We start from the raw sequence: 57,671 nt of genomic DNA, 5'->3' as shown, positions 1-57,671 counted from the left end.
GGATTGCCAATAATCACCTGAATCGGTAATTCTTTTTGACGTTTGCGTCGTGCGCTGTTATCCACCAATACCTGATCGACTAAATCGTCCTTCTCATACATTTGGAAAGTATCAGTTAAACAAATACCCTCAAAAGGTGTGTAATCATCAATGATTTCGTGGTGGTAGACCGCTTCAATATTAATTGCCGCAATGTAGTAAGCGAGCAATACCAGCTCATTAGCATGAATCTCGTTCTTGTATTTGTAGGTCAGTTTCTTCGGTGGAATTAAACCGCTTTGCAGTAAACGAGAAATGAATGTCCCTGTACCAGTAAATGGGTCTAGAACGTGTACACCTTCATCAGCAAAGCTCTTCCCGAACTCTTGTTGAAGTACATCGTTAACGCTGTGAATTATGAAGTCCACCACCTCAACAGGCGTATATACGATACCTAGACGCTCGGTCATACGCGGGAAAGCATTACGGAAGAACTTATCATATAACTCAACAATGATTTTCTGTTTACCTTCCGCACTATCAATACCCGATGCACGGAGCTTCACACTGTCATAGAAGCGTTGTAGTGCTTCAGTCTCGCTGTCGAGTTGGTGCTGATCTAGAACATCCAAAACCTTTTGCATGGCTTTTGCCATCGGGTTGTTGGCTGCAAAGCTATACTCGTCAAACAAGGCATCAAAAACAGGTTTAGTGATTAGGTGTTGAGCCAACATTTCAATGATTTCAGCGTCCGATACCGCATTATTTAAGTCATCACGGATTTCAAATGCAAACTCTTCAAACACGGCACGTTCGTTGTCGCATTCAGGACGCTGTAGAATATCCGTAATAAGCTTAATGTGGGTTTGTGCGATCTTAGCAATGTCATTTGCCCAATCTTCCCAATGATGGCGATTACCGACTTTCTGCACAACTTTGGCAACGATAGCACGCTCAATTTCACCCGACTCAAAGCTGAAAGACTGTTGAGTATCTTCAGTTTCATCTTTCTTGGTCTTTTTCGTTGGTGTACCAATCGTTGAACCACCTTTACCTGCACCTTTTTTCTTGGCTTTAGCTGCTACTTTGTCTGTGATCGCAATCACTTCCATTTTAGAACGGTCAATGCCTGTTAAGTCCATCTTGTTGATCATGGCATCAAAGCGATCATCGTGAGAACGGAGCGCATTCAGCACTTGCCAGACCACTTTATAGGTCATGTTGTCATCAAGGGCTTTGTTCGCGTCTACGTTAGGCGGAATCACGACAGGTAAAATGACATAGCCTTTCTTTTTAAGATTTTCACCAGTTACTGGATCTTTTACTGTCCGCATCACACGCCCAACAGATTGCACAACGTCTACTTGTGAATTACGAGGTGTCAGGAATAAAACTGCATCAAGTGCAGGCACGTCTACGCCTTCCGATAAACAGCGTACATTGCTCAAGACACGACAAATCGGACGTTCTGTACCATCTTCATCTCGTTGCGGTTCAGGTGTAGCTTTTAACCAATTTAGCTTTTGTTCTTTTTTATCTGCACCCATACCGCCGTCAACATGCTGTGCTTCGCAAATTAGGCGGTGTGAAATTTCATTGCCTTCTTTTGCTTCAGCTTCTTGATATGCTTCTACGACCGTTTGGAAAATGTTCGCAATTCGTGTCGAACTAACTTGGTGTTTACGGGCTTTCTCGGACTGATCAATCACCTGACAGAATGCTAAAGCACGTTGCATTGGGTCGGTGTCTTCTTCGACATCCGCATGAATGCCTTGTTTAGACAAAGCTTTCCAACACCCGACAATACGCGCCGCATCGTCGACGACGATTTCACTGTTCTCGGTAATGGTGCTGCCGATCTTATTAATGATCGTGTCGGAATCAACCGTAAGTACGATGACCTTATAATCGACCAATAAGCCGCGCTTTACTGCTTCGGAAAAGTTAATGGTGTAAAGCGTTTCACCGAATAACTTTTCATTGTCCATCGAATACAAGGTGTAATCGGTCGCGTTATTCTTCACGTCATCCGAGAAAATACGCGGAGTCGCCGTCATGTAAAGGCGCTTTTTCCCGAGAATAAAACCACCATCATGAATCTTGACGAAGTTTGAATCATCTTCGCTGTCATGTGTTGAACCAGTTGTACGGTGCGCTTCATCACAGATGATCAGGTCAAATTCAGCCATTTGATGTTCATTTTGAGCATCACTAACTGTATTAATTGAATGGTAAGTCGAGAACACAACAGTCATGTGCTCGCTATCGTGGTGCTTCTCTACGTTCTCAGCTAACTTTGCTGCATCTGTCGTCGCAGGATATTGCAATTCATGCTCTAGCGTTGTGACTGCATCAATCGCCGTGGCATTTTTCTTCTTGCCAACTTCAGTATCCGAACAGACTGCGTAACTATGCAAAGGTGTGGTTGATTCTTGAGTCCACTCAGTGAGCGTTTGAGATAACAATGACAGGCTTGGAACAAGGAACAATACACGCTTGCCTTTACCCGCGCATTCTTCTGCAATTTTAAGGCTTGTAAAGGTCTTGCCTGTACCGCAAGCCATGATGAGCTTACCGCGTTCAAGCTTTTGCTCGTATAAGCCAATCTTAACTTGGGTAAGCGCATTACGCTGGTGCTCGCGTAGTTCTTTCTTCTTCTTAAAAATGACTTCTTTCTTTTCCGCAAACAGTGACCAATCAATTGCACTTTGTTCTAAAGTATCAAGGTCTATCTTAGTAACGGGCGGGTCTTGGTTTTCAAGCGTTGCCAGTGCATTGTCCGACCATTCATGTGTAGTGCTGACGATGATACGGCGCTTAAAGTAAGTCTTTGATGCCGCTGACAGGAAACTGTCAATTTCGGCTTTAGTGACCTTACGATCTGCATCGTACAGTTTGCATTGAATGGCCTGGAATTCACCGTCTTTGGTGGTCGCTACAAGGTCAATCCCTGTGTCCTTACCCGATAATCCTTGAGCTTTAGCCCACTCAGTATAGGTTTTAACTTCCGTAAATAAATCCGCATAAAACGGCTCATTCTTAAAATACTTAATACATAGCAGCTCAAAATAAGTGCCTTTTTCGCGTTCCGTTTTCGCTGTTGTTCTATATGTGTCTATTAGGTCAAAAAAAGATGACATTGCAAAGCCCAAACTGCCCCGATATTTACCCGCTATATTAGGCAAAAAAACTATAAACCCCAAACTTTAATTCAGGCATCACCGATGGGCTTGAATACGCGTTTTCAAGAGGTTTTATTTACTGATAGTAAAGTACCACCTTGAAACATAATCGGGCTTACAACAGCTCTCAGCGTGTTATAGGGCATATAATTTTAAGTAGTTAGGCTTATTGTGCAAAATCAGGTTAAGTTAAGTTGAAGTAAATATTAAGTTTTCACTTGAATGAAATATAAGAACTTTTCAAAAAAAATGCCGATTGACGACTGCTGTGCATAGATAGGTTGTTTTTCAACCTAAGACTTCGCTCATTATTTGATCTTCGTCATGGTTGAGATTTTGCATAGCGGTAGCGGTGCAAAATCGAAATGTGTTGCGTGGATCTTGATTGTGGGTGTATGAGCATGGGCGAAAATTGGCGGAGCGGTAGCGAAGGCAATTTGAGTGGTGGGCGGTTTGTCTGTTTGTTCTTTTACGGTCGTCAGTCGCTTTGCTCCTTCCTCTCGTTCATTAATCGTTACTCAATGTATTAATAGGTATATGTGTTATTACTGTTATTAGGCCGACTTGTGTACCAAAAACCGCTCTAAGCCACTAGTTGTATGGTTTAGGGCGGAATGAGACTAAAAAAAATTGCCCCTAAATTTGCGAATTAAAGCTTTTTCGCAAAGTCTTTACAGCATCCCGTTTCACTGTATTCAGCCAAGCGAATGTTTCGATTGCATCAGACGAACTTCTCTTGTGTCGACTAATACTCAGCGTGGCTGCTTGTTCTTTTCCAAACGGTTTTACTTGGGTAAAATACTCGTCTTTCTCGGTAGGCGTTGCTCGTTTGCTCAAGTGAGTAAACGGCATTTTCTTGAATCCACAAGCGATGATCTTAGGTAAGTTGTCTAGCTGAAGACTGATCTCCTCATCCTTGAAAGCCGACTTTCTCAAAGTCACTTCAATCCGCGCTCTGTGTTGGTCTTTCGGTAAAGCTTGACCACCCTTGTCGGTTCGTTTGAAGTACACCCTCACACAGAATGCATCACTCCGATGATCGCCCATGCCGATGTTGTACCCATCCTCAATAAGCTCATATAGAGCATGTGGTGAGGTCGGTATATCCTGTCGCGTTCCTTTTGTTTTGTAGATGCGTAGCAGCCTCGCATCTGCGGGGTATCGCATAGCTTTATGCAGCTTGATAACCATTGCTGCACCGTGATTGCAACCGTAAAAGTCAAGAGAAAGTTCAATAGCTTCAATCGTCATTTCTTCGCGTTGTGCACCGTACTGTTTGACTAGTAAATCGGTGATCACCTTCAAGTCTTTCTTGTTTCCAACGTCATGCAATCGAATTGTAAATGACGCGTCATCTTGGGTGACGTGACTATCATCGGACGCAACGTAGTGGCGTGTGCCTGTGCGCTTAGTGATGAACTCTTTAATGCGGCTACATGCATCAGGTGCTTTGTAGAATTGACATACGATAGGGTCTACCGTAAATCGCAAGTCTAGCCAATCAATCACGGCTTTGATCTTTTGCACTGATGCAAACGGCTCTACATTGATCGGGCGATAAAGTTCGGCATCTTTCACGTTGTCAGCAACACGCGCTTGCAATGCGTCTAACAGCGCATGAACTTCCGCCGTGGGTGTTTTTAGCGTGACCGTTGTCGGCCTAACTGGCTTTGGAGGTAAAGCCTTTGGCTTTTTGATTCGCGTTACCTTTAGCTTATTCGGTTGGCTATTGTCATTCTCGCCTTTAAGTTCAATATCGCTCCAAGTGACTGAGGGCATAAACTCGGATTCATCGTTGAAAAAATCGAGAACAAAGCTGTCTAAATCCGCTGTAGCCTCATTGACCTCAAGGTGCTCGCGTGGGCTTAAATATTGCGTGACAGTTAATTCTGTCGCAACATCATCATTCAGCGCGTTTAAATATTGTGTAATTTCCATGCTTTGCCTAACTGCTTTAGGTGGCAAAAACTGCTATAATGACCGCTAGTTTGTTGGTCACTTGCTCAGTTTTGCCGACTGTGTAAATGTGGAAAGGGAGATGCTTGAACATCTCCCTTTTTACGTCTGTGGCTTACTAAAAGCCCTAGATCAGTTGCTGTTTCAACTCAGTTATGACCGCCTGCGCGTCAACTTTTTCCTTCGTGACAACTTCAAGATAGTCGGCGATCTTCCACCCCGCATCCTCAATGCCGTCGCTGCTGTTCAGGTCTAAACCTTCGGGGTTTTCAATGGCGTTCTGTACCGCTGATTTGATTAGCTCTGACATCACGTCTACGGCGTTGACCGTAGTGCCGTCTTTCATTATCACTTCAGTCATTTATGCCACCGCCTTAGCTTTGTTTTGGTAGTAACCTTGTTGTTTGAATAGGCTTGCAAATGCCTTCAATCCGCCAATGGTATACATTAATTCACCGTCAATTAGGTGACTATGAACACGTACACCATCTTGTTGTCGCCACTTTTTCGGATTCCAATGTAGGTATCCCCACCATTGCTGTTTTGTTTTATTTGGCAATTCCTTTGCCAAAAATTGTGCTGCTTCGTTCATTGTGAACATTTGCATTGTGTTGCATCCTTGCTGTGACCGCTATTGAGACGGTCTGCTGTTATTGCGTTATGAGGCAGTTAAAGCCTCTTAACAATTGTGATTTACCCTAAAGCCCTAAGCGTTTAGCTTGTGCTACTGCTTCGAGTATTTCGTTTGCAAAGGCTTCTGCATCCTCTGTAGTAAGTGCTGATACCCGCAGTGGATGATTGATTTGCAATTGAATTGATACGGCATTTTTCTTTCCACGTTCAGCATTGTCGGCTATCAAGTTCACCGATGCGCCTTTCCAAACGTAACCAAAGTTTTGCCCAAACGAGTTCTGATTTTGCTGATCATTCAAGCCGAAATGCGCCGTAATTTCTGCGACCCGCGACTGTTGGGCTTGAGCCGCCTTTTTTTGAGCTTTAGCCTTCCGCTTAGCAATGAATGCCTCTAGGTCAGTGGACTTGTACATTGCAATGTTGTGCAACGTCAGTTCATAAGGAATTTTTCGATCAGGTTTAACATTCGGCTTAGCATTGTCATTCAGGAATCTACGCCATTGAATCGGTGACTTTGAATCGTCAAATTCATGTAGGCGCTGCGCAACCTGTGAACGAGTCATTAATTTTGATCTTGCCATTTTCAATCCTTGATGTGGCTTTGTTTTCAGACTGCCATTGTACATCCATGAGTAGGAAATTAAAACCACTATTGGAATTAAAAAGGAGGCTATCGCCTCCGTAATTTAATCAAGAACATTTAAGCTGCGAGTTTTTGCTTTTCATGCCATTCGACAAGCGAAGCATAATCAAAGTACACATGCGATTGTCTTGATGTTCCACTTTTTAACGCTTTTGGAAACTCAGGGTCATTTATCATTAATTTCCGCAGTCCTTCTCGTGTTACATCTAACATCGTGCATACTTTATTCATCGACAGTCGCAATGGCTGAATTGCTTGCATTCTAAATAGCTCCATATGTTCGCTTATATTGCTATATTAGTTTAGTCAGCTTGATGTAGTTTCTCGAAAAACAAGACGCCCAAGCGTTCGCTTTTCAATCAAACAAAAATGCAGTTAACTTGCCGCCATCATAGCCATTTGAAGCTTAATAAGTTTTCCATATTTAAAACTTTGCACACCATTACGAGCATCTTGTAATAAAGTCTCTCTAAACTCCTGTGGTGAGACATACTGACCATGATTTAACTCAAGATACTCACTCCACCAGTCCATCATAATTTTACGTTCTTCAAGATGATCAATATGGTGTGTATATGCCCATTCAACTTCATTGTCAGTTTTATGACTCATTTGTCGTTCCATTGCATCACGATCAAATAATCCACTTACACCCAATGCTCCACGAGCCATACCACGAAAACCATGCAAACAAACTTCTGTTTTCGTATCATATTTCATACGAGTCAAAGTTTTATTCACGGTATTTTCACTAATAAATTTATTCAAATCATGATCAGCAGGAAAAACGTGATTACTCGTTCCGCTATACAGTCTCACTTCCTCAAGAATGCTCTTCACTTGACGTGATAAGGGAACGATATGATCTTTTTTCATCTTTGCCCCACGATGCGAATTTTTGCAGTCTTTAACTGGTGTTCGTGTAGCAGGAATCGTCCAAATCCCTTTTTCAAGATCAAATTCCGACCATCGTGCGAACATCATTTCACTTGAGCGAGCAAAAGTATGCAAAGCAAATTCGGTATATAACTTTGTAAGTGGATTGCCTGTATCATTTTTCAAACGCTGGAAAAATTCAGGCAAACGTGTCAGTGATAATTTTGGATAGTGCTTCTCTTCTCGTTTCTGCGTAAGCGTGTCCTTTAAGTGAATGGCTGGACTGCGTTCAATGTAGCCTTTACTAACCGCAAAGGCAAAAACCGCTACCAACCTTCTTTTTACTTTGTCGCAAACTTCGCCGAAGCCCTTAGCTTCAATATGCTCAAGGATTGCACTCAAATCTCGCGCCGTGATTTCGTCAATCAGCTTTGCGCCTATCATCGGGAAAACGTACATTTCGAAATTGCGTAGTGATTTCGAAATGGTTGAATCATGACATCCCGATGATTTTGCATAGGCTACATGCCAATCCCTTGCAATCCACTCAAAGTCGAATCTGTTGTTGAGTTTAGTTTCCTCAACTTTTAAAGCGTCAATCGGATCAATACCATTAGCTATTTGTGATAAATAGCATTTGCGATAGCCCCTCGCGTCATCCAATGACACAAGAACACCTTTAACGCCCGCTTTTGAGTAATCGCCTATCGTGATAACGCCGTCTGTCGGCTTGCCTTTGTCGTTAAGGTGATGCTTTCGACCGTAAATGAATTGCCACGTCTTAGTACCTGAAGGTCTAACAATTAAATAAAGTCCGTTACCGTCAGCAAGTTTACTGTTAACAAATTTGCCTTGCGCGTTCTGCTTCGGCTTTGCCGAAGCGCACTTAGTATCAGTGAGGGGTTTGACGATTTTAGCCATAATAAAGATACAAATTTCGAAAAGATAAACCGTATCTTTAATCGTATCTTTAAAACATTGAGATGTGTATAGGCATGGGTTGGTATGCAGAAACAACAAAGCCCTGAATTATCAGGGCTTTCGAAGCTTATATACCATCGATTGGTATATAATTTTAAATATGTGGTCCCGAGGGTCGGACTCGAACCGACACATCATCTCTGATAGTGGATTTTGAATCCACCGCGTCTACCAATTTCACCACCTCGGGAAGGTGTTGAAACGTATAATAAACTGTTTCAAAAACTTGTCAACGCATCATGTTCTCATTTGATTAAAAATAAACCGTATAAGAATTTTTAGATGGATAATCCATCAATTTCAGCGTTAAAACCTAAAAAAGCTTATACTAAGCCAAATTTCATTATCCCCTTTTCAGATTTCTTAACATGCAACTTTCTGACTTTAACTTCAATCTCCCTGACGAACTCATTGCCCGCTATCCGCTTGAAACACGTAGTGCATCACGCCTGCTCCATCTTGACCTGAATGGCGAATATCACGACCATCATTTCACTGACATTTTAGACTTGCTCAATGAAGGTGACTTGTTGGTACTGAACGATACCAAAGTGATGAAAGCTCGCTTAAAAGGCAAACGCGCTACAGGTGGTGCAGTTGAAGTCTTGGTTGAACGTATTCTTGACCCAAAAACCGCACATTGCCACATTAAAGCCAGCAATACACCTAAAGAAGGTGCGGAATTATTTATTGGTCCAGACGAAGTTAAAGTGACCGTTCAAGGCCGTCATGAAAACTTATTTGTTGTGGAATTTTCACAGCCTATTTTACAAGTTTTAGATTTATACGGTGCTTTACCGATTCCGCCTTACTTTAACCGTGAAGCAGAAGCGATTGATACCGAACGTTATCAAACCGTGTTTAACGACCCAACCAAATTGGCGTCTGTCGCAGCACCAACAGCAAGCTTACATTTTGATGAAGCGCTACTCAAAAAATTGGCGGACAAAGGCGTAAATAAAACCTTTGTTACCTTGCATGTGGGTGCTGGTACATTCTTACCCGTGCGCACCAATGACATTGAAAATCACATCATGCACAGCGAATGGTGTGACGTATCAGAAGAATCTATGGCTTTAATCCGTGAGACAAAAGCACGTGGCAATAAAGTCATTGCTGTCGGTACTACAGCGACTCGCGCGACTGAAAGTGCCGCTCAAGCCAATGGCGGCGAACTCAAGGGTTGGACAGGTGATACGCAAATCTTTATCTACCCTGGTTATGAGTTCAAAGTGGTCGATCGTTTAATTACCAACTTCCATTTACCTGAGTCTACCCTGCTCATGTTAGTTTCAGCGTTGTCTAATCGAGACAATATTTTGAATGCTTATCACCATGCCGTCGACAGCCAATATCGCTTCTTTAGTTATGGTGATGCGATGTTAATTGATAATATTAACCACAAATAAAATTACGCTGAAATCATCCCTATGCCGATAGATTCTGTAAAGCACTCCATCCATATTCGTCGAAAAAAGAATGCTGTGGTTTTTCAGAATATCGCTCGGCTCTGGGATATAGGCCGAAACGCAAAAACTCACCAAGAACTCCTCGATGGACTGCATCCATGGAATGCACCCATTACGCTCAAATTTGAAAATTTACTGCCTCTAGCTTTAGCTGCGCTGGGTATCGGCTTCATGCTGTTTATTGTGATTCAGCCCGATCATGGCTGGGCACAGCTCTGCTTTGCTGCGGGGTTGGCCATGGTGTTTTGGGCCTATATCAGCTATGAAAAAGATGATCCGCTCGAAGAAGTTATTGCGTTTTTAGAAACCGAATGCATTGCCAGAAAATACCAACTGGCTTTTAACCGACAACCTCAATACATTTCAATGCCGCTGAATAATCTGCAATTTATTGGCAATCTTAAACGCATGTTCCCCGTGTTTAAGCAAGGCAGCCTTTCGAATGACATTCAGACCTTTGCTAGCACCGTTTGGGAAGACGAAAATCAGCAACAGCATCAAGTCATGGTCTTTCATTATCACTATGTGAATGAACTGAAGGTACGAGACAAAGATGGTGATGAGGTCACCGTCAAAGAAATTCATAAAGACCTGTGGGGCGTATTTGTTTTTGATATTGGCATCCATGGTCTTGCCGTATCTGCAACAGGCAAAAACTTTGGCTATCCCTATAGTTTTCCTTGGCACAGCAGCGATATTCAAACCAATCAAAAATTAAAGTTTTATGGCGATAACCAAATGGAAATCGCTAAATTGCTCAGCCCGGGCTTTGTACTCCGACTGGCGGATTTTTTTCAAAACCGTGAAGGTGATCTGCTATTTCATCCGAGCCACCGAATAATGTGCTATCTTGGCTCTACAGATTTATTTAAAGTCAGTAGTAAAGCAAAACGAATTCAGGATGTTTCTGCATTGCGTGGACATCTCAGAACCTTTAAATTAAATGCTTTAGAAAATTTGAAAAACGATTTAACGCAGTTTTTAAAATAGATTTCATACAATAATGTTTTAACTTACGACCTTTTATCTTGAGGATAAAATTTTATGGGGCTTTTGATCTTTGTTTTAATCATCATTGCATTGGTGATTGGTGCAATCATGATTCGCAACAACATTGTCCGACATCACAATGCAACCATTCGTGCATGGTCAGATGTAGCCAGCTATGAACGTCAAAAAATCAAAATTTTAGATGGATTACAGCCTTTGGTTGAGCAATATTCCAATTTTGAACAAGGGACTTTGGCAAAAGTCACTGAACTCCGTCAAAATATTATGAATTTGAACGTAAACAGTACCGATGTCAGCCAATTACAGCGTATTGAAGCCTTAAATCAAGATCTAATGCGCAGCCTGAATGTTGTGGTTGAAAACTATCCAGAGCTCAAAGCCAATGATATTTATCTGAAAATGATGAATGAAATTGAAGAACAAAACGAAAATGTCGGTGCGGCGATTACTATTTTTAACCGCAACGTCGAGTTGTTCAACAACCACATTCAAGTGTTTCCTAACAATATTATTAATACGCTATTGCTGAGTAAAAAAGCGGTTCGCCCTTTCCGCGATCAAGCTGCCAGCCAAAATTTTGATTATCGTCCGAACTTTTAAGTTCGGGCTTTAATGCACCAAAGTAAAAAAATAATGATGAGGTGATCAAGCACCTCCAAAACTAGAAAGAAAAATAAAATATGCAAAATCAAATTAATGCACTGAAAAATGTGCTGATTCAGGCGTTTTTCAAACTCTATGAACAGCACCAAGACGACCATATTTACGCATGTACGTTGGTGTTCAATCCCTATTTTTCCATGGACTATATCGCTGTCTCTACGCAGCGTAGTGTTTTTGCCGAAGATGAAGATTCTGCTCAATATCTTGCAGCGCGTGATCAATGGAATGTGTCGAAATGGCGCTATCGTAGTGCCCTTTCCCTCGACCAAGACTTGGCGCAGTTTAAACTAACATCTGTAAATGAAGTTGGCTATTTAAACCTTGATCCATCTTCGATCGAAAGCTCAATGAAGTCTGAATCGGCTAACCATCTTTCAATCTTGCTCAATGCCATACAACAAACAAAAGTCGACTTGGCTCAGTCCTACGGCATTGAATTGGACAATATTCTGTTTTTTATCATGGTGCCTACACAGCCCGAAATAGAGATTTATTCAGCTCAGGTTTTAAATCCTCCAAGTACACAACTTGACGATTTTCTTAAATCCAAACAACCGCTCAAACTCGACAGCTTACCTAAACGTATGAAGCTGTCTCAGTATGATAAAGACCTGCTGATTGATTTGGCACAAATCGTTGAAATACAACCTTATAACTATTTACATGTTGCCAATGAAGTCTATCTCTTAAGCTTAGAAAAAAGCTATGCAAGCACGAACCCCTATATTCAAAAGCTTATTGACAGCATCGTGGCCATGACATCGGACCCGAAAGGCACATTTGCGATGGAAAAAGAAGAAATTTTGCAGCGAATTAACCAGTTCTATTTTAATGCCAAGAGTTCAGATGAAGTCTTGTCACAAGACGCAATCTATAAATTTACAGACTTAACACCCGACAAAGCTAGCGTTTAACCGCAGAATCAAGGAAAATAGAGCACTTTTAGCACTCTTACCATCAGCGAACTGTTTTTTCGCCTTGATCTGGACCTTGTATGAAGTTTGAAAAATTGGCGCAATCGGGCCGTGCTCGTCGCGGCCGTTTAACCCTTGAACATGGTGTCGTTGAAACACCTATGTTTATGCCTGTCGGTACTTACGGTACTGTAAAAGGCATGCTCCCACGTGACATTAAAGAAATTAAATCCCAAGTTATTTTGGGCAATACCTTCCATTTATATCTACGCCCAGGCCTAGATGTTATTCGTGAACATGGTGGCTTACACCAATTCATGAAATGGAATAACCCGATTTTGACAGATTCAGGCGGTTTCCAAGTCTTCAGTCTTGGCGCTATGCGCAAAATTAAAGAAGATGGCGTAACTTTCCGCTCTCCGATTGACGGCTCTAAAGTCTTTTTATCCCCTGAAATTTCGATGGATATTCAGCACACGCTGAATTCAGACATCGTGATGATTTTTGATGAATGTACGCCTTATCCTGCGACACATGAAGAAGCGCAAAAATCATTGCAGCTTTCATTGCGTTGGGCGAAACGTTGTAAGACTCAACATCATGACGTGCTGAAAAACCGTAATGCCCTGTTTGGTATTATCCAAGGCGGCATGTATGAAGATTTACGTGATGAATCTTTAAATGGTCTGAAAGAAATTGATTTTGATGGTTATGCCATTGGCGGCTTGTCTGTTGGCGAACCAAAAGAAGAAATGATCAAAGTATTGGATTATCTTCCAGAGAAAATGCCTGCGGATAAACCACGTTACTTAATGGGAGTCGGTAAACCAGAAGATATCGTAGAAGCGGTTCGTCGCGGTGTCGATATGTTTGACTGTGTGATGCCAACTCGAAATGCACGTAATGGTCATTATTTTGTGACCGACGGTTTAGTGCGTATTCGCAATGCCAAATATCGTCATGATCAAAGTCCGCTTGACCCACATTGCAACTGTTATACCTGTACAAATTTCACCAAATCTTATCTCTTCCATCTTGAGAAATGCGGCGAAATGCTCGGTTCGATGCTCGGTACTATTCATAACTTACGTTATTACCTACGTCTAACTGAAGCGATGCGTGATGCTCTCGATCATGGCACTTTTGATGAGTTTGTTGAAGACTTTTATCGTCGTCGCGGCATGGAAGTGCCACCTTGTCCTCAAGATTAATTCTTTCAGTATTTGCGCTGAAGAAAAAGACAAGGTAAATTGCTGAACAAGTCCAATTTATTTATCAAAGTATTGATAACCAGTTTTTTTAGTTTAGGAAAATGAAATGAGCCTTTTTATTTCTACTGCTCACGCGGCAGGTGAAGCTGCACAGCAACCAAGCATGATGGCAAACCTGTTGATGATTGCGGTATTTGTCGCAATCTTCTACTTCTTGATCTGGCGCCCTCAATCAAAACGTGCAAAAGAACATCGTGCACTAATTGAAAGCCTAGGTGTTGGTAGTGAAGTTGTTTTTGCGGGCGGTTTAATGGGTAAAATCACAAAAATCGAAGGTGATTTTGCAGTTGTTGAACTGAACCGTGGCGTAGAAGTAAAAGTACAACGCGCAAGTGTGATTTCAGTTCTGCCTGAAGGCACTCTAAATAACCTTTAATCAAAAAATAAGTCGTGCACCCGCACGGCTTTTTTCATTTTAAGAAGAAAACGAATGCGTTACCCAGCATGGAAATATCTACTGATTCTAGTGGTACTAGTCATCAGTACATTATATGCCCTGCCAAGTTTGTATCCTGATGAACCTGCTGTTCAAATTTCAGGTGCCAAAGCCGGTACCCAGATTGATCAAAGCATCGTACAAAAAGCAGAGCAGATTTTAAAATCTGAAAATATTGCCAGCCATGACAATAGCTTCACCAATAATGCCGCTTTATTACGTGTTGATTCGAGCGAACAACAATTAAAAGCGAAAGAAGCACTACGTCGTGGACTCGGTGAAAATTATGTCGTCGCACTGAACCTTGCGCCTACTACCCCAGAATGGCTACAAAAAATTGGTGCTAAACCAATGAAGCTGGGTCTGGATTTACGTGGTGGTGTACATTTCCTACTCGAAGTGGATATGGATAAAGCCATTTCACAACGTATGGAAACGTCTGCGGCTGACTTACGTCGCCAACTTCGTGACAATAAATTAAAATTCAATAGCTTATCTTTGAACAACAACACCATTACGATGCAATTTGCAAATAATGATGACCGTTCTGCAGCTATGGATTTCCTTCGTCGTAACGGCAATGAATATACTCAACAAGCCGTTGCAACAACTGAAGGTTCGACTCTTCGTCTAAGCTACACAGATACACGTAAACAAGAAATTCAGTCTTATGCTGTCAACCAAAACTTAACGACTTTACGTAACCGTATTAACGAGTTAGGTGTAGCGGAAGCATTGGTGCAAACCCAAGGTAGCAACCGTATTGTGGTTGAATTACCGGGTGTACAAGATACTGCTGAAGCAAAACGTGTACTTGGTCGTACTGCAAACCTTGAGTTCCGCTTAGTTTCTGACTTAAATGATCAATATATCGATCCTTACACAGGTCAAGCAAAAGGCTCATTACCGCCAGGTACAGAAGCATTTGCTTATGAATCTTTGGACAGCGGTCGTCAATTATTGCTTAACCGTAACCGTATCTTAACAGGTGAACGTGTACAAAATGCGTCATCAGGCTTTAGCCAAGATACAGGTGGTGCTGAAGTAAATATTACTTTGGATACTGCGGGCGGTAAGTTGATGTCTGAAGCCACTCGTAATGCTGTAGGCAAACGAATGGCTGTTCTGTTCATCGAGAACAAACAAAAAATTAGTTATGTTGCAGATCCTACAACAGGCACACAAACTGAAGTTCGTACACCTTATACCGAATCTGTGGTCATCAATGCGGCAACGATTCAAGCCGTATTGGGTTCTCAGTTCCGTATTACTGGTCTGGATTCACCTCAAGAAGCATCTGAACTTGCATTGATGTTACGTGCAGGTGCATTGGCAGCGCCAATGTACTTCGTGGAAGAACGTGTGATTGGTCCGAGTCTCGGTCAAGAAAACATCGACAAAGGCGTGTTATCAACTCAAATCGGTTTCTTATTGGTTGCGATTTGGATGGTGGTCTTCTTCCGTGTGTTCGGCTTGATTGCCAACTTTGCACTCGTGGTTAACCTTGCCATGATTTTAACCATTATGTCTTGGATTGGCGCGTCCCTCACCCTTCCGGGTATTGCAGGTATCGTAATTACCATTGGTATGGCGGTCGATGCCAACGTACTGATCTGTGAGCGGATACGAGAGGAAATTAAATGGGGTGCCTCGCCGAAACAGGCGATTGTTGCGGGTTATGATCGTGCGTATAACACCATCTTTGACTCCAACTTAACCACATTCTTGGTTGCTTTCATTCTGTTCGCAATTGGTACAGGCCCAATTAAAGGCTTCGCGGTTACCCTAATGATTGGTATTGTCTGCTCAATGTTCACAGCAATTACTGTGACACGTGCAATCGTACAAATCATTTATGGTAAAAAACGTAACCTGAAGAAGTTGAGCATTTAGGAGATCGAAGATGACTGAAAATACTCAACCGAAACAATACGGCCGTCCTGACAACGAGCGCATTATTCCATTTATGAAGATTGCCAAACCGGCAGCCTTGATATCGATTATTTTAACGCTCGCAAGTATCTTTTTTATTTGCACCAAAGGTCTAAACCTCGGTTTGGACTTTACTGGCGGTGTGGCAGCAGAGTTGAACTATAGTCAACCAGTAAAATCTACCGATGTGAGCTCAGCGCTGACAAAAGCTGGTTTTAAAGACCCTGTGGTACAAACCTTAGGATCTGACCGCGACCTGATGGTTCGTATGCCAGTTCAAAAAGACATTGAAGCTGAAGACCTAACCAAGGCCATTACGACTGCCGCTCAATTGCCAGGCAATAAAGCAGAAGTACATAAAGTTGATGTGGTTGGCGGTCAAGTCGGTAATGAACTCTACGTGCGTTCTGCTGGCGCTGTAGGTCTTGCCCTACTGCTCATGCTGGTTTATGTCACTATTCGCTTTGAATTCAAACTTGCGATGGGTGCTGTACTGTCTTTATTCCACGATATCGTGGTGACCATTGGTATCTTTGCCATGATGCAGTGGCCGTTTGACTTAACAGTTTTGGCTGCGCTACTCGCGATTATCGGTTTCTCGCTCAACGATAACATCGTTGTATCTGACCGTATTCGTGAAAACTTCCGTAAGATTCGTGGTGCTGAGCCTCTCGAAGTTGTCAACAGTGCATTAACTGAAACACTTCGCCGTACCATTCATACCTCAATGACACTATTACTGGTTGTTGTGGCGATGATGGTACTGGGCGGTGATGGTCTGAAATGGTTCTCTGTTGCAATGTTTGTTGGTGTATTTGTGGGTACATATTCATCAATCTACATTGGTACAGCCTTCGCACTATGGCGTGGTCTGAACCGTCAAGACTTCATTGTACAAGTGAAGCCTGAATTTGAAGAAGAAGAGATTCCTTAAGGTTTTCAACTTTGATTTCAGTTCAAAACCCATCTTCGGATGGGTTTTTTTATGGCGAATTACAATATGCAGCGAATAAGCAACTCTAAATTTATGCTTTATGCAGAATTCTATTCATGCTAAAAAATTTGAATTTCAGGAAATGTAAACTATTTGTAAGACTACTTTGATCGCCATGATTCGGTCAACATCATGTTCGGGAACAATAGTATTAATAAGCAAATGAACCTATTTTCGCATGACAGTATATCTCGCCATTGTGCGAAGGATACGCCTGCGTATCAAACACATTTAAACTCATGCGGATACCTAGTCCACAAGCGCTTAGTACAGCTCCCATGATCGTCCACACTTTAAACCAGTATTCATCAGGAGTCTGCCTGCTCCAAGTTCACCAACTCATTGGGATGAAAGTCATGACAAGTCTATGCCTCGAAACACACTTTGCGCGCTAAGTCTTCCACGTCTACGCCTATATCATGATTATGACTGCTGATTGCCAAAGCATAATGCTGCTGGCTATCCGAATGATTAAAGGCGAGCGCTGCTGTTTGGGCTAAATAAGGTTTACCAAATTCAGTCTTTAAAAAATCTGTGTCTTGCATGGGCCGCTGCATGGCGTCTGAAAGATGTAAATTGCGCTGCTGATAAATTTGCTGTTTTTTATAGGCCTGATAAGCGCGCATATCAGAAAATTCATCGCGCGTTAAAGGCGCAAGTTGAGCAATGGCATTTGTAGCACTTGAATGGTTCTTGGCTTATTCATGCCCTGCTCAGCTTGATGTTTATGTTTAAAATACAGCAATCACTTAAAATTTAACGATATCACCTTTCAGCGCTACGCCTGCAATCGCAGTTCCTTTCGCGCATTGATATGTGGAGGTGCTGCGAGTTTCATTTGACTTGTAGAAACTCACCAAGTTAGTTACTGCATTCGCGCCTTTGGCTTTAGCGGTATTTTGGAATTGAATCAATGCAGAACGCAGTACATGATCACATGAGCTTTCTGCAGATTTGGCAAAACCGTTGGTTTTTTTATTGGTGACTAAACCTTTTTCAATGACTTTACCGCCAGATTTTGTCCCTGCCAGATAAAATTTCACAGAACCATCTAGCGTACCGTCAGCAACTGCACGATCAACAGCTTCTTTGAAATTAAAATCATGCATGGCATCTGCTGCATGCACAACGGTCATTGCCCCTGCCATCAATACAGCTGCAGCACAGATATTTTTCAATATCATTATTTTTCCCTCTTTTTTAAATTAAACCTGTTTAAATATCAAGGAGGTATTAATCCCTCCAAATGCAAAATTGTTGCTCATCAGCATGTGCGTTTCTGCTGAACGCATTTCATTGACTATATAATCCAAATCGCCGCAGGCACTGTCAAGCTGTTCTAAATTTAAAGTCGGCACCAGCTGTTTACGTTGCATCATTTCAATACTCAGCCAGGCTTCAATCGCGCCGCAAGCACCTAGCGTATGCCCAAAATAACTCTTTAATGAGCTGATCGGCTTCTTGCCTAATATGCGGGCTGTCGCTTGAGTTTCAGCGACATCACCTTGATCGGTCGATGTACCATGCGCGTTCACATAGTCAATTTCCGAGACATCTACCTGCGCATCTTTCAGTGCAAGCTGCATGCAGCGTCCCATCATCTCAGAATCTGGACGTGTTACATGCTGACCATCGGTATTGGTTCCATAACCAATAATTTCTGCATAAATGTTCGCTCCGCGCGCTTTGGCATGTTCATATTCTTCTAAAATCAGACAGCCTGCACCCTCGCCCACCACCAAGCCATCACGCTTTGCATCAAAGGGACGCGGTGTTTTTTCTGGGCTGTCATTTTGCGTACTGGTCGCCAGCAGCACATCAAACACCGCAGAACCTGCAGCGCTCAACTCTTCTGCTCCGCCTGCAATCATCACTGTCTGCTTACCGTATTTAATGGCTTCGTATGCCTGACCAATCGCCATGGAACCTGAAGTACAGGCGCTGGACGTTGGAAATGTTTGGCCTTTCAAACCAAAATATACCGTCATGTTGACCGCGCTGGTATGTGACATCATCCGGATATAGGTCGTCGCATTCAGCTTGTTCATATTATTGTCCAGCAGCATGGCGCCAAACTCACCGACCGCATCAACACTGCCGGCAGATGAACCAAAGGCCACGCCAGCTTCACCGCTTTGCAGAATCTTATGGTTGAGCAGGCCAGCATCTTCCAGCGCTTTTTCTGCGCAGACTACAGACATTAATGCTACACGGCCCATGCCACGGGTCACCTTACGGTTAAAATGCTTGGGAACGGTAAAGCTCTCTACAGGACCGCCCAGCTTGCTGCGCAGATCACCATAGACTTCCCAATCGGGCATGTAGCGGATGCCGCTTTTACCTGCTGCAAATTGTTCAAAAATTTGATCTGCGGTTTCACCCAATGAAGTGATGCCTGACATGCCTGTAACGACTACACGTTTCATCAAATCAGTCCTCCATTTACCGAAATCACTTGGCGGGTAATATAGCTGGCATCATCACTACATAAAAACTTAACCGTTTTTGCCACTTCATCCACTTGCCCCATGCGCTGCATTGGAATCATTTTTAGCGCATGTTCTTTGACTTCATCTGTCACCATTTCGGTTTCAATTAAACCGGGCGCCACGCAGTTAACGGTAATTTTCCGTTTTGCTAATTCCAGCGCCAGCGCTTTGGTTGCACCAATTAAGCCTGCTTTGGCAGCACTGTAATTGACTTGTCCGCGGTTGCCCATCACACCAGAAACTGAGGATAATGTGACAATACGCCCGCCTTTTTTCAATCGGATCATCGGCATCATCAATGGCTTAAGCACATTGTAAAAACCATTCAGTGAGGTCGATACCACCTCATCCCAATCATCATCGGTCAAGGCTGGAAAAGCGCCATCACGGGTTAAGCCTGCATTCAGCACTACACCATAAAACGCGCCATACTCAGCCATATCCTGTTCTAAAATTGAGGCTATATTTTCACGGTCGTTTACATCAAACATCAGCACATGACTGCTTTGTCCCATAGTCTGAATTTCTTGCGCTACCTGCTCCGCTTCCTGCTGACGAGAACGCGCATGCACAGTGATATCAAAACCAGCTTTTGCCAATTCTAAAGCAATTGCCTTACCTATACCGCGGCTGGATCCTGTTACTAAAATTCTTCTGCTCACGTTCATTTCCCAATCGCGTCATTCATATTTTCTGGTTCAAATACACTCAGCATGGCGCTAAAGCGATGTTCTTGATATTCAATTTCACAATTAAACTGGCCTAGACCTTCGTGCAGATAACTCTGCTCAACTCGAATACGCACGGTACTGCCCAAAGCGAAATATGGACATGGCAACTGCATTTTACGCGTACCCAATAAAAAGCCGACTTTAGGCGGCAAGCCTTTAGTTTGCCCTTTATGCCCCGCATAGGCACTGATGGTTTGCGCCATTAATTCAATGCTGCTCCATGTCGGCAAACCTTCGGCTTCGCAAAACATCAGCTCAGGTCGAATCTGTAATTCCGCAATCGCAAACTGATCATTGGCTTGAATCAGATGATCCACAAAAACCATGGGTTTTTCATGCGGAATAAACTGTACGGCATCCATCATGGCAAAACGGTTCCTAAAATTAAACTGATATTGCTGCCGCCAAAAGCAAAGGAGTTGCTCATAACATAATGCATCGGCTGCGCTGCATGGCTGTCCAAAACATAATTCTGCTGGGCTAAAGCTGGATCTAATTCACCTGCGTGATGCAAAGGCAGCCAAGACTGATCTAACAGCACCTGCTGGCAAATAAAAGCTTCAATCGCGCCTGCCGCGCCTAGGCAGTGACCCGTTTTATGCTTGGTGCTGCTCAGTGCAACTGGATAATCTGCAAAAACAGTCTGCACCGCTTTAATTTCCATCGCATCATTTTGCGGAGTGGATGTACCGTGCAAGTTTAAATAGCCAATGTCGCTGGCTTTCAAGCCTGCACTATTCAAGGCTTTTTGCATAGCTTCTGCCGCACCTTGTCCTTCTGGATGCGGCGCAGAAATATGCCATGCATCCATAGATTCACCACTTGACAACAGCATCACTGGAGCCGAGTCTTTGGACAATAAAAATAACGCCGCCGCTTCACCAATATTGATGCCGTCACGCTGCGCACCACAAGGCTGGCATATACTGCTGGACAGGCTTTCTAGGCTATCAAAGCCATTTAAAGTTAACTTGCACAGTGTATCTACACCGCCAACCAATACAGCATCGGCCAAATCGGTATTTAGCAGGCGCTGCCCTGCAGCCATGGCTTTGGCTGCCGAAGAGCATGCTGTTGAAATAGTATATGCAGGGCCTTCCCAGCCCAAGTACTGCTGCAGTGATTTGGCTATGCAGCCCATTTCCTGTTTCTGATGCTGCACTGACTCATTAGACAATTGCTGAAAATGCACTTTCAACACAGTTTCATTATCTGCGATGCCTGACGTAGATGTCCCGACAATAACCGCAAGGCGCTGCTTTGCAAATTGCGCGGTATAGACGCGAATATCCGCCTCTATTTGCCGCAAAGCGGTTAAAGCAAATCGTAAATTACGCGAATCTGCAGGCTGTAAATATTCAGGTATGTTTTGTTCTAAGGATGCAGCAGAAGCCCCCACCCAAACCGTGCGCTCTGCAATTAAATCTTGACGCTGCGTTAATGTATTGTCTGCAGTGCACAGTGCATTTTTCAATTCACTGGCATTTTCCCCCAAAGCAGACAAAGCCGCGCTGAACTGTATCCCCACAGCAGAATGGCGCATGATATTGTTATTGGTCACTCTCGCCTCGATCATCTTCCAAAGTATTGCTCACCGCGCTGATTACCATTTGATACGGTACTTGCAGGTTATTCAGTTCAACCGCTCCTTCTAGCGGCTGAATGTTTAATACGGGCTGCTGATTGATATATACCACACCGTCTTTTTGCGTCACAGCCGTTTGCCCTGCATGTAATGCCATGAACTGTGGATAGGTTGCGTACAGAATATCCCGCACCACGTAGTCAAAGGACAAGTATTTCATGGCATCTATACGCTGTTCCACACGAACCTGCTGCCCATCAAAACTAAGTTTAAACAGCTGCTGCCCAGTCAGGCTCAGCGCCAGCATGTCCAGCTGCTGACCGCTTTGCTGCTGATACAGCAAAAAACTGAAGCCATGTTCTTTCCATTGCACTTCAATTTGATCTTGGCGCTGATAGCTTTGCGCGGTCCATTGCGGCGCAGACAAGCCTTGCGCCTTAGGCAGAATTTTAGGCGCCAAGCTTTGACAGCCGCTGCACAAAACAGCGCCAGCCAAAACTAAAGCAGTGATTTTAGCATTTAAATTAAGTGCCATCTGTCATGGTTTCCCGCATTTGCGCTTCGCGGCAATATTCCGCCAATGTGCTCAAACGCTGCTTGGCATTACGGTGAATCGGATTTGTTTCATCCCACGCATAGCCTGCCAAAAGCGAGGCTATCATACGGCGGATTTTTTCATCTTGCTTCTTGGAAAATACCACATCTTGAAATTCGCCTGTATACCAAGATTCCACATAGGCGCGGAACACTTGAATACCTTTGCGCAGCGGTTTTTCATACTGCACCATCCAGTCCACAGACTGACCTTGCAATACTTTATCAACCAAAGGAATGGCCAAGCTAGAAGATTTCAGCGCAATAGTCACCCCTGAAGAGAATACAGGATCTAAAAACTCGCCCGCGTTGCCGAGCAATGCATAATTATGTGAAGCCAGCTGTTTAACATTGGCAGAATAGCCAACCAATGTACGGACTGGCGTATCATGCTTCGCATTGCGCAGCACCTTAGATAAACTCACATCATCCGCCAAAATGCGTTTTTGCAATGCCTCTAAATCATAATCGGGACTACCGTCATAACCGTATTTTTCAAAAAAGTCTTGTTCTGCAACTACACCAAACGATGAACGTCCATCGGCAAAAGGAATCAGCCAATACCATGCACGATGATCTTTTTCGTGCACCGCAATCAAGATTTTTTCACGGTCAAATTCTAGATCATCCAAAATACCGTCTTCAATATGCGTAAATACGGCGCGACGAACTGGGAAATCTGATGGGCTTTCTAAATCTAAAAATTTAGGCAAAATTCGGCCAAAGCCGCTGGCATCCAGAAGAAACTTGCCTTGAATTTGATAAGGCTGACCTTGTTCATCTTTCACCGTTAAAATAGGATGCGCGCTTTCTACATCTACAGCTGTCACTTCATGACCAAAGCGGATGTCTGCACCCATTTTGCCTGCCTGCTGCGCCAGCAAATGGTCAAAATTGGCACGGCGTACTTGCCAAGTAGTGCCCGGGCCTTCACTGAATTTTTGAGTAAAATCATAGAAACTGCGCTGCGGGCCTTTTAGGAAAGCTGCGCCGTTTTTAAATTGAAATGCATATTCTTCGACATGCTCACGCACCGTCTCCAGCAGGCCAGCTTCTTCTAGAAATACCATAGACTGCGGCAGTAGAGATTCCCCAATTGAAAAGCGCGGAAAATATTGTTTTTCGATCACCGTCACTTGATAGCCTTTTTGACGCAGTAAGGCTGCTGCCGAACTACCCGAAGGCCCTGCGCCAATAATTAAAACATCTGTGTGCTGTAGTGTGCTCATTGCACTATTACCTTTTTACTCAGCTTTGGCTGATATTGCTGAACCACAACATGCTCTGCATCGGAAGATGTAAACAATGTTGCATAAATAAATGAAAAAATGACCCCGAGCAGCACCGTCAAGCCAAAGCTGTGAATGGCATAGGTATGGCTAAAGGACAGAAGTCCAAACCCAAAGAAAGTCGACATCATGCATAGAAACAGCGCCATGCCGACCACTTGCGGATGGTCATGCCCATGACGATAGAAAATCGCATAGTCCACGCCAATGCCAATAATCAGGAAGGTGCCCATAATGCTGAACAAATTAATTTCTACGCCTAACCAAGCCTGTATGGCAAAGGTTGTCATCAACGCCATGGTCACGGGAAGCACCAGCGGCAGGATGGATTTTTTCCCATATAGCAGCCCTAAGCCAATGGCTAAAATTGCCAAAGCACTCAGCAGCAGCCACTGTGCTTGCATACGATGCTGCTGAAATAGCTCAGACAGCTGATTAACTGGCCGTAGCAGCTGCACGTTGTGATTGCTTAATTTTTGCAAAGCTGCCACATCATGCACATTTTGCAGCATGACTAAACGCTGGGTAGAACTCATCTGTAAAAAATGCAGCGGATGATCTTGAAACACAGCATCACTCAGCAGCGGCTGATGCTTCAAGTTTACCTGCCAATTCAAAACGTCAGACTCATTCAGTTGCAGCACCTGTGCATAATCACGCAATGCCTGCTTTGGAATGGCTTGAAGCATAGCTACATTCTGCTTTTGCTGCGCCAGAGGCGGCACCCACTGCCCCAGTGCCTGTAGCGCATCTAATTTTCCAGCCTGCTGCAACACAGACAGCTGATCCAGTAAGTACTGTTCATTGCGCTCTAATTCTGCAGATGTTTTGCCTTGTACTACAAAATAATCACTGCCCTGCTGCTGCATAAATCGTTCACGCACATACTGATCTTCCTGCTTTAAGCGTTGATCCATACTTTGCAAGTTACGGATATCATCATTGCTTTTTAAGAACAGTAAACTGCTGCCAGTCACTGCAACTATCAGCGCCATCAAGATATAGCGTAAGCGATTGCGCGCTTGAATGTAGTTGCGCGAATGGCCAATAAAACTCAGCACACGAATCGCAGGTTCGGCATTTAAAGCAGGCAAGCGCGGCAGCAGTAAAATACTGGTAATCCATGCGGCGCTTAGACCGACCATAGAGAACACAGCGATCTGCTTAAAGCCCGGAAATGGCGTAAAGCTCAGTACCACATAAGCCAGCAGCGTGGTCATCAGCCCCACAAACAAGCTCGGCAATAATGGCTTTAAGACGGCAAAACCTTCAATTTGACGGTGCTGCGACTGCATGGCCATAAAGTAAAATGAAAAATCCACACAGACGCCAATCAAACTGGCACCAAAGACCAAAGTCATTAAATGAATTTCGCCAAAAATACTGTAGGTAACAGCAAATGCGACCAAGCTGCCTGTGCCCACCGCGACCATTTCTGTCAGCATGGGGCGGATAGAGCGGAAGCCAAACCACACCAAAAGCAGAATGCCGAGGGTTGAACCGACACCAATCGTCGAAATTTCTTCTTTTGCAGAGTTTGTACCAAATTGCGCAAACAGCAGTGTTCCTGTCCAATGCGGTTTAACCTGCAATTGGCGCAGATGCTGATTCATCTGCTGAATAAAAGCATCGGTCTGTTCTTGATAGGCAATGCTGTAAGGACTGTTCTTAAGCTGCAGCACCACCAATCTGGAAATGCCCTGTTCATCGCGCTTGGTGGCAAAGCCTTGTTCTAGGCTAATATCTGAATTGTTCTGTAACGCGCTAAGCCCCATCGCATAACGTGGAAACAGCAACAGCGGATCACTTTGCAGCATTTCCGCCGTGACCGGCATACCCGGACTCATCAATTGCAATAAGCCTTGCTCTGCTAAGGTGGCATAATCTTTGTGCTGCAGCAGTTCACGATCGCTCTGGGTTAATAGCCCTGCCTTGTGCTGATACAGCAGTTTGGCAAATTTGTCATAGTCCAGCTGAGGACGCATAGGCTGAAATAGTTGGCTTTGATTGGCCTGCGTTTTCAGTAGTTTTGTGGCTTGATCCAGCTGCTGATCATTTTGAGCATCCAGCACTACAAAGACTTTGTCATTCAGCTGATTGCTGACATAGTTTTGCGCACGCTCCAGATTCGCATCTTGATGTGTTTCTGGCAGCAAGGCAAAAATATTGGTCTGAATTTTAATGCCATTGTTCAGCCATGCCGCAGCTAAAACGACCGCAATGACACAGAGTATGACCAGCCAAATGGCTGTAAATTTATTTTGCCAATTGGAAAAGCGCATTTTCCGCAGCCGTTAAAGTTTGAGGTTGAGCGCTTTGCTGACTAAATCGGATGACCGTGCTGTTATTGGCCTGTTCCTGAATCACAATGCGGTTCACATAACGCTGACCTTGAGCATCAACACGGACAAACAGTTTTTTAAATAAACTGCTCTTTGGTGTCAGCACCACATTCCACTGTGCAGGAGTATAATTGGCTGAAACCACATTAAAGTTTTTCGCCAGTGCAGTTTCATTACCAGACATCAGCTGTAAAAACATAGTCGCAACAGAACCATAAGGCGTTTTATCAACTGCAATTTGGCTTGAAGTGCGCTGCGTTTTTTGCACCAGCTTACGCGGCGTCACGATTAGATCTGCTTTCACAGGACTTTGAATTTGCCAAAGCACGCCCTGATTTTTACTGAACAGAACTTCGCCTTTCGAAACATAGGTTTTATTCAGCGAAGCCAATTTTTTCTGCTGTTCAAAATTGGCGCGTACCACTGGCGTTGCCGCCAATTGCGAAAAGACCTGCTTCAATTCGGTATTCTGCGCATGACCTGCAGATGTCATCAGAGCAGAAGCTGTAATCAAACACAGCGGCAATACTGCTTTTAAAATAGGAGATCGAATATTCATCCTACTACTCCGCTTTAAATTCAGACCATACATTTAAACAGTCCAATAAAATTTGAGGCGACTGGTAACACATTTCACGTGTTGCAATCTTCACTGCCACTTGCGTGGTATAACCTTTAGTGAGGCGTCTGCCCGAAATTGCATCAAAAATCTGATACTCAATTTTCAGACGGTTTTCCCATTCTTTTAAAATTGCGCGTACACGGATTTTTTGTTCAAATTCGATGCCCTGCACGTAGCGCACATGGCTTTCAATTACAGGCCATGCATAGCCTGAATCACGCATTTGCGTATAGTTATAATGAAACTGATCCAGCAGCTTACAGCGGGCAATTTCAAAATATTTTAAATAATGCCCATGCCAAACCACATTCATTGTGTCCACATCATGAAAAGGCACATCAATAATCACATCTGCATGCATCGCTTTATCCTTGGCTTATACAGCAATGCTGTTCAAAAGTTCTAAATTTTCAAAACGGTTGACCAGCGCCTGCAGCTCGTTTTGTAAAGGGCGATCTTCCTCCACATAGTTGAAGCTTTGAAGCACCCACTGTTGAAATGCTGTTAATACTGGACTGAGTTCTGTATCTAAACCTTTCAATTGAACCGCCTGCACCGCAGCACAGCTCAATGCCGCCATTACCTGTTCAGTCAGCGCAATCACACGACTCGCATCACGCGCTGCAATGGTTCCCATACTGACTTTATCTTGATTATGACATTCAGTTGAACGAGAAAAAATTGATGCTGACAAAGTCTGTTTCAGCGCTTCTGCTGTCCATGCCGACACCCCAATTTGCACGGCTTTAAATCCATGATTCAGCGGCATGCGTTCTGGGCTTGAACCCGTCAAGTTGCGCGGCAGGCCGTTATTCATTTTGTAATCGACCAATTGCGCGAGCTGGCGGTCCATCAAGTCTGCAATATTGGCAATCATGATTTTTAAACTGTCCATGGCCTGCGCAATATGACCGCCATAGAAATGTCCGCCATGCAGTACACGCAAATTCACAGGATCAATCAATGGATTGTCATTGCTGGAATTTAATTCATTTTCAATAAACTGGCGCAGCCACACTTTTGAGTCTTCAAATACGCCAATAATATGCGGTGCACAGCGCAGTGAGTAACGGTCCTGCAGACGTGAACTTTGGTGCTCTGTCTGCACTTGGCTGTTCAGCCAAACACGCAGTTGCGCAGCAATCTGCTGCTGGCCTGGATGCGGCTTTTGCGCAAATAAGACCTCATCAAAATGGCTTGGATTACCTTCCAGCGCCAAGACATTCAATGCTGTCACCATGGTGCTGGTCAAGGCTATCTGTTCTGCTTTTTTATAATTCAAGCAGGCAATAGCCGTCATCACTGCCGTGCCATTCATCAACGCCAAACCTTCTTTAGGGCGCATCACTAAAGGCTGCATGCCTTTTTCAGCATATACCTCTGCAATGGGTACAATCTTGCCTTGATAATACACATCACGCTCACCGACCAAAGCACCCGCAATATAAGACAATGGGGTTAAATCACCGCTAGCGCCGACAGAACCTTCCGATGGAATGACGGGAATCACATCTTCATTCAGCATCCACGCCAAACGCTGCAGCAAGGCATGCGATACACCTGAATAGCCACGTGCCAGCGAACATAACCGTACGGCAACCACTGCACGCGCGGTGATTAAATCCAAATTTTGGCCCATACCGCAGCCATGAAAGCGTGACAAATGCAAAGGCAATTCATTCACTTGATGCGGTGGAATTTCCACAAGGCAAGAATCGCCATAGCCTGTGGTTACGCCATAAATAACGCCTTCATCCTGCAATAACTGATCGAGAAAATCTGCGCCGCGCTGAATCAATGCATTCCACTCATCTGAAGCAGGCAGTGCTACTTGATGTTCTTTACGCGCAACAGCCACAATATCTTCAATGCTGAGAGCGAATTCCCCAATCGTTAACACAAGACTTATCCTTTATTCCAAAAATTATAAAAATTAAACCATTGATACGGCGCACGCATGCAATGCTTTTCCAGCAGCTGCACATATTGCCGAGTGGTCTGCTGCATGGCTTGCATGCGCTCTTTACGCGGCCAGTTCAGCTGATCGGCCACTTTATGAATATGCACTTCAAAATGCGCTTGCACCCGATAGCAAAACACCGCCAAAACGGGCGCTTTCAATAAACTTGCCAAAATCCACGCGCCTTGCGGCCACAGCGCCTGTTCCCCTAAAAACTCAACAGGCTGGACACGGCCAGACTGCACAGGTACACGGTCGGCAGCCACAATCACCCACTCACCTTGATCCAGCTTATCTTGCAAAATCAATGCGGTTTCAATACCCAACTCATCTACCGAAACCAAATTCACATCGGCATGCTCATTCAGCTTCTTTAAAAATTCATTAAATTTTGTCGCGTGCTTTTGATAGACCAGCACATTAATTTTTTGCGGATGCTCAGATTTCACTGCTCGCAGCAGCTCGATATTGCCAAAATGCGACACCACAATCACTGCGCCTTTTTGGTAATGCGCACGGAAATGTTCATGCCCATGCAGCTGCAGTTCTTGCTCGGCCACATTGCCCAGCCAGCCTTCAATTTTATCTAAAATGCATTCGCCAAACTGCATGAGATGCGTATAGGTCTGCCCCATATGCGGCTCAGACGCAAAAGGTGATTGACTGCCTGCAAAATGATGCAGCTTTTTTAAATACAGTAAAGAAGCTTGGCGTGCTGTGTTTGAAAACAGCCAATACCACATAATCACAAAATACAGCACCAATCTGCACAGCCAGCGTCCACCCAATCGGTAAAAGCCGAGCATCAGCATCAGTGGCAACATGCCGCCACGCTCTTTGATGCTGCTCCATTTGGGAGTCTTTTGTTCTGACACGTTTTGCTCTGACACGCTTAGCCTTTCACTTTGTAATACAGCAATTTGGGTAAGCGCAGCAGCATGCCGCCCAATAACCGGCTATGCGCGCGAGCCATCCCTAAATTATCTCGCCAAACATTAAAATGCGAAATACCGTCTTCAGGATAGATGACCCGCGTCGGCACATTCACAAAATGTACATTTTCCCATTTCAAGCGCACCAAAATTTCTGAGTCAAAGCCCATACGGGGCTGAAATTTAGCGCTATTCAGTACTTTTACTGTCTGCGCCAGCGGATAAACTCGAAAACCGCACATACTGTCTTTAATTTCAAAGGATAGGCTGTTAATCCACACCCAAATGTGCGTGGCATAACGGCCATATAAGCGTTTTTTCGGCACAGATTCATCAAATACAGGCAGACCAATCACCATCGCTTCTGGATGCTGCGTCGAGGCATCTAAAAAGTGCTGAATATCATTCCAGTCATGCTGACCATCCGAGTCTAATTGCAAGGCGTGACTATAGCCCTGCTTATATGCATGCTGCAGCCCCGTCATAACCGCCCCGCCCTTGCCTTGATTGACTTCATGCTCAACCAAATCCAGTAAAGGATTATCTGCAGCCAATGACCGCAGCACCGCTGTACATTCAGCATCACTGCCATCATTCACCATAATAATAGGCAACTGAAAAACGTTTAGATGCGTAGTTAAGGCCGCCAAATAATGCGGATGGTTGTAAACTGGAATTACAAAGCAATGCTGCATTCTTATACCCTCGGCTTATTCTTCTACCGCTGAAACAGCAAACAGCAGCCGCCCAGAAGCCAATGTTTTATCGTGTTGTTTCAGTTCAAAACTGACTTTGTGCGCCTTTCGCATCAAGGATAAATCCACACATTGATAAGGACGAATCAAGTCCTGAAATTTTAACTGCTCAAAACCATTGCACCATTGCAAATCCGCCCAATGCTGCTTTGCAAAATGCTGAATGAAGCCAATTTGACCAACGCCTGGATAAATTGGAAAATTCGGAAAATGTCCTTTAAAGCATTCTAACTCAGGACTGAATTCCAGCGCTAAATTAAGCTGCTCATCGTGTATCTGCTGTGTCAAAATTACAGGCAGCTGCATTGGCTGAAACAAAGACTTTAAATACTGCTTATTGAGTTTTGATTGCGCATTTTGCGGCATCAGGGACAAGAAGCGCCATTGCCGCGGAATGGCAATGCTTTCCAGCTTTTCACTTAATTGTTTTTTTAGCTGCGCTACGAATGCCGCTTTGCCCATTTCCTGCAGATGCTGACGCGCTTCATCCGTCAGCACAGCCACCGCGGCTAAAATTTGACGGTGCTCTTTTTCATACACCAAAACGTGGCATTGCTGTACAGCATTTAAATCTGCAATTTTCAGCTCAATGGCATCGAGGCTTAAACGCTTTTCTTCCAGTTTCACAATTCGGTCTAAACGGCCCAGCAATCGAAATGGGCTCTTAGGGTTCGCCATTTCTGTCAGTTCGACTTTATCACCCGTCAAAATCCAGTCTGTACTAAATGCATGATTGGTTTTGACTGCCAATTCTTGCTGTTCCTGAGCCTGAATATCAACATTGGCAAAAGGAGTCCATAAGGCATCATCCTGCTGACGATGCGCAATTCCGCCTGTTTCAGAACTGCCAAACACTTCTGTAATGGGACTGTTCAAATATGGGCGGACACCCGCATCCAGCTTGCCGCCAGAGGAATACACCATAATACAGTCTTGCAGCAGCACATCCTTGGTCCAGCGCTTGAGCAAGGCTGGGCTGGAAATCACATAGTTTGGCAGCTGTAAATGCGCAATTTTCTTTTGAATATCGGCCACATCTTCAGGAAAGGCCAATTGCTTTTGATAAAAGCTGCGCCCGCTCGCCAAAGGCCACAGCAGTTTAAATAGTAAGCCATATATATGCTGATGACTGACTGTTGCAATTGCGATGGCCTGTTCGGGCAAAGTAAAGCTAGCATCTAGGCCGCAAACTTCATTAAACAGCTGCTGTAAGGTGCGAGGAATTTTTTTCGGTTGGCCTGTAGAGCCTGATGTATAAAAATACACCTGCGCCTGATTTAAAAAGGCGTCATCAAATTCAAAAGTTTCTTGATGCTTTTTATCTGAGCTTTTACTACGTTTTAGAAAATAGATCTGCTCGGCAGCCAATTCTTTTTCTAAGTCACTGACACGGTTTGGAGGCAGCAATACCTGTTTTTTTGCCTGCAAAGCAGCAAATAGCAGCACCAAAAACTCATAACTGTCTTGTTCCCACAGCGCCCAAACAGGTTCAGATGACATGCGGATCTGAGTTGCCTGCAGCGCAACATCCTGCCAAAAATCCTGAAATGAAATTTCACGTAGATCAGACTGAATACATAAAGTTCGGGATGAATGCAGATGGTGCTGAAAATGACAAGACATAAATGTTATTTCTAAACCGTGATTATTTTCTAAATTAAAAAAATGAAAATGACGCTATTTTTGCGCCTGATGCAATCGCTGCTGGCGTTTGCGCAGCAGGTACTCTCCGAGCAATAAAATACCCATCAACACATAGGAAATAAAACCGTTATACAGCACCCAAATCTTCATTGACACAAAATACACCGTCCATAATGCAATCAGCGCATTGATAGCAAAAAATCCGCACCACACTTTGGTGACTTGACGTGTCCAATGCACACCTTCTGGCGGTAAGTCTGGCTCAGCTAACCGCGCAAAGCGCTCAATCATGGATGGCGGTTTGATTAAGGTCATACTGAAAAAAATCAAAGCACCCACATTCATGCAGACTGGGTACAGTTTTAGCCACGCATGATCTTTAAGTATCAAGCTTAGCCCACCGCAGAGTATAGCAAAGCCGGTCAAAGGCCACAGCAAAGCATTGCCCTTGCTGAACATGCGCATCATGCCCAGTGCAATCAGCAACACACTCACCCATGCATAGTGGCCTTTTGCCAAACCATAGCCGACAAAAAAAGGATAGAGAATCAACCCGATTACTGCTATCCCTTTAAAAACTTCATTCATTCAGCTGACATATTCTGAATGACGGCTACAACGTCCTGTACGGTGCGGACATTTTTAAAATCTTCCGGATTTACTTGCTTACCGGTTAATTCTTTAATCTTTACGACCAAATCAATCGCATCGATGCTGTCTACATCCAAATCTGTTGCCAGATTGGACTCAAGCTGTACATCTTCAGGCGCGATTTCAAACAATTCGTCCATCCATTCGCGCAATTTTTCTAAAACGGTTTCTTGTGCAAGCATAGCAACCTCTTATGCTGTTTTCTGAGCTTCAACTAAAGCCACTAAGCTTTGAATTGATTTAAAGTGTTCTTTGGTTTCTGCAGACTCTGCATTTAAATGAATGCCGTAACGCTTTTTCAATGCCAAGCCCAGTTCCAATGCATCAATTGAATCCAAACCCAGACCATCGCCAAATAAAGGCGCTTCTGTTTCAATGTCTGCAATGGTGATGTCTTCTAGGGCAAGCACATCAATAATCATTTGCTTCAATTCATCAGCAAGATTGTTCATTAAAGGATAACTCTTGGTTAAAAAACCACTGTAATTGTTGATTTAATTGACGTACATTTTTTGGATTGACCGTTACATCATCCAATACGTCTTCCACTTGGATCGCATCCAAAACTTTCACGTGAATATGAAAAGGCTGTTCTGGGATGTGATACCACTTTTCATTTTTGGTCAGGGTCGAAGGTGTACATGTAATCAGTACTGGCCGAATCGGCACACCTGCACGTAAGGCAATATTGGCAGCGCCGCGCTGAAAGTCATTCAGCTGCTTATCTTTTTCAGTCCGTGTCCCTTCTGGGAAAATCAGTAATGATGCCGCGTTATCCTGCTGCAGTTTGTTCACGCAATCCTGAATAAATTGTTCTGAACCTGCATTTAGAATATAGCCCGCACTCTGCACAGGGCCTTTGGTAAATGGGTTAGACCACAGCGTCTGTTTGACCACGCAATTTGCCTGTTCCATTAAACCAATTAATATCACAACGTCAATCAGTGTCGGATGATTGGCAATCACCAACTCCTGCTGACTGTGCTGCAGTTTTTCCAGCCCTTCAACTTCATAGGTCATAATGCCTAGCTTAACCATCATTTCAGTAAAGCCTTTAAAGCTGTGCTTAATGACTTTTTGCGTGCGCTGTATGCGTAAGGCTTCATCTTGGGTACTGAGTTTCACCAAAGGCGCAACAAGGCCACCTATCGCTGCTCCACCTGCTCCAAAGCTGGCAAAACTAAAGCCTGTCGCACCGACACGCCAGACATAATTGGCTTTTTTCTTGATATTTTTTAAGTTCAGCATTTTGTCCACGCAGCGCTTTCAAATTGACTGTCATCTTGCCAGAAATGATAAAATTGTAATGCCTGTTGAAAATACGTCTGTATATCCGAATGGTGAGAAAGATCCAGCTTTAAATTTTCAGGTTGCAGTGAAACCACTGCGCTCATGGCAAAAGCAGTAAAGGGCTGATGTTCAGCATACAGTTCAGGTAAGGCTTCATCATAATACACCACCAACGCGCGGCTGGCTTCGGGCATCGTCTTGAGCCAAGCATAGGCTTCAATCAATGCATCATTCCAAGAACCAGCTAAACTGGTTGAAGGAGTAGCGTCTTTGCATAAGATCGAATACAGACCGGATACAGCGTTATGTACAGAAGTTGAAAACTGCGTCGGCGATGGTGTTTGCTCATGCAGCACATCTTCTAAAATTTTCAGGGTCTTGGTTTCATCACCATACTGCGAAACCCATACAATATAGTCAACGCGCTGTTTTGCCAAAACCTGCATAGCCGAGTTTAAAGCCAGCTTCGCCACCAATGACAAACGGCGACGCTGCATTGCAGGAATTTGCTCTAAGGCAGGAAATACCTCATCGGCCCGGCTCATCACCAGCCGAGACATATTCATAAGCACCATGCGCTGTATTTCCTTAGCCTTTAAAACATATATTTCAGAATGGTGCGGATTATAGCATTGACGATTTTTTTTTTACAGAATATATGTTGACCGTATGAAATATCATAGATTTAGTTATATTTCCCCATGAAATAATATAAAAGCTAAAATATAAAAAAACCCGCACGCAGCGGGTTTTTTATACAGCTTTATTTTTAGCTACCTTGTACCAAGCGACGTGCGCTGATAATGCCTGGTTGTTGCTCTAGACGTGCCAACAGTTTCGACAACTGCGCCAAGCCTTTCACTTCAATCAATAGCTTCATATTGGCAATACCATCACTCTCGGAAATGGTATTCACCTGACGAATATTGATTTGGTCTGAGAAAATCACTTGAGTCAGATCTTTAAGCAAACCACGACGGTCATAAGCTTCCACCACGATTTGTACACTTTGACCACGAGTTGGCTGCATTTCCCAATCCGCTTCAACCGCACGTTCAGGCTCTTGCCCAATCATACGGATATAATCCGGACATGCGACCTTATGGATACTTACGCCACGATTCAGGGTGATATAACCAGCAATCGATTCACCATGCACAGGCTGACAACACTGAGCAATGTGTAGTTCTACATTGTCCAAACCATCAATCAAAATACCATGCGCCGAAAGCGTATGACTTGCACGTGGGTTCAAGGTTGGTTTTAACACCAGTTCAGGCTCATCCTGATCGAGGTGCATATGACGGTTAACCTGATTGATTAAAGCATGCAAGCTAATGTCACCACTCACCAAGCCAATCAATATATCTTCACCCAATTTCACATTAAAATGATTGCAGTAATCATTCAAATCGATACTTTTCGGGTGAATCGCCAAACGTGACAATTCTTTATTCAGAATCTCACGTCCCACTTCCAAGTTTTTACTACGGTCTTGCTGACGGAACCAATGACGCAACTTATCACGTGCACGAGCCGTCTTGATATAACCCAGCGAGTTTACCAACCAATCTCGGTTAGGCTCACGATCTTTCTTGGTTAAAATCTCGACCTGTTCCCCAGTTTTTAGGGTATAGGTTAAAGGTACATAACGTTGGTTCACCCGTGCTGCATAGCACTTGTTGCCCACTTCAGTATGCACATGATAGGCAAAGTCAAGCACGGTCGAACCGCGTGGTAATTCTTTGATATCACCATCACGACTGAACACATAGATTTTCTCAAAATCTTCAAACTCTTGGATTTGTTCGAAGTTTTCAGAAGCCTCATCTTCTTTATGGGCGCTAGCATCATTTCGTTCTTGATAATGTTCAAGCACTGCACGTAAAGAATGTAAGCGATGATTAAATGAATAATCTGTGGTTTTAGAACCTTCTTTATAGTTAAAGTGCGAACACACCCCGAGCTCAGCTTCTTCGTGCATATTATGCGTACGAATTTGCACTTCTAAAGATTTGTTCTCTGCAATCACGGCCGTGTGCAGTGAGCGATAACCATTGGCTTTCGGGTTAGTAATATAATCATCGAACTGATGCGGAATATGACGCCAAATCTGATGAACGATCCCCAGTGTGTGATAACACTCAGGTACATTATCCACCAAAACGCGAACTGCTCGAATGTCATAAAGCTGATCAAAGCTCAGGTTCTTACTCTTCATTTTTCGATAAATCGAATAAATGTGTTTCACCCGACCATTAATCTCGGCCTCAATGCCATGATCTAACAGTTCTTTACGCAACTTTTCTGTCACGAACTGAATATATTGCTCACGCTCTAAACGTTTTTCATTCAGTAAAGAGGCAATTTCTTTATAGCGTTCAGGTGCAAGATAACGGAAAGCAAGATCTTCAAGCTCCCACTTAAGCTGTGCAATTCCTAAACGGTGCGCGAGCGGCGAGTAAATGGTTAAAATTTCTCGTGCGACACGCTCTTGTCGCTCTTTGGTTGAGTGCGCCAACTCACGTAATGCATAGGTACGTTCAGAAAGTTTGATTAATACAACACGAACATCTTCGGTCACCGAAATCAGCATTTTATAAATGCCGGTCAAATGTTCACGCTGGTTATTATTAAAATGATCTTCTAGACGTTTATTTTGCTCGATCAGGTCAGACAACTTACCCATGGCAAGCGTGCCTTTCACCAAAGCATGCACTTGATCGCCAAATTTGCTTTGGACTTCTTCTAAACTGGTTACGCCTTCACGAACACTTCGATACAGCATGGCTGCTGATAACGTATCTTCATCCGCATACAGATGAGCAAGAATATCCGCCATTTCAATACCGGTATAGAAGGTATTCGAGCGATGGTTGACCGTTGTTTCAAGTTCATTCTGTAAGGTCAGATGTGCAACTTCTTCGAGTTGCTTTAGAGGAGCCCCGTCAAACATGCCACTCACACGCTCTAGCCATTCAGCTAAATCATGCTGTGCTTGCTCGGCATGTTCTACAGTCGTTTCCTGAGACAGCTCATTGAGACGTCCAGGTAATTGTTCACGTACTGTGACCATACCCTACTCCTAGTTTTCTACGCTTCATAACTTTTAATCGTTTATCTGATTTTCTTTTTCGAACAAAGCAATCGATTCGACATGCCCTGTATGGGTAAACATGTCCATGACACCCGCTTTTTTCAAACGGTAGCCTTGTTGTACCAGCATTCCAGCATCGCGTGCTAGTGTTGCAGGATTACATGACACATAAACGATTCTTTTTGCACCAAATTTGGGCACATAACGCATTATTTCTTCTGCACCAGATCGTGGTGGGTCTATCAATAATGCATCAAATCCTTGTTTTGCCCAAGAATGATGCGAAAAATCTTTTGTTAAATCTTGTGAATAAAATTTCAGTTGCGAAAGGCCATTGTTTTGTGCATTTTCTGCACCACGCTGAACCATTTCTTCACTCCCTTCAACTGCAACGACTTGACCCGTTGAACCCACACATTGAGCAAGTGGTAAAGAAAAGTTTCCTAAGCCACAAAACAGATCTAGAACTCGCTCACCTTGTTGTAACTGAAGCAATTCACATGCCAGTTTCACCATTTGCGGATTAATCGTGGAATTCACTTGTGTGAAGTCCTGAGGATTAAAGCCAAATTCCACAGCAAAGTCACTTAGACCATAGTGCAGACGCATCGGTGCATCGGAATGATCCACACGATGTAAGCTGTCTGGCCCCTCAGGTTGTAAGTACAGTTGCCACTCTTTATGTAACGCAAATTTTACTAATTGGTTGACATCTTCCGCGCAAAGTTCCGCCGTATGACGAATCAGGAGAGCAATTTCTTGATCTCCCATGGCCAGTTCAATATGCCCAATATCTGCTTTACCTTGCAGACTTTGTAACAATTGTTTGAGTGTGGTGATTGAGCCAAACTCACGATCCAACACCATACAACGGTCAATCGAAGTCAGTTTATTTGACTGGCTCTCACGAAAGCCGACCACGAGCTTATCTTTTGCAGGTAGGTAACGCACACCGATACGTGCTTTGCGACGGTAATCTTCACGCAATGAACGTAACGGAGCTAACCATTGATCAGGCTGAATGCCGGCAAAATGTTGCAAATGTGATTGTAAAACATCTTGTTTTAAACGAATTTGCTCGTCGGGATGGATATGTTGCATGCTACAACCACCGCAGACCCCATAATGTGGGCAGGCCGGTTTTACTCGTAGTGTAGACTCTTCACTCAGCAATTCCAGACTGTCTGCTTCTTCAAGACGCTTAACGACATTGGTAATACGCGCACGCACTGTTTCACCCGGCAAGGCATAACGGATAAAGACTTTCTTACCGTGTTTTTCTGCAGGATGATCTGGATGCGTCCCAAAGTGCGCTATGCCTCGCCCCTCATGTGAAAGCGATTCAACCTGAAATGTATAAATGGGTTGTTGGGCTTTTTGGGGTTTGGCTTTGTGTTTCATGCGTACCTAATGTGTGGAAGATGGGAAATCAGATTGGGTGAATTCGGTACGTTGCGAGGTTTGCTGCCATACCAATAAAAAGTCAGCGTGTTGCGGCTGAGTTTGTAAATATTGAATCGTACTTTGAATCAAGTGCTGATGATCATTCAACAATAACTGTCCTTTCAGCAACAGCCAGCGTAAATAAATCAACCATGTATTGAGCACATCACCTTCACAGTAGCTGGTCAGTTCCGTCCACTGTTGTTCGCGTACATATTCAGGCACATGGTAGCCACCATCACCACGTTTACCGGGGAAACCGAGTAAATGTGCTGCATCGTCAAGTTTTTGAAAATGACGACCATGGAACATGGCCATGACATCCATCAAATCTACATGACGATGATGATAACGATTCTGGTAGTTATTATAGCGCTTTTGCGTATCAATCTCGCCCTGATCGAACAAACTTGGTGCAGATAGTCCGTGATACATGGCACGGAACAAAATTACAGGCAAATCAAACTGCGAACCGTTCCAACTAACCAAGGTCGGATGACGCTTTTCAAAAATAGAAACGAATTTTTTTAAAATTTCAGCTTCGCTATTGTCTTCACGGCTAAATGAAAACAACTTCATGCCCTTTTCATCAATCCATAGTCCAGAGATACAGACAATTTCATGCAAGGCCAAACGCTGAAAATCCGTGCCCGCCTCTTGGCGACGCAGTTTAGTCAGCGCAGCATCTAGATCCACCTCAGGCAGATCCAGTCCATACAAATGCGCACCTGACTTCAAATCTGTCAGTGTTTCGATATCAAAAATTAAAACAGGTAAACGCATAAGTACTCACCAGTGCCAATCGGCCACTGTAATTATTCAGGATCAACAACAGAGAATAGACCAGTAGACAAGTATCGGTCACCACGGTCACATACGATGCAAACAATCACGGCATCCGGATTTTCTTCAGCCAATTTAACTGAAGCCCATACCGCACCACCCGATGAGGTACCTGCACTGATACCTTCTGTACGTGCTAAACGACGAGCTGTTTTTTCCGCTTCAATTTGCGGAATATCCATAATGCGATCAACACGTGAAGGGTCAAAAATCGTAGGAAGATATTCTTGTGGCCAACGGCGAATACCGGCAATGTTTGAACCTTCAGACGGTTGTAAACCAACAATTTGAATATCCGGATTTTGTTCTTTTAAATATTTCGAAATCCCCATAATGGTCCCAGTGGTTCCCATTGAGCTGACGAAATGTGTAATTTTACCGCCTGTTTGTTTCCAAATCTCAGGCCCCGTAGTGAGGTAATGTGCTTCCACATTGTCCGGGTTACCAAACTGGTTTAGGACTAAACCTTTGCCGTCTTTTTCCATTTGAAGGGCAAGATCACGTGCTTCTTCCATGTTTTCAGATTCGATCAGTTCAGCACCGTAGGCACGCATGGCATCTTTACGCTCTTGGCTAGAACTTGCAGGCATGATCAAGGTCATTTTATAGCCACGCATTGCTGCAACCATAGCTAAAGCAATCCCTGTATTTCCGCTCGTCGCTTCAATCAACGTATCACCCGGTTTAATCTGACCACGCTTTTCCGCTTGCATAATCATGTTATATGCAGGGCGATCTTTGACCGAACCCGCTGGGTTATTGCCTTCTAACTTGGCTAATACTGTTGCTTGAGTATGACTTGCCAGACGCTGTAAACGCACTAACGGCGTGTTGCCGACGTAATGGTCTAATAAAAAATCGTCTGCTTGAAAATCAGGGGTTGTATTACTCATTATTCACACCTATATCGAGGTGCGCCTATTGTATGAAAAAATGCCTTTGCCTGCACCCATTTGCCTAGCTTTTTCGCGAAAGTGATTAAAGCGCAATCAGTTTTAAATAATCCATGCTAATATTCGGGGCATAAGGAATAAACTTCTTAAACCATGTCAAATATCAACAAAAAGCTTTTTAAACGCCTACACTTAAATCATGCCTATGGTCAGTTGATTGCACTTATTTTTGTGCCGATCACCATTTTGGCCTGTGTCGGTGCGATGTTGGTAATAACAGAAACCTCCAATGCAGCCAAAGCACAACAAAGACAAATGGCTGTTGCGATTCTGACGCGCTATCAACCGACATCAGAATCGGCTATAGAGTTGCTCAACCATTATCCGTGGCAGTTTGATCAAGCTCGTAATGCCATGCAAAGCATGTTGAACGAAAAACATTTGATTCGTGCTGCGATTATAGATTTCAAAGGCAATAACCGCCTGAGCATTGGCTTTCAAGATCAAGCTATTTGGCCTGCTTTTGACAGTAAAGCATCTTTTATTGGACCAATTCCACATCAGGGTAACCATGTTTATGCCCTGAAAATTTCAGATTCAACCCAGACGCCGGCATGGTTAAGCATTGAACTGGATAATCAACCGCTGCAAATTGCCCGCTATCGCGTGTTAATCGTGTTGATTGCAACAGGTTTATTGACGCTCTTATTACTTTTGCTGTGTTTGAATTTCTATTCACGTCGTTGGATTGCACCAATGTACGAAATTCGTATGCAGTTACAACGTTTAAATGCCGACACCCTAGATCAGCACATGATCATTAACAGTACTGGCGAACTCCGTTTATTACAGCGTGATATTGCCAATGTGGTTAAACGCTTGCATTTCAGTTTCTTAGAGTTACGTGAACATACCGAACAAACTGAAGATGACTTAAGACGCACCCTCGATACTTTGGAAGTGCAAAACATCACCTATCGTCAAGCTCGTGACCAAGCGATCCATGCCAATCAGTCGAAGTCGGTGTTCTTAGCCAATATTTCCCATGAACTGCGCACGCCACTTAACAGTATTGATGGCTTTATTCATCTTTTACTGCGCCAAGGCAACCTCAGTAATGAGCAAAATTTATATCTACAAACGATTCGTAAATCTTCAGCGCATTTATTGGCTTTAATTAATGACGTGCTTGATTTCTCGAAAATCGATGCAGGCAAACTAGAACTCGAAACTGCGCAATTCGACTTAGAAGAAGCCGTCTTTGATGTGATGGATATGTTGTCGCCATTGGCAGCACAAAAACACATCGACATGACCTTCTACTATGCGGACAATGTGCCGAAATTTGTGGTTGGTGATGTCCTACGCTTCAAGCAAATTTTGACCAACTTAATTTCAAATGCAATTAAATTCACTCCAGATGGTGAAATTATTGTCCGTGTCCGTATGGAGCACGATGACATCGGTCAATGTCTGCTGCACTTTAGTGTGCAAGACAGTGGTATCGGCCTAAGCGGTACCGACCGTAAGAAACTGTTTGAATCCTTCTCGCAAGGTGATGCATCTGTTACCCGTCAATTTGGTGGTACAGGTTTAGGTCTTGCCATCTCCAAACAATTGGTCAGCCTGATGCATGGACAAATTGGTTTTGAAGATAACCAAGAACGTGCCCCAACGGAAAAAGGTTCAACCTTCTGGTTTACTGCGCGCTTTGTGGTCGATGAAGAAATTGAAATTGTGCATCCACAATTTAGCAATCTACAAGTCGTTTCCTACTTAGCACATCCAGCAACCGCCAATGTCCTGCGTCATTACTTAGAAAATTATGATGTTGAACATATTGAAACGCAGTCAATCCTAGATTTATTTAGTCGACTCAATCAGCTAAAAACCAATGAAAATATCTGGTTAATTGTTGACCATAGCGGCGACTCTGAAGCTTTACTGAAAGAAATTCGTCATCGTTATAGCGGTAACTTAGCGGTTTATGGCTACCAAATGATGCTCGATCCAAGCATGTTGAACGAGTACCGTGCTCGCCCATTGCATCAACCACTTAGCCGTACAGCATTGGTTCATTTATTGAGTAATGAGCCTTGGTTTGATCAGGAGCAACATGAAGAATTTAATGGTCAAGGTCTGCACATTTTAGCTGTCGACGACCATTTACCAAACCTGATTGTGCTTGAAGCCCTGCTCTCTGAGTTGAATGTGAAAACCACCAAGGCTTTGAGTGGACAAGAAGCCATTGAAATCATTCAAGCTCGCCAAGAGCAAGGTTTGACGGCTTTTGACCTCATCTTTATGGATATTCAAATGCCAGTGATGTCAGGTGTCGATACTACGCGTGCCATTCGTTCACTTGAGTCGACTTTTGAAAATCATAAGCGCCTTCCAATTATCGCTTTGACGGCACATGCGCTCTCCGATGAAAAACAAAAGCTCCTGCAAAGTGGTATGGATGACTATGTCACCAAGCCCATTCAAATGGATCAAATTATTCAAATCTTGACCCAATGGACTACCGATAACTTTAAGAAAGTGCCGGTTTTAGAGCGCAGTTCAGTGATTGAAGCCCTAGAGCCGAGTATTTTAGATTGGCAACAAAGCTTGCTGTTGGCCGCGAATAAAGAAGACCTTGCGGTCGATTTACTGAAAATGCTCGTCGATAGCTTTGAGCAAGAAATCCATGAAATGGCACAGCTCATCGAAGATGAAGATTTTCCACAATTAGAGCATGTGCTACATCGGCTTTATGGCGCAACCCGCTATGTGGGCGCTCCGACCCTCCAAGAGGTTTCAGGTCAATTTGAGCAATTTGTATCGACCTTACGTAAGGAACGCCGTAAAGCGGATGACGCTTTTGTCCAAGAAACCCTGAACCGTTTTGATGAGTTAAAAAATGTCATGGCACAAGTTGAACACGCAGCTCAACAAATCTTAGCCAAACAAAATAATTAAGCGCAGTCCGACTAAAGTCAGTGCCGTCCAGCTTCTGTTGTGACTGCACTGTCATGTATCCTGTCAGGGTGCATGCTATGCTCGGGCGCAGAAACAACAAGAGTAATTACCATGGCTTTATTACGAGTAGAAAAAAATAATGGCATTGCAACGGTTTACTTAAACCGTCCAGAAAAACGTAATGCAATGAGCTTTGCATTGCTCAAAGAATTGGTTAGCACCGCTGAAAAATTAAAAAAAGATCGTAGCTTACGCTGTGTCATTTTAACCGGTGAAGCCAATGTATTTAGTGCTGGCATTGATTTGGCTGACCTAAATGATCCGAAAAATCGTGCCTATGCTGCATGGGAACTGTTAAAACCCGGTCAAAGTTTATTTCAAAAAGCCTTTCTGATTTGGCAGCAACTTCCTGTGCCGGTGATTGCCGCACTTGAAGGCTTTTGCTTTGGTGCAGGCATGCAACTTGCCTTGGCTGCCGATATCCGTATTGCCCACCCGAAAACGCAAATGTCGATTATGGAAAGTCGTTGGGGCTTAGTCCCTGATATGGGCTTAACCCGCTCACTCAAAGGTGTGATTGGACTGGATTTAGCCAAAGAATTAACCCTTACAGCACGTATTTTTGACGCAGAATATGCCAAGGATATTGGCTTAGTGACGCATTTAAATGTACAGCCTTTGCTTCAGGCACAGCAGTTAGCCGAAGAATTATCGCAACGTTCACCAGATGCCTTGGCAGCGGCAAAACAAGTGCTAGATGCTATGGAACATAGTCCAAAACGCTCTTTACGCTTAGAAAAAATCTGGCAATTAAAATTACTGCTCGGCAAAAACAGCCAATTGGCACGTAAAAAAGACAAGAACCCAGAGGTTCAGTTTTTACCACGCCAATTTAAGTAAAATAGTCACACAGGATAGATTGAGTACAGCACATGGCGTTTGATCGTAATACAAAAATTGCATTTCTAGGTATGGGGCTGATGGGTAGCCGTATGGCCACGCGTCTCATTCAGGCAGGATTTGAAGTTGCGGTGTGGAACAGAACTGCTGCTGCGTGTGATGAGTTGATTGCGATTGGCGCGACAGCGCTTCAATTGGAGAAGATTGCCCATTATCCTGTAGTTTTATCTTGTCTCGCAGACGATGCTGCTGTTGCCGCGGTGTATGCAAGCATCGAAAATCATTTAGCGGCAGGACAAATTATTGTCGATTTTTCGAGTCTTTCTGTAAATCAAACCCATCAATTGGCTCATGCTGCAAAGTTAGAACAAGTCACTTGGATTGACTCTCCTGTTTCGGGGGGCACAGCAGGCGCTGAGCAAGGCACCTTGGTCATCTTTGCCGGTGGTGATGCTCAAACGATTCAAAATTTGAGTCTGATTTACAATGTTTTATCTCAACGTGTTACCCGCATGGGCGACTCAGGTACAGGTCAAGCCACCAAAATTTGTAATCAGCTGATCGTCGCTGCCAATAGCACGTTAATCGCAGAAGCTGTCGCATTGGCCGAGAAATCAGGTGTAGACACCACGTTATTAGCACCAGCGCTTGCCGGTGGATTTGCAGATTCAAAGCCTTTTCAGATTTTAACCCCACGCATGGCAACGCATCAGTTCGAGCCTGTGCAATGGAAAGTTCAAACTTTATCTAAAGACCTGAATAATGCAGTCCAACTGGCTGCCCAGTTTGAATTAAGCATCCCTGTTGCCAGCCTTGCTTTATCGCAACTCAAAGCCCATCAGGACAATGGTTTTGCAGAAAAAGATTTAGCCACCATCATTCAACATGTCGAACAAAACTAACAACTCCCACTTTAGAAGTGAATTGCTTCAAGGACGATATACATGACACAGCTCGCGGTTAATTTATCCATGATTTTTACCGAAGTGCCGTTGTTAGAGCGTTTTGCTTTGGCTCGTGAACACGGTTTTAAGCATGTAGAAATTCAGTTTCCGTATGAGCTGAGTATTGAGCAAATCCAAACCCAACTCACCATCAATGATTTAAGCCTGTGTTTAATCAATGTCCCTGCGGGTGATTTGATGCAAGGCGGTGATGGTCTTGCGGGAGTTCCGGGGCGTGAAAATCAATTTCATCAGGCCTTAGAACAATCCATTCGCTATGCCACTGCGTTAAATGTACCGAGTGTCAATATTTTAGCCGGCAAACAGCCACAAGATGCTGACTTGCTGCCATGTTTAAATACCTTGTCGAGCAACCTCAAACTGGCGTGCCACATGTTGTCTGAACATCATATTCAACCAGTATTTGAAATGATTAATGGCACTGATATGCCGCGCTTTTTGGTCCAAAATATTGCCCAAGCTCAGGAAATGCTTGAAGCTGTACAACACTCTACTTTGAAGATGCAATATGACTGCTACCACATGGCGATGATGGGTGAAGATATTCTCAGTACTTTGGCAGAAAATATTCAGGATATCGGTCACATACAGTTTGCCGACTGTCCGGGGCGACATGAACCTGACTCAGCGCAGATTCCATTTGCAGAGATTTTTAAATGGTTAGATCAAAGCCAATATACAGGTTACATCGCGGCTGAATACCAACCACGAAGCAACTCATCACATTCTTTTGCGTGGAAAGACAAATACTTCCCTCATTTAGCCAATGGTCAATGACGTGTTGATTTGAAATTCAGCAACAAAACCGCTATATTAGATCATGTATAATTGTAAGGAAATCATACCCTCTATGAATTTAGAACCATCGCCCAGCGCTTCTAATTCTCTCGATCTCGCAAAATCAACGCAAATCAAAGACGTACAAGCGTGCTTAGCTGTTGTACGTGAAGCACTTGAAGATGTAAAAGCCAAAGATATTATTGAACTTGATATCAGCACTATCAGCAACGTAGCAGATGCGATTGTTATTGCGAGCGGTACTTCAACTCGTCACATTAAGTCTCTTGCAGACAACGTGGCAGAAGAAGCACGTAAAGCTGGATTCCGCCCTATCGGTGTTGAAGGCGAACGTGATGCAGAATGGATCCTGATTGATCTCGGTTTTGTAGTGGTACATGTGATGTTACCTACAGCACGTAAATTCTATGATTTAGAAAGCTTATGGCGTACAGCTCCAGAAACTGTAGCTTAAGCTTCCAGAAAAAAGCGACCTAATTAGGTCGCTTTTTTTATCCCTTGATTTTATACACGGACAATCAGCTTCATGGTGTTTTACCCCATACACTAAAGCAGTTGATGTAAATCCACCTCAGGATAATTGGCTTTAATTTTCAGCTTGGTTTGTGCATAAACTTGGTCTGCACGCATCGGGCCATAAAAGTCACAATACACTTCATAAATGCTCGTTAAAACTTTGGCATAACTGGTCAAGGGCAAAAACTCGACAAAACTCGCTGAATTAATTTGTGCATTTGCCGCAATTGCCAGCCCGATTTCTTCTAATTGCTCAATCACATCTTGGGTGAAATCAGCCTGATCTGTAGATTTCACCGTCAGCATGACTGACTCGATAAAGCCTAAAAAAGCTTCGCTAATGGTCTCTGCAATGAGCTCGTCTTCTTGCTCCTGCTCCTGCGGTTTTTCAACCCTTAACAGTTCCTGCTTTTCTAAGGTAGATAACTCATACAAAACTTGCTTCAGCATATCTTTACGATAAAAGCGAAGCTCCTCTGTGGTACAGATATCATTTAAGAAGCGATTCAAGACAAATGACGGTTTCATGCTGTACTGCTGTTCCCAGTGCCGTAGCGCACTGTCGAGTAAAGTCCCATGAATAAATTGTTGTAAGCCTTTTTCTAAAGCTTCACGGCGTTGTGCCAAATTCAACAGTTCGGTGCTCATTGCTTTACTCCTGTTAATGACGCTTGGTCATATCATCCGTTTCAAAAGTCACATCTTTTTGAAACTCGGGATAAGACAATTCAGCATGTTCGGTATAGTCCAACCCCCGTTGTTCATGTTGCTTACTCACCCGTAAGCCACCCAACAATTTGTCCAAGACCTTAAATACAATGAACGCAACGCCAAAGCCCCATAAAAAGGCTGCAATCACTCCAAGCCCTTGTATCGCGATGACATCGCCATTAAACATATTATTTTCAAGGAAGATCCCAGCAGCCAATGTTCCCCATGCGCCACAGAATCCATGCACGGTCACCGCATCAACCACATCATCCAGTTTCATTTTTTCCATGAGCATTGGTAGGAAGGTCACCATCACACCTGCACATAAACCGGTGATGACCGCATACAGTGGAGACATCGTTGCACAGCCTGCCGTAATGGCAACCAAGCCACCCAGTGAGGCATTGATCGTACTGCGGATCAAAATGGCTTTAGATCGGATGAGACAGAGCAACATATATGCAACCACGGCAGCACACGCCGCAAGATGCGTATTTAAAGCAATACGTCCTACGCTGACATTGGCATTAATGGTCGAGCCTGCATTAAAACCAAACCATGCTAACCATAAAATAAAACCGCCTAATGCTACCAAAGGTAAGTTATGCCCTGGTAAATAATGGCTTTGCCCATTGCGTCCAAATCGACCCAAACGTGGTCCCAATACAATGATGCCAGCCAAGGCAACCCAGCCGCCCATTGAATGCACCACGGTCGAACCTGCAAAGTCGATAAATCCGAGTGCTTTTAACCAACCGTCTCCGCCAAATAAACTGCCCCATGCCCAACTACCAAAGACAGGATAAATCAGACCTGAGACAACGGCCGCACTCACCACATAAGCCACAAAATGAATCCGCTCTGCCATTGCACCACTGGCAATGGTGGTTGCCGTTGCAGCAAACATCATTTGGAAAAATAGAAGGTTCCAGTGCCAATCATCCAGTTGATCGGGTGCAAAATGACTGAAGCCAAACCAGCCCGTGGTATTGACCCCAAACATCAGACCAAAACCCACCAACCAAAACACCAGACCACCCAAGCAGGCATCCATGTAGTTTTTCATGAGTACATTCACGGTATTTTTACTGCGAACTGAACCACTTTCGATCATGGCAAATCCGGCTTGCATAAAGAAGACCAAGATACCGCCCAGTACCACCCAAATACTGTCGAGTGAAATACGAATTTCTTGAATATTACTGGCGATTTGCTGGTCAACTGCCCATGCAGTCGATGTCAGGACACTCAGAAACAGTGCCATCAAGTATGTTTTTTTCATGATTATTCCCCCCAAGAATAACCATGCTGTGCAAAAAGAATACCAAATTTCAGACAATTAATTATTTTTCAATACATTGCATCACAAAATCAGTTCGCAACGATGTTCTGAATCGCTGAGATCAAATCTAATGAAACAAAACAGCGCATCAATCTGCACCTTTGTTTCAAAATACGCATCAATTTGATTCAAGCACCTGATGCGCTAAATATTTGTGCACTTTTAGTGTGAAGCATTCATTAATCAAAAGCCAAGAAAATAAAAGCGAAGAAAACAAAAAACCACCCGAAGGTGGTTTAAATCTTCCTCAATCCCGCTTTATCACAGCGGGACTTTGGCAATATGGATTAATGACCGCCGCCATTAATGGCTTTTGTCATATCTTCCACAACTTTCTTCGCATCACCGAAGATCATCATCGTTTTATCGTTATAGAACAAGTCATTGTCTAGACCTGCGTAGCCTGTAGCCATAGAGCGTTTGATCACCATAATGGTACGTGCTTTATGCGCTTCAAGGATTGGCATACCGTAAATTGGAGAACTTGGATCGTCTTTTGCCGCTGGGTTGACAACGTCATTCGCACCAATCACCAGTACTACATCTGTTGCTGGGAAGTCTGAGTTGATCTCGTCCATTTCAAGAATGTCTTCGTATGCAACATCAGCTTCAGCTAAAAGTACGTTCATGTGACCCGGCATACGACCTGCCACTGGGTGAATCGCAAAACGAACTTTTACACCTTGTTCTTTTAAGATTTCACACAATTCTTTCACGGCATTTTGTGCACGACCTTGCGCCATACCATAACCCGGTACGATCACCACGCTATCCGCATTTGACATCAAGAAGCCAGCATCGTCTGCAGAGCCTGAACGGTGATTACGCTGTGCTTTTTCACCATTATCCGCCGCCGCTACTGCTGTACCACCCATTGCACCACCAAACAAAACGTTGATGATTGAACGGTTCATGGCTTTACACATGATGTAAGACAGAATTGCACCCGATGAACCAACCAGTGAACCTGCAACAATCAGCATGTTGTTTTCAAGCGTGAAACCAATCCCTGCTGCTGCCCAACCTGAGAACGAGTTTAGTAACGATACCACCACAGGCATATCACCACCGCCTACTGGCGCAATCCATACCCAACCAAATGCAAGTGCAAGAACAGTCATTGCCCAGAATGCGTTCATGTTGCCTGTGGTAAAGAAGTAGATACCACACGCCAACATCGCTAGGAAAATTAAAGCTTGAACAGGTTTTACCCATCCACCTGAAATGGTTTTTGCCCATTTCTTCGCAGCCAATTTACCGTAAGCAAATACTGATGCTGTGAATGTAATCGCACCAACGAAACAGCCTACAAACAATTCAAATAAATGAACTTTGCTCATGTGGGCATGTTCTACACCCGCTGCTGTTAATACCGCTTCATTCTCCGCGAATGCCGCAGTCAATTGGTTGTTATGTAGAATCGCAGCGATCGCAATCAGTACCGCAGCCAAACCGACCAATGAGTGCATCAGTGCCACAGTTTCAGGCATTTGCGTCATCGGAACTGTTTTTGCACGTGCAATACCAACGACCGCACCCAACACCATTGCACCCACAATCATCCAAATCACTGGATGATCTGCGACAAAGAATGTAGTAATTACAGCAATTGCCATTGCGATCATGCCATAACGGTTACCTTGAATCGCAGTTTTTGGACCAGACAAACCACGCAACGTTAAGATAAAAAGAACGGCACCAATCAGGTAGAACCAATCCGCATATTCTTTAATGAATTCCATGGATTAACCCTCTTTTTTCTTTTGCTTAGGTTTGAACATTTCAAGCATACGTGCAGTCACCGCAAAGCCACCAAAAATGTTGATACTTGCAAGGAAAACGGCAATCGCACCTAAAATACTCACCACGTTAATGCTTTGGAACTGTACGCTTGCATCCACAATACCTGGGATACCAACGGTTTGAATCATCGCACCAACGATAATGATCGATGACAAAGCATTGGTTACAGCCATTAATGGTGTATGTAGTGCAGGTGTTACCCCCCAAACCACGTAGTAACCAACAAAGATTGCCAAGACAAAAATAGTAATCGTTTCAACCATGATGATTCTCCTTAACCACGTTTCAGCAGCACTTGGCCGCCATGAGTGACAAGTAGTGCTTTTTGAATTTCTTCTTCAGGGTTAATTGCGAAGTTCTTTTCGCTATCAAACAGGGTTTCAATGAAATTCAAAACGTTACGTGCGTATAGTGCCGACGCTTCAGTCGAAACTGTTGAAGGAATATTTGGAATACCGAGAATTTTCACGCCATTTGCAGTCACAACATTTTCGCCGCAGACAGAACCTTCAACGTTCCCGCCAGTTTCAACCGCCATATCTAAAATGATTGAGCCTGGTTTCATTTTGGCAACAGTTTCTGCTTTGATTAAACGTGGTGCGTCACGACCCGGCAATAATGCAGTCGTAATCACGATGTCAGCATTCGATACGGCTTTATCAACAATAATCGCTTGGTCGCGAATGTAGTCTTCACCCGGCATCCAGCCATAACCATTTTTCGCAGCATCAGCTGCTTTTTGTTGCTCTTCTGGTGACATTGGTACGTCTAACCATTTACCACCCAAAGATTCAACTTGGTCACGTGCTGTAGGACGTAAGTCAGTTGCTTCAACTACGGCACCTAAACGTTTTGCTGTTGCAATAGCTTGTAAGCCTGCAACACCTACGCCCATGATCACAACACGTGCAGGTTTCACTGTACCTGCTGCTGTCATCAACATTGGGAACATACGTTGATATTCTGCCGCAGCCAAAAGCACAGATTTATAACCTGAAAGGTTGGCTTGAGATGAAAGTACGTCCATGTTTTGCGCACGAGATAAGGTCCGTGGCAAAAGTTCCAATGCAAATGCAGACACGTTTTGTGACGCAAATTGGTCAAGTTCGGTGTTGCGGTAAGGGTCAAACATCCCCACAACGGTGGTACCCGCTGTGAGTTTTTGAATTTCGTCACCTTTAGGCGCACGAACTTTCAAAATCATTTGACTACCGGTATAGGCATCATCCGTAATTTTGGCACCAACTTGTTCATAGGCACTATCGATGTAAGCAGCGTTTACCCCTGCTCCACGTTCAATAACGACGCTATGACCAGCGCTGATCAACTTCTTTACTGTTTCAGGCGTCGCAGCGACGCGATTTTCACCGACAACAGTTTCGGCTGGAATTCCGATCTGCATGAGCGTTCCTCAAGCTAATTTTTCTTAAGTAAACATCGCAATCCGCGATGTCTCCCCTCAGGATGTGTTTTTGTACAATTTTTGGATTCTAATTGAACTTTTTTAAAATACTACCCAATATTTATTTAATAAATACCCATATTTTGAACTCATGATTCATGAAAAGAATGGTGCGATATTTCATTTATTCAGTTTTATTTGTCGATTTATTACTCATTTTTATCCTATTTATAACTTTTTAATATTACTTAAGACCAAAAACATAAATAATTTCGCTAGTTTTAGTGCAGATTGTTTCACTGCGTTGATCATTGTGACATTTTCATTCAACACAGAATGACCTGAACGTGTCGTGAAAAATCGACTTAAGTCAGGTAAAGCCACTCTTTCATCCAAACTGCATCAGCTCGTTGACTCATTTGACAGTTTTGACATGCTGACCTGCATTGAAAACTGACTTTTTTCTGCCACAGTCTCGTCAAATCGGTCAGCTTGAATATCCGATGGATTTTTGCCCACGTTTCGGGTTTATTGAGATCTTGCCCTCCCCACCTGATGCTTCGCCTTAAGTCTTAGAATTGACTTTTTTAGTTAAAAAAATAATTTTTTGAATATTTAGCATCATGATATTGCTACTGAGTTTCTATCCCTAAAAAACACTATTGCACCATTTGTGTGCAATTTTCACCTTAAATGTTTCAGCCTGATATATTTGACCTGCCGAGTCATGTTGAGATTAAAAAATTCAAAACCAAATTGGTCATTTCTTCCACTGTTTTTCATGTTTGATCTAGCAATCCCTTATGCATAAAGGAATAAGTACTATTCTTTTTTTGCATTTTTACTCACACGATGCATTTTTTATAATCAAAATGACAGTTCAAACTTATCGGATCAATGCTGTCGAATTCGTTCAGTCGTCATGAGGCACACCTTAACTTATGTCAAGAAACCTTAGTCCGCACTTCATCGGTGCAATTTTTGCGCTGATTGCTGCCTTCTTGTTTAGTACCAAAGCGATCTTTATTAAGCAAGCCTATGCACTTTCTCCTCTTGTCGATGCCACTGTCCTCATGGCTTTACGCATGATGAGTGCATTGCCGTTTTTCTTGGTCATTGCATGGCTGAGTCGATGTTCCTATCAAATGATTCAACGAAAAGATTGGGTGCTCTTGCTCATTTCAGGATTAATCGGCTATTACTTTTCGAGCTGGCTCGACTTCCGTGGCTTGATGTATATCAGTGCTTCACTTGAACGAATTATACTTTTCCTATATCCCACATTAACCGTGCTGGCTTCCGCTGTTTTATTCAAAAAGCCACTAAGTTTTAAAACCATTCTTGCCCTGATTTTAAGTTATGGCGGGACAGTTTTAGTGATGCTACAAGAACAAAATGCCACACCACATGATCAGTACTTTTGGATCGGATGTAGTTTGGTTTTTGCCAGCGCCGTGTTATTTGCAATTTACTTATTACTCACGCCAGGCCTCATGCAAAAGTTTGGTTCTTTACACTTTACTGGTCTAGCCCTGAGCATAGCCTGCGTTGGGACGATTATTCATTTTCTATTTGCAACACCGCAGCCCATTGCCTTGCTTCAACAACTCCCGAGTCAAGTCTGGCTGTATGGTTTAGCGCTCGGACTATTGGTTACCGTACTTCCAACCATTTTGATGATGCAAAGTATAGTCCGACTCGGGGCAGCACAATCGGCCATGATTGCCTCTATCGGGCCCATTTTAACGATTTTACTGGCCGTCGCGTTGTTGAATGAACATTTAAACCTATGGCAATGGGTCGGTTGCGGTCTGAATATGCTGGGTGTCTTGATGATCAGTCTCAGTAAGAAATCCTAAACCCCTACTTGGATACTATTCACAGAGAAACACTTTAAGACCTGTTTGATTTTCCTTATAGTGACCACAACAGCGTGGCAGCAAATTCTTTGCATACGCTTCCGCCCAAAATCTGGAAAATTTATGAAAGCCTCGATCGACATTAGCCATGATAAAACTTTGTTGTGGCTTATGGCTGCTGCATGTGGTTTATGTGCGGGTGCCAATTATTATTGCCAACCTTTAGTCGCTTCTATCCAACAAAGCTTTCAAATTCCACAATCAGAGGTGGCGCTAACCGTCACCTTTGCGCAAATTTCTTATGCTTTGGGTCTACTGTTTATTGTGCCGATTGGCGATATTGTGAATAAAGCCAAATTTATTCCTCTGCTCATGCTTGGTGCAACTGTCGGTTTAGCCCTCTGTGCTTTTTCAACCAATCTATACATGCTTTGGGCAGGAACCATTATCACCGGGCTATTTTCAGTGGCTGCTCAGGTCCTCATCCCTTTGGTCACGGTTGCGATTCGACCTGAAAAAATTGGGGCAGTTGTTGGCTTTTTAATGAGTGGGTTATTGGTCGGCATTCTGTTATCGACCAGTCTCTCTGGCTTATTGTCCTATCTGTTTCATTGGAAATCGATTTACATCCTCAGTGCTCTCTTGATGTTGGTATTAGCACTATTACTCAAAAAACGTCTGCCCGTGGTCAGCATCACACGGATGCCCTACAGCCAAGTTTTCCAGTCCATGGGCGCATTACTCAAACATGAGCCACGGTTAATTTTCCGTTCTCTAATTGGAGGCTGTGTCTTTGCCGCGATGAGTATGCTGTTTTCCACCATTGCCATGTTACTGACTGAGCCACCTTTTCAATTGGCCGATGTTTGGGTTGGTGTTGTAACGTTAGTTGGTGTGTTTGGTGCGCTATCGACACAGTGGATTGGGCGTTGGGCGGATTTGGGTTTCAACCGAAAATTAACCTGGCTCGGTTGTAGCATCTTAGCCCTCAGTTGGGGACTGCTGTATATGGGTGGAAGCTCCCTCGCCTTTTATATTTTGGGCTATGGTCTAATCAACCTCGGTTTGGCAATGGTGCATAGCTGTAATCAAAATATTATTTTCCAACTCAACCCGATTGCACGATCTCGAATTAATTCAATTTACATGACTTTTTATTTTGTCGGTGGTGCATGTGGCTCAGCTTTGGGCGTATTTGCATGGCATCATGGCGGCTGGACCACCACCTGCATGACAGGGATTGCCTTAGTCATTGCTTCTGGTTTTTTTGTATTGATCGATCAACTCTATACTGCGCGGCAACTAAAATATCCACAATGAAATGTATGGATCATTACTCTAAAGCCACATTACTGTGGCTTTAGTTTTTTGAAAATTAACTGACCTGCACCACAGGATAAAAGGGTTTGCCTAAATCCAAGGTTTCTGCATTTTCCAAAAGAATCACCATAAACACCGGTAAGAGTGCCAACAGTATTGTGCAGCCGTCTTGAAGCTGTTTCCGATTGACCGAACTTTTATAGATCGCGCCGCCATGAACCATTTGATTGCGTAGCGTATACATGCGATTGAACAGCACCATTAAAATATCAACGGAATCCTTTTCTTTAAGCGCGTGCAGTACTTTCTGTTTTTCATGCACTAAGCCCTCTTTGCATGCGTCATGGCTAATTTTTTGATTTTGATAATCCCAAAAACCTTGATAAACATAGGGATTATCCAAAAACAATCGTATCGGCTGACTAAAACGCTCCCATAAAATATTATAGATTTTATGCTCTGTATCCTTTTGGCAAATCACATATAAAAACTGCCTTAAGCTTTGCTTGTCCTGAGCAATCTGTAAGTCTTGCGCATATATTGCGTTGAAGGACACCCACAAACTGATAAATTGCAAATCGAGGTCATCTTAAAGATCAATCGACTTTTTCAGCCAACTTAACCCACGATGAATGCGTAAATTAAATTGGTCGGTATGTTCCAACTTTTTACTTTTAAATATTTCTTCAAGTAGCATCATGCCTGCTAAATTCCAATGGATAATTCGTTTATTTTTCTACCATTTGAACTTAGCGCAATTGTTTACCGGCATGCAATAAAAATATCTCTGTATTCAACTATTTGGTCTCATCTTGTATGAGATAGGTATAACGTTCTAACTGATCATTTTCATCAAAAATCAATTCATAAGACATTTTCTTTCCGTTAAAAACGGATTCGGCAGGTGTTCCTAAAAGTTCCCATAAGCCCACGGTCGCCACATCTGCCGCACCATGCCAAAACGCACGTCCCACTTTACTGGCAGTCGAATAACCTTGAGTAAAAGTATAAATTTCATGGCGTTTGCCATTTTTATATTCAGAGGTGATCGGTGCGCCAAATTCAGCAATCACCAAGTTACGAGACAGCCCTTGTTGAATCATTTCGGTATTTTTCTTGCTTGGCTGCTTGCTTGCCATGACAACTGAACAGCCTGTTGTGCCTGACAATGTGAAAACTAAAGCTAATCCTAAGCAGGTTTTTTTCATCATGTGGTATTCCCCCAAATTCTTCAAATTTCTATTTTTAATTTTTGATTTTCATCTGCTGTTGATCTTAATTGTTTCTTCCATCTTTTTCATTTTTTTATACGACTATTCGTCTGATTTTTAGAATGATTAGCGCCTGAAAGATTCACATTTATAAAGTTTCAGACTGAATAATGCTTTAAGTGAATTAATGTTCTGTTGGTGACGAATTCGGTGGAACGAACCAGTTTTTCCAAGAGCTACTGTGCCGAGTTTCAATTGCAACGGTAGGGATGAGCTCTTGCTTCAGCATTTTTTCTTGACCGACGGCTTTCGCCAAACGCGCTTTGACCGAGTGTATACACTCACGGTCTTCAAACTCACAGCAGTCAAGGTTGGAGCCACCACAGGGTCCATTGGCTAATCCTTTGGGACAGGTTTCAGGACAAATATATAAGGTTTCACCTAAACGACATTGTCCGCAATTCTCACAGCCCACGATGCCATGTTTACTGATAAATTCTGTTTTCAGCAAGGCCGCATCAGCTTTCGGTTTTTGCCATAATTTGGCCGCAAAAATATAAGATCCCGCCCCTTTGGCCAGTTTTGAACTAAAAAATAACTCATGCATGACATGCATACTTTTATATTTCAAAACTTGTTCAACTGGAGCTTTATGGTTATTTGCGCCCGTCGGGTGGAAGTTCACATCTACACTAGAGCGCCAAAGCATTTTCCATTTTGCTAAACATTGTTCAAACGTTAATGTGGCAAATTGCAAAATTGCTTTTTGCAACTTCTCTTGTTCTTCCGCTTTATGACAGGCCGATAAATGAACCCCTGCATAGCCCAAATGCTGACACATTAATATTTGTAAAGCGCAGCGGGCATAGACATTTTGTTCAGCTTGTATGGCGTCAGTTTGCTGTTCTTGTTGCAAAAAATTTAATACATCTGCTGAAAGCACGATGCCTGCGACTTTTTGCTTGGCCATAAAGCGGGCACGGATAAAGGTCAGCGGCATGACACACGCCAATACAGGTACATGTGGATAGTATTGCTGCATATAGTGTTGGTAACTGCTCAACACATCCATGTCAAAGCCCAACTGTGTAATCACATAGTCAGCGCCAGCTTGAATTTTTTTATCCAGTTTAAAATACTGCGCATCCTTTTCTGCTTCTGCATATTTAAAAGGATTAAACGCCACCCCTAAATAAAACCCGCCAAAGTATTTGGCTGCCATGACTTGATTGACCGACTCTAAATAACGACTCCGTAAACTCGGATCATTTGCCCCATCCTGATGCTGCTTGAGTTTATCACCACTGAGCAAAAGTAAATTCTCTACCCCGTGCTGCTGAGCATCTTTCAGAAAAGTTTGAAAATCTGAGATATCTCGACCTTTCCCCGAATAATGCAGAATTTTTTCAATGCTTTGAGGGTAGTCTTGCATTGCTTCTAAAGGAGCAATATCCGTGTCACTTTGTACTCGGTCAGCCAATGTCATGCACACAGGAAAGCCTGCAAATGTCGTTGGGACCAGATGCGTTTTTTGCGTCGTTAGATATTCAAACGAGATACAAAACTGGCGTTGCAATAGATATTGGGAAAATAAAGACATAAAGGCAGGCAGTTAAATCTGCTGAGAAACCATACAATAAAGTTTATAAAATTATACTCTGTACACGACAAAAATAGATAACTCATTGAAATAATGTCACAATAATTGTTTTCTAACGACGAATACTATGACACATCTCAATGAGTTATATCTTATCTTAAACAAATCTCTAAAATGGAACAA

Annotated in this window: 53 protein-coding genes, 1 tRNA gene and 1 pseudogene (1 of these 55 running past the window's edge); 15 read left to right on the top strand and 40 right to left on the bottom strand. The window is 43.4% G+C overall.

All coding sequences use genetic code 11. The features are described 5' to 3' along the window. The 8 genes from FTT85_RS07280 to FTT85_RS07245 all read right to left on the bottom strand — a co-directional run. A protein-coding gene (locus FTT85_RS07280) for a type ISP restriction/modification enzyme (RefSeq protein ID WP_180183211.1) crosses the window boundary here: on the bottom strand, nucleotides 1-3,119 show its 5' portion. 1,852 nt of this gene lie to the left of the window's left edge; the window shows 3,119 of its 4,971 coding nt (coding positions 1-3,119); it begins with the start codon at nucleotides 3,117-3,119; its stop codon lies off the left edge, out of view. 678 nt (nucleotides 3,120-3,797) lie between these two features. Continuing rightward, nucleotides 3,798-5,099: a hypothetical protein gene (locus FTT85_RS07275; RefSeq protein ID WP_180183210.1), complete on the bottom strand. Its 1,302-nt coding sequence runs from the start codon at nucleotides 5,097-5,099 to the stop codon at nucleotides 3,798-3,800. Between the two features lie 145 nt (nucleotides 5,100-5,244). Continuing rightward, entirely contained in the window at nucleotides 5,245-5,478 is a 234-nt protein-coding gene (locus FTT85_RS07270) for a hypothetical protein (protein ID WP_180183209.1), read from the bottom strand. Continuing rightward, nucleotides 5,479-5,724 carry a hypothetical protein gene (locus FTT85_RS07265; RefSeq protein WP_180155944.1) on the bottom strand — a complete coding sequence of 82 codons (246 nt, stop codon included), beginning with the start codon at nucleotides 5,722-5,724 and terminating at the stop codon, nucleotides 5,479-5,481. A 91-nt stretch (nucleotides 5,725-5,815) separates the two neighbouring features. After that, entirely contained in the window at nucleotides 5,816-6,331 is a 516-nt protein-coding gene (locus FTT85_RS07260; protein WP_180183208.1) for a hypothetical protein, read from the bottom strand. 119 nt (nucleotides 6,332-6,450) lie between these two features. Then, entirely contained in the window at nucleotides 6,451-6,654 is a 204-nt protein-coding gene (locus FTT85_RS07255) for a transcriptional regulator (RefSeq protein ID WP_180183207.1), read from the bottom strand. Nucleotides 6,655-6,768: 114 nt separating this feature from the next. Beyond that, nucleotides 6,769-8,190 (bottom strand): integrase arm-type DNA-binding domain-containing protein, encoded by a 1,422-nt coding sequence (locus FTT85_RS07250; protein WP_180183206.1) that lies wholly within the window; start codon nucleotides 8,188-8,190, stop codon nucleotides 6,769-6,771. A gap of 163 nt (nucleotides 8,191-8,353) precedes the next feature. Further along, a tRNA-Leu gene (locus FTT85_RS07245) sits at nucleotides 8,354-8,440 on the bottom strand. Nucleotides 8,441-8,618: 178 nt separating this feature from the next. Here FTT85_RS07245 and queA point away from each other — a divergent pair. From queA to secF, 8 genes are all read left to right on the top strand, one after another. Beyond that, nucleotides 8,619-9,659 (top strand): tRNA preQ1(34) S-adenosylmethionine ribosyltransferase-isomerase QueA, encoded by a 1,041-nt coding sequence (gene queA / locus FTT85_RS07240; RefSeq protein ID WP_078191326.1) that lies wholly within the window; start codon nucleotides 8,619-8,621, stop codon nucleotides 9,657-9,659. 21 nt (nucleotides 9,660-9,680) lie between these two features. Next, a complete protein-coding gene (locus FTT85_RS07235) occupies nucleotides 9,681-10,709 on the top strand; it encodes a hypothetical protein (RefSeq protein WP_180183205.1) in 1,029 nt (342 codons plus the stop codon). A gap of 54 nt (nucleotides 10,710-10,763) precedes the next feature. After that, nucleotides 10,764-11,330 (top strand): LemA family protein, encoded by a 567-nt coding sequence (locus FTT85_RS07230; RefSeq protein ID WP_078191268.1) that lies wholly within the window; start codon nucleotides 10,764-10,766, stop codon nucleotides 11,328-11,330. An 80-nt stretch (nucleotides 11,331-11,410) separates the two neighbouring features. After that, nucleotides 11,411-12,307: a DUF4303 domain-containing protein gene (locus tag FTT85_RS07225; RefSeq protein WP_180183204.1), complete on the top strand. Its 897-nt coding sequence runs from the start codon at nucleotides 11,411-11,413 to the stop codon at nucleotides 12,305-12,307. Nucleotides 12,308-12,387: 80 nt separating this feature from the next. Beyond that, entirely contained in the window at nucleotides 12,388-13,518 is a 1,131-nt protein-coding gene (gene tgt / locus FTT85_RS07220; protein ID WP_180183203.1) for a tRNA guanosine(34) transglycosylase Tgt, read from the top strand. Between the two features lie 106 nt (nucleotides 13,519-13,624). Further along, nucleotides 13,625-13,954: a preprotein translocase subunit YajC gene (gene yajC, locus FTT85_RS07215; RefSeq protein WP_078191271.1), complete on the top strand. Its 330-nt coding sequence runs from the start codon at nucleotides 13,625-13,627 to the stop codon at nucleotides 13,952-13,954. Between the two features lie 54 nt (nucleotides 13,955-14,008). After that, on the top strand, nucleotides 14,009-15,907 hold the full coding sequence (secD, locus tag FTT85_RS07210) for a protein translocase subunit SecD (protein WP_078194180.1): 1,899 nt from the start codon (nucleotides 14,009-14,011) through the stop codon (nucleotides 15,905-15,907). Nucleotides 15,908-15,917: 10 nt separating this feature from the next. After that, nucleotides 15,918-16,880, top strand: coding sequence for a protein translocase subunit SecF (gene secF / locus FTT85_RS07205; protein ID WP_111885820.1), 963 nt, complete (start codon nucleotides 15,918-15,920; stop codon nucleotides 16,878-16,880). A 425-nt stretch (nucleotides 16,881-17,305) separates the two neighbouring features. Here secF and FTT85_RS18695 read toward each other — a convergent pair whose 3' ends face one another. The 24 genes from FTT85_RS18695 to cysM form a co-directional block, all read right to left on the bottom strand. Further along, nucleotides 17,306-17,566, bottom strand: a complete 261-nt coding sequence (locus tag FTT85_RS18695; RefSeq protein WP_257232112.1) for a hypothetical protein — start codon at nucleotides 17,564-17,566, stop codon at nucleotides 17,306-17,308. 123 nt (nucleotides 17,567-17,689) lie between these two features. After that, nucleotides 17,690-18,124, bottom strand: coding sequence for an excinuclease (locus tag FTT85_RS07195; protein ID WP_180177107.1), 435 nt, complete (start codon nucleotides 18,122-18,124; stop codon nucleotides 17,690-17,692). Nucleotides 18,125-18,145: 21 nt separating this feature from the next. After that, nucleotides 18,146-19,366: a beta-ketoacyl-ACP synthase gene (locus tag FTT85_RS07190; protein ID WP_180177108.1), complete on the bottom strand. Its 1,221-nt coding sequence runs from the start codon at nucleotides 19,364-19,366 to the stop codon at nucleotides 18,146-18,148. Then, nucleotides 19,366-20,091 carry a 3-ketoacyl-ACP reductase FabG2 gene (locus FTT85_RS07185; protein ID WP_180177109.1) on the bottom strand — a complete coding sequence of 242 codons (726 nt, stop codon included), beginning with the start codon at nucleotides 20,089-20,091 and terminating at the stop codon, nucleotides 19,366-19,368. Before FTT85_RS07185 ends, FTT85_RS07190 begins: the two co-directional genes overlap by 1 nt. 2 nt (nucleotides 20,092-20,093) lie before the next feature. Continuing rightward, the gene (locus FTT85_RS07180) at nucleotides 20,094-20,525 is read right to left on the bottom strand and encodes a 3-hydroxylacyl-ACP dehydratase (protein WP_180177110.1); all 432 of its coding nucleotides are present in this window, start codon (nucleotides 20,523-20,525) and stop codon (nucleotides 20,094-20,096) included. Continuing rightward, entirely contained in the window at nucleotides 20,522-21,703 is a 1,182-nt protein-coding gene (locus FTT85_RS07175; protein WP_373685128.1) for a beta-ketoacyl-[acyl-carrier-protein] synthase family protein, read from the bottom strand. The genes FTT85_RS07180 and FTT85_RS07175 overlap by 4 nt, the downstream gene beginning before the upstream one ends. Nucleotides 21,704-21,710: 7 nt before the next feature. Then, nucleotides 21,711-22,280 carry a DUF3261 domain-containing protein gene (locus tag FTT85_RS07170; RefSeq protein ID WP_180177112.1) on the bottom strand — a complete coding sequence of 190 codons (570 nt, stop codon included), beginning with the start codon at nucleotides 22,278-22,280 and terminating at the stop codon, nucleotides 21,711-21,713. Then, a complete protein-coding gene (locus FTT85_RS07165) occupies nucleotides 22,270-23,568 on the bottom strand; it encodes an NAD(P)/FAD-dependent oxidoreductase (RefSeq protein WP_180177113.1) in 1,299 nt (432 codons plus the stop codon). The genes FTT85_RS07170 and FTT85_RS07165 overlap by 11 nt, the downstream gene beginning before the upstream one ends. After that, nucleotides 23,565-25,910, bottom strand: coding sequence for an MMPL family transporter (locus FTT85_RS07160; protein WP_180183202.1), 2,346 nt, complete (start codon nucleotides 25,908-25,910; stop codon nucleotides 23,565-23,567). The genes FTT85_RS07165 and FTT85_RS07160 overlap by 4 nt, the downstream gene beginning before the upstream one ends. Then, nucleotides 25,885-26,463, bottom strand: coding sequence for an outer membrane lipoprotein carrier protein LolA (locus tag FTT85_RS07155; RefSeq protein WP_233945415.1), 579 nt, complete (start codon nucleotides 26,461-26,463; stop codon nucleotides 25,885-25,887). Before FTT85_RS07155 ends, FTT85_RS07160 begins: the two co-directional genes overlap by 26 nt. 70 nt (nucleotides 26,464-26,533) lie before the next feature. Beyond that, entirely contained in the window at nucleotides 26,534-26,953 is a 420-nt protein-coding gene (locus FTT85_RS07150) for a thioesterase family protein (protein ID WP_111885461.1), read from the bottom strand. A 15-nt stretch (nucleotides 26,954-26,968) separates the two neighbouring features. Beyond that, nucleotides 26,969-28,492 (bottom strand): histidine ammonia-lyase, encoded by a 1,524-nt coding sequence (hutH, locus tag FTT85_RS07145; protein ID WP_180177116.1) that lies wholly within the window; start codon nucleotides 28,490-28,492, stop codon nucleotides 26,969-26,971. A 5-nt stretch (nucleotides 28,493-28,497) separates the two neighbouring features. Then, nucleotides 28,498-29,376, bottom strand: a complete 879-nt coding sequence (locus FTT85_RS07140) for an acyltransferase (protein ID WP_218955445.1) — start codon at nucleotides 29,374-29,376, stop codon at nucleotides 28,498-28,500. 68 nt (nucleotides 29,377-29,444) lie between these two features. Beyond that, nucleotides 29,445-30,179: a glycosyltransferase family 2 protein gene (locus FTT85_RS07135; protein WP_180177118.1), complete on the bottom strand. Its 735-nt coding sequence runs from the start codon at nucleotides 30,177-30,179 to the stop codon at nucleotides 29,445-29,447. Between the two features lie 15 nt (nucleotides 30,180-30,194). Then, nucleotides 30,195-31,862, bottom strand: coding sequence for an AMP-binding protein (locus tag FTT85_RS07130; RefSeq protein WP_180183200.1), 1,668 nt, complete (start codon nucleotides 31,860-31,862; stop codon nucleotides 30,195-30,197). 54 nt (nucleotides 31,863-31,916) lie between these two features. Next, complete coding sequence (locus FTT85_RS07125; protein WP_180183199.1) at nucleotides 31,917-32,471, bottom strand: septation protein IspZ; 555 nt, start codon at nucleotides 32,469-32,471, stop codon at nucleotides 31,917-31,919. Further along, nucleotides 32,468-32,716 carry an acyl carrier protein gene (locus tag FTT85_RS07120; RefSeq protein ID WP_111885456.1) on the bottom strand — a complete coding sequence of 83 codons (249 nt, stop codon included), beginning with the start codon at nucleotides 32,714-32,716 and terminating at the stop codon, nucleotides 32,468-32,470. Before FTT85_RS07120 ends, FTT85_RS07125 begins: the two co-directional genes overlap by 4 nt. Nucleotides 32,717-32,725: 9 nt before the next feature. After that, nucleotides 32,726-32,986, bottom strand: coding sequence for a phosphopantetheine-binding protein (locus FTT85_RS07115; protein WP_086178413.1), 261 nt, complete (start codon nucleotides 32,984-32,986; stop codon nucleotides 32,726-32,728). Next, complete coding sequence (locus tag FTT85_RS07110) at nucleotides 32,970-33,791, bottom strand: lysophospholipid acyltransferase family protein (protein ID WP_180183198.1); 822 nt, start codon at nucleotides 33,789-33,791, stop codon at nucleotides 32,970-32,972. The genes FTT85_RS07115 and FTT85_RS07110 overlap by 17 nt, the downstream gene beginning before the upstream one ends. Further along, complete coding sequence (locus tag FTT85_RS07105) at nucleotides 33,776-34,399, bottom strand: beta-ketoacyl synthase chain length factor (protein WP_180183197.1); 624 nt, start codon at nucleotides 34,397-34,399, stop codon at nucleotides 33,776-33,778. The genes FTT85_RS07110 and FTT85_RS07105 overlap by 16 nt, the downstream gene beginning before the upstream one ends. A gap of 194 nt (nucleotides 34,400-34,593) precedes the next feature. Continuing rightward, nucleotides 34,594-36,900: a bifunctional (p)ppGpp synthetase/guanosine-3',5'-bis(diphosphate) 3'-pyrophosphohydrolase gene (locus tag FTT85_RS07100; RefSeq protein WP_078194183.1), complete on the bottom strand. Its 2,307-nt coding sequence runs from the start codon at nucleotides 36,898-36,900 to the stop codon at nucleotides 34,594-34,596. 33 nt (nucleotides 36,901-36,933) lie between these two features. After that, on the bottom strand, nucleotides 36,934-38,322 hold the full coding sequence (rlmD, locus tag FTT85_RS07095) for a 23S rRNA (uracil(1939)-C(5))-methyltransferase RlmD (RefSeq protein WP_180183196.1): 1,389 nt from the start codon (nucleotides 38,320-38,322) through the stop codon (nucleotides 36,934-36,936). Nucleotides 38,323-38,328: 6 nt separating this feature from the next. Beyond that, nucleotides 38,329-39,147, bottom strand: a complete 819-nt coding sequence (locus FTT85_RS07090; RefSeq protein WP_078194185.1) for a 3'-5' exonuclease — start codon at nucleotides 39,145-39,147, stop codon at nucleotides 38,329-38,331. Between the two features lie 32 nt (nucleotides 39,148-39,179). Continuing rightward, on the bottom strand, nucleotides 39,180-40,100 hold the full coding sequence (gene cysM, locus FTT85_RS07085; RefSeq protein ID WP_078191278.1) for a cysteine synthase CysM: 921 nt from the start codon (nucleotides 40,098-40,100) through the stop codon (nucleotides 39,180-39,182). 153 nt (nucleotides 40,101-40,253) lie between these two features. Here cysM and FTT85_RS07080 point away from each other — a divergent pair, with 153 nt between their 5' ends. The 5 genes from FTT85_RS07080 to rsfS all read left to right on the top strand — a co-directional run bounded on the left by FTT85_RS07080 (nucleotide 40,254) and on the right by rsfS (nucleotide 46,178). Then, complete coding sequence (locus FTT85_RS07080; RefSeq protein ID WP_180183195.1) at nucleotides 40,254-43,061, top strand: ATP-binding protein; 2,808 nt, start codon at nucleotides 40,254-40,256, stop codon at nucleotides 43,059-43,061. A 111-nt stretch (nucleotides 43,062-43,172) separates the two neighbouring features. Beyond that, nucleotides 43,173-43,961, top strand: coding sequence for a crotonase/enoyl-CoA hydratase family protein (locus FTT85_RS07075; protein ID WP_180183194.1), 789 nt, complete (start codon nucleotides 43,173-43,175; stop codon nucleotides 43,959-43,961). A 32-nt stretch (nucleotides 43,962-43,993) separates the two neighbouring features. After that, nucleotides 43,994-44,863, top strand: a complete 870-nt coding sequence (locus tag FTT85_RS07070; RefSeq protein ID WP_180183193.1) for an NAD(P)-dependent oxidoreductase — start codon at nucleotides 43,994-43,996, stop codon at nucleotides 44,861-44,863. Nucleotides 44,864-44,905: 42 nt separating this feature from the next. Then, nucleotides 44,906-45,703: a hydroxypyruvate isomerase family protein gene (locus FTT85_RS07065; protein ID WP_180183192.1), complete on the top strand. Its 798-nt coding sequence runs from the start codon at nucleotides 44,906-44,908 to the stop codon at nucleotides 45,701-45,703. 73 nt (nucleotides 45,704-45,776) lie between these two features. Next, nucleotides 45,777-46,178 (top strand): ribosome silencing factor, encoded by a 402-nt coding sequence (gene rsfS / locus FTT85_RS07060; RefSeq protein ID WP_078191283.1) that lies wholly within the window; start codon nucleotides 45,777-45,779, stop codon nucleotides 46,176-46,178. A gap of 92 nt (nucleotides 46,179-46,270) precedes the next feature. Here rsfS and FTT85_RS07055 read toward each other — a convergent pair whose 3' ends face one another. From FTT85_RS07055 to FTT85_RS07035, 5 genes are all read right to left on the bottom strand, one after another. Continuing rightward, entirely contained in the window at nucleotides 46,271-46,888 is a 618-nt protein-coding gene (locus FTT85_RS07055; RefSeq protein ID WP_111885449.1) for a hypothetical protein, read from the bottom strand. 13 nt (nucleotides 46,889-46,901) lie between these two features. Further along, entirely contained in the window at nucleotides 46,902-48,233 is a 1,332-nt protein-coding gene (locus FTT85_RS07050; RefSeq protein WP_180183191.1) for an ammonium transporter, read from the bottom strand. Between the two features lie 347 nt (nucleotides 48,234-48,580). Continuing rightward, nucleotides 48,581-50,035 carry an NAD(P)(+) transhydrogenase (Re/Si-specific) subunit beta gene (locus tag FTT85_RS07045; protein WP_078191286.1) on the bottom strand — a complete coding sequence of 485 codons (1,455 nt, stop codon included), beginning with the start codon at nucleotides 50,033-50,035 and terminating at the stop codon, nucleotides 48,581-48,583. 3 nt (nucleotides 50,036-50,038) lie between these two features. Continuing rightward, nucleotides 50,039-50,359 (bottom strand): proton-translocating transhydrogenase family protein, encoded by a 321-nt coding sequence (locus tag FTT85_RS07040; protein WP_078191287.1) that lies wholly within the window; start codon nucleotides 50,357-50,359, stop codon nucleotides 50,039-50,041. 11 nt (nucleotides 50,360-50,370) lie between these two features. Beyond that, on the bottom strand, nucleotides 50,371-51,498 hold the full coding sequence (locus tag FTT85_RS07035) for a Re/Si-specific NAD(P)(+) transhydrogenase subunit alpha (RefSeq protein WP_111885447.1): 1,128 nt from the start codon (nucleotides 51,496-51,498) through the stop codon (nucleotides 50,371-50,373). Nucleotides 51,499-52,439: 941 nt separating this feature from the next. Between FTT85_RS07035 and FTT85_RS07030 the strand changes: the two genes are divergently transcribed. Together FTT85_RS07030 and FTT85_RS07025 are read left to right on the top strand one after the other, a co-directional pair. After that, nucleotides 52,440-53,357, top strand: coding sequence for a DMT family transporter (locus tag FTT85_RS07030; RefSeq protein ID WP_180183190.1), 918 nt, complete (start codon nucleotides 52,440-52,442; stop codon nucleotides 53,355-53,357). Between the two features lie 123 nt (nucleotides 53,358-53,480). Further along, nucleotides 53,481-54,677, top strand: a complete 1,197-nt coding sequence (locus FTT85_RS07025; protein ID WP_180183189.1) for an MFS transporter — start codon at nucleotides 53,481-53,483, stop codon at nucleotides 54,675-54,677. Nucleotides 54,678-54,732: 55 nt separating this feature from the next. Here FTT85_RS07025 and FTT85_RS07020 read toward each other — a convergent pair. From FTT85_RS07020 to FTT85_RS07010, 3 genes and pseudogenes are all read right to left on the bottom strand, one after another. Then, nucleotides 54,733-55,377: pseudogene (locus tag FTT85_RS07020) on the bottom strand (hypothetical protein). Between the two features lie 97 nt (nucleotides 55,378-55,474). Continuing rightward, entirely contained in the window at nucleotides 55,475-55,885 is a 411-nt protein-coding gene (locus FTT85_RS07015; RefSeq protein WP_180164933.1) for a hypothetical protein, read from the bottom strand. A gap of 187 nt (nucleotides 55,886-56,072) precedes the next feature. After that, nucleotides 56,073-57,488, bottom strand: a complete 1,416-nt coding sequence (locus FTT85_RS07010; RefSeq protein ID WP_180183188.1) for a methylenetetrahydrofolate reductase C-terminal domain-containing protein — start codon at nucleotides 57,486-57,488, stop codon at nucleotides 56,073-56,075. Nucleotides 57,489-57,671: the final 183 nt, after the last annotated feature.

Origin of the sequence: Acinetobacter sp. YH01020, assembly GCF_013420275.1 — a bacterium.
GTDB classification, from domain to species: domain Bacteria; phylum Pseudomonadota; class Gammaproteobacteria; order Pseudomonadales; family Moraxellaceae; genus Acinetobacter; species Acinetobacter amyesii.
The sequence above is the reverse complement of the archived record's forward strand: the minus strand, read 5'-3'. Positions and strand labels throughout refer to the sequence as shown.

What these genes read in the sequence shown, in the direction of transcription:
- FTT85_RS07275 (WP_180183210.1), bottom strand. Translation starts at nt 5,099, where the DNA reads ATGGAAATTACACAATATTTAAACGCGCTGAATGATGATGTTGCGACA.
- FTT85_RS07270 (WP_180183209.1), bottom strand. Translation starts at nt 5,478, where the DNA reads ATGACTGAAGTGATAATGAAAGACGGCACTACGGTCAACGCCGTAGAC.
- FTT85_RS07265 (WP_180155944.1), bottom strand. Translation starts at nt 5,724, where the DNA reads ATGCAAATGTTCACAATGAACGAAGCAGCACAATTTTTGGCAAAGGAA.
- FTT85_RS07260 (WP_180183208.1), bottom strand. Translation starts at nt 6,331, where the DNA reads ATGGCAAGATCAAAATTAATGACTCGTTCACAGGTTGCGCAGCGCCTA.
- FTT85_RS07255 (WP_180183207.1), bottom strand. Translation starts at nt 6,654, where the DNA reads ATGCAAGCAATTCAGCCATTGCGACTGTCGATGAATAAAGTATGCACG.
- FTT85_RS07250 (WP_180183206.1), bottom strand. Translation starts at nt 8,190, where the DNA reads ATGGCTAAAATCGTCAAACCCCTCACTGATACTAAGTGCGCTTCGGCA.
- queA (WP_078191326.1), top strand. Translation starts at nt 8,619, where the DNA reads ATGCAACTTTCTGACTTTAACTTCAATCTCCCTGACGAACTCATTGCC.
- FTT85_RS07235 (WP_180183205.1), top strand. Translation starts at nt 9,681, where the DNA reads ATGCCGATAGATTCTGTAAAGCACTCCATCCATATTCGTCGAAAAAAG.
- FTT85_RS07230 (WP_078191268.1), top strand. Translation starts at nt 10,764, where the DNA reads ATGGGGCTTTTGATCTTTGTTTTAATCATCATTGCATTGGTGATTGGT.
- FTT85_RS07225 (WP_180183204.1), top strand. Translation starts at nt 11,411, where the DNA reads ATGCAAAATCAAATTAATGCACTGAAAAATGTGCTGATTCAGGCGTTT.
- tgt (WP_180183203.1), top strand. Translation starts at nt 12,388, where the DNA reads ATGAAGTTTGAAAAATTGGCGCAATCGGGCCGTGCTCGTCGCGGCCGT.
- yajC (WP_078191271.1), top strand. Translation starts at nt 13,625, where the DNA reads ATGAGCCTTTTTATTTCTACTGCTCACGCGGCAGGTGAAGCTGCACAG.
- secD (WP_078194180.1), top strand. Translation starts at nt 14,009, where the DNA reads ATGCGTTACCCAGCATGGAAATATCTACTGATTCTAGTGGTACTAGTC.
- secF (WP_111885820.1), top strand. Translation starts at nt 15,918, where the DNA reads ATGACTGAAAATACTCAACCGAAACAATACGGCCGTCCTGACAACGAG.
- FTT85_RS18695 (WP_257232112.1), bottom strand. Translation starts at nt 17,566, where the DNA reads ATGCGCGCTTATCAGGCCTATAAAAAACAGCAAATTTATCAGCAGCGC.
- FTT85_RS07195 (WP_180177107.1), bottom strand. Translation starts at nt 18,124, where the DNA reads ATGATATTGAAAAATATCTGTGCTGCAGCTGTATTGATGGCAGGGGCA.
- FTT85_RS07190 (WP_180177108.1), bottom strand. Translation starts at nt 19,366, where the DNA reads ATGAAACGTGTAGTCGTTACAGGCATGTCAGGCATCACTTCATTGGGT.
- FTT85_RS07180 (WP_180177110.1), bottom strand. Translation starts at nt 20,525, where the DNA reads ATGATGGATGCCGTACAGTTTATTCCGCATGAAAAACCCATGGTTTTT.
- FTT85_RS07175 (WP_373685128.1), bottom strand. Translation starts at nt 21,703, where the DNA reads ATGCGCCATTCTGCTGTGGGGATACAGTTCAGCGCGGCTTTGTCTGCT.
- FTT85_RS07170 (WP_180177112.1), bottom strand. Translation starts at nt 22,280, where the DNA reads ATGGCACTTAATTTAAATGCTAAAATCACTGCTTTAGTTTTGGCTGGC.
- FTT85_RS07165 (WP_180177113.1), bottom strand. Translation starts at nt 23,568, where the DNA reads ATGAGCACACTACAGCACACAGATGTTTTAATTATTGGCGCAGGGCCT.
- FTT85_RS07160 (WP_180183202.1), bottom strand. Translation starts at nt 25,910, where the DNA reads ATGCGCTTTTCCAATTGGCAAAATAAATTTACAGCCATTTGGCTGGTC.
- FTT85_RS07155 (WP_233945415.1), bottom strand. Translation starts at nt 26,463, where the DNA reads ATGACATCTGCAGGTCATGCGCAGAATACCGAATTGAAGCAGGTCTTT.
- FTT85_RS07150 (WP_111885461.1), bottom strand. Translation starts at nt 26,953, where the DNA reads ATGCATGCAGATGTGATTATTGATGTGCCTTTTCATGATGTGGACACA.
- FTT85_RS07140 (WP_218955445.1), bottom strand. Translation starts at nt 29,376, where the DNA reads ATGTTGCCACTGATGCTGATGCTCGGCTTTTACCGATTGGGTGGACGC.
- FTT85_RS07135 (WP_180177118.1), bottom strand. Translation starts at nt 30,179, where the DNA reads ATGCAGCATTGCTTTGTAATTCCAGTTTACAACCATCCGCATTATTTG.
- FTT85_RS07130 (WP_180183200.1), bottom strand. Translation starts at nt 31,862, where the DNA reads ATGTCTTGTCATTTTCAGCACCATCTGCATTCATCCCGAACTTTATGT.
- FTT85_RS07125 (WP_180183199.1), bottom strand. Translation starts at nt 32,471, where the DNA reads ATGAATGAAGTTTTTAAAGGGATAGCAGTAATCGGGTTGATTCTCTAT.
- FTT85_RS07120 (WP_111885456.1), bottom strand. Translation starts at nt 32,716, where the DNA reads ATGCTTGCACAAGAAACCGTTTTAGAAAAATTGCGCGAATGGATGGAC.
- FTT85_RS07115 (WP_086178413.1), bottom strand. Translation starts at nt 32,986, where the DNA reads ATGAACAATCTTGCTGATGAATTGAAGCAAATGATTATTGATGTGCTT.
- FTT85_RS07105 (WP_180183197.1), bottom strand. Translation starts at nt 34,399, where the DNA reads ATGGTGCTTATGAATATGTCTCGGCTGGTGATGAGCCGGGCCGATGAG.
- FTT85_RS07100 (WP_078194183.1), bottom strand. Translation starts at nt 36,900, where the DNA reads ATGGTCACAGTACGTGAACAATTACCTGGACGTCTCAATGAGCTGTCT.
- rlmD (WP_180183196.1), bottom strand. Translation starts at nt 38,322, where the DNA reads ATGAAACACAAAGCCAAACCCCAAAAAGCCCAACAACCCATTTATACA.
- FTT85_RS07090 (WP_078194185.1), bottom strand. Translation starts at nt 39,147, where the DNA reads ATGCGTTTACCTGTTTTAATTTTTGATATCGAAACACTGACAGATTTG.
- cysM (WP_078191278.1), bottom strand. Translation starts at nt 40,100, where the DNA reads ATGAGTAATACAACCCCTGATTTTCAAGCAGACGATTTTTTATTAGAC.
- FTT85_RS07080 (WP_180183195.1), top strand. Translation starts at nt 40,254, where the DNA reads ATGTCAAATATCAACAAAAAGCTTTTTAAACGCCTACACTTAAATCAT.
- FTT85_RS07075 (WP_180183194.1), top strand. Translation starts at nt 43,173, where the DNA reads ATGGCTTTATTACGAGTAGAAAAAAATAATGGCATTGCAACGGTTTAC.
- FTT85_RS07070 (WP_180183193.1), top strand. Translation starts at nt 43,994, where the DNA reads ATGGCGTTTGATCGTAATACAAAAATTGCATTTCTAGGTATGGGGCTG.
- FTT85_RS07065 (WP_180183192.1), top strand. Translation starts at nt 44,906, where the DNA reads ATGACACAGCTCGCGGTTAATTTATCCATGATTTTTACCGAAGTGCCG.
- rsfS (WP_078191283.1), top strand. Translation starts at nt 45,777, where the DNA reads ATGAATTTAGAACCATCGCCCAGCGCTTCTAATTCTCTCGATCTCGCA.
- FTT85_RS07055 (WP_111885449.1), bottom strand. Translation starts at nt 46,888, where the DNA reads ATGAGCACCGAACTGTTGAATTTGGCACAACGCCGTGAAGCTTTAGAA.
- FTT85_RS07050 (WP_180183191.1), bottom strand. Translation starts at nt 48,233, where the DNA reads ATGAAAAAAACATACTTGATGGCACTGTTTCTGAGTGTCCTGACATCG.
- FTT85_RS07045 (WP_078191286.1), bottom strand. Translation starts at nt 50,035, where the DNA reads ATGGAATTCATTAAAGAATATGCGGATTGGTTCTACCTGATTGGTGCC.
- FTT85_RS07040 (WP_078191287.1), bottom strand. Translation starts at nt 50,359, where the DNA reads ATGGTTGAAACGATTACTATTTTTGTCTTGGCAATCTTTGTTGGTTAC.
- FTT85_RS07035 (WP_111885447.1), bottom strand. Translation starts at nt 51,498, where the DNA reads ATGCAGATCGGAATTCCAGCCGAAACTGTTGTCGGTGAAAATCGCGTC.
- FTT85_RS07030 (WP_180183190.1), top strand. Translation starts at nt 52,440, where the DNA reads ATGTCAAGAAACCTTAGTCCGCACTTCATCGGTGCAATTTTTGCGCTG.
- FTT85_RS07025 (WP_180183189.1), top strand. Translation starts at nt 53,481, where the DNA reads ATGAAAGCCTCGATCGACATTAGCCATGATAAAACTTTGTTGTGGCTT.
- FTT85_RS07015 (WP_180164933.1), bottom strand. Translation starts at nt 55,885, where the DNA reads ATGAAAAAAACCTGCTTAGGATTAGCTTTAGTTTTCACATTGTCAGGC.
- FTT85_RS07010 (WP_180183188.1), bottom strand. Translation starts at nt 57,488, where the DNA reads ATGTCTTTATTTTCCCAATATCTATTGCAACGCCAGTTTTGTATCTCG.